Raw genomic sequence first — 56540 nt, 5'->3', positions numbered from 1 at the left:
GGATTACCGCCAGCAGCCCGCCTTTACCGAGATCCTCCACAGTGGCGGTACGCCAGGTCTTCGGCTGATCGCTCATGTCGGTCCACAACTGGGCAGAAACTGCTGCGGAAAGGTCGTTCACACCTTGGCTCAGCTGCTGAAACAGCTGCTGAGCCCGTCGGGCGGTCGCGCTGGGGTCAAGCGTGGCCTTGTGGAGATGCCGGATCGGTGTGAGGTCGACGTTCTCCCCGAAGAGCTCGACGACAGGTAGCGCACGCGCTGTGCCCGGTACAGATTCGAACGCGGTGGGATTGTCGAGATAAGTCCGCCACAGGCTGAGAATCTCTGTGGTGAGCTCGGCCCAGCCGGTTTCCTCTCCCGACAGGTCAACCATCAGGATGGGCTCGCCCGTGGGGGCAGGACCTGGCTGGCGAAGCAGCCATAGGTGGAGACCTACATGCATGGGGACGGCAAGTCCCGGCGGTAGCGCGATGATCGCGCGGAGCGCGCCGGCCTTGAGCAGCTCGGCGCGGACCTTCCTACCCGGTGTACGGGCGGCGGTTGACGGCGGGAGAAGCATGACGACATGACCACCAGGGACGAGATGCGCCAGCGCGTGCTGAACCCAGGCCAGCTCGCTTTCTCCGCGCGGCGGCACACCGTATGTCCATCGGGGATCGTAGACCAGCTCGTCATGCCCCCAGTCGCGATCGCCGAAGGGCGGGTTGCACAGCACGGCATCAGCGCGAAGGTCAGCGAACGCGTCAGCGGCGAGGCTGTCTCCCGATACGATTTTGATCTCCTGCTCTAACTGGGAGATCTTCAACCGGACGGCACTGCGCAGGGCTTGGATGTCGAGACGGTCCTGACCCAGCAGATGTCGCGCCCCTCGACGACCGGCGGCTTCCAGCAAAGCACCGCCGCCGCAAGCCGGGTCGAAGACGACCTGGGGGTACTCGTCGCCGTCGCGCAGGAGGTCGGCCATGAGGTCGGCGAGCGGTTGCGGGGTGCTGTAGGCCCCGCCCGAATGGCTATCGGCCAGCTGCCGCTCGGCGAGGACGTCCATCACGGTACGGGCGCTTTCGTCCTTGACTCCCTTCAGGACGGTCCTCAGCAGTGCTGCATCAACAGGCTCAAAGGAGCTTGTTCGTGTGGGAGGTAGTTCCTTGGCTATGGCCTTCACTGCCTTGGTTGCCGAGGCAGCGAGAGCCTCATCCCCAAGTTTCATCAGCTCCGATGTGCTGCCTCGATCAGCCGCCAGCACAAAGGGCAACAAGCGAGCCGCAACCGAGGAATCGCCGCGCAGGCGAAGAAGCGTCCTCAGCTCCTCAACAGGATCGATCTTGGACTTTAGGTCTCGACGAGACAACCAATCACGGACCTCAGCCAAGTCGTAGAGCGGATTGGCGTCGGCTCCGGCGACCGGAGCCGGGAAGTCGGGATGCCGTCGCCGCCAGTTGCTGACCGTAGCGCGTGTGACACCCGCGAGCCGGGAGATCTCGGCTGCGGTCACGTGCATCGGAGCCTGTGACATGGCGCCTCCTCGTGATCTGAACGGCTAGTTCGAAGGTATCAAGGTAAAGCTCCCTCAAACAAGCAGGAACTTTTTGACACTGCTTTCAGTCATACTTGGCGTAAGCACTCCACCGAAGGCGGCCCGACCGTCTCGACTTCCCCGGAGGAACGCCATGTCGTCCACCACGCTCAACGCCACTGTCCACCGACTCACCGGCGTCACCCCCACCACGGAGGGCATGTTCGACGCCACTGCCTCTGGTCGACTCTCTGAGCCCGGAGTCACCGTCCATCCGTTCGAGATCAACGGCGCTCCGGCGCTCCTGTACTACCGCCAGCTCCCGCCTGCCCAACCGGGCTGGTGTTCGGGGCTGTCGCGGCTCACCGACGTTCCCCTCGACCTCCTCAGGCAGGACGCGGAAGCGGTGCTCGTCGTAGCAGTGGACGGCCACGTCTACGCGATCACCTTCGGCCAGGGTTACCTCTCGATCACCGGCTTGAAAGAGCGCGGGTTCGGCCTGCGCTGCGCGCTGCGTGTCGTCGACCCAGACCAGGTCCAGGACGTCGTCCGCCGCACCATTGGCGGCTTGTCCCGGCAGGACTCCACGCTGGCACCGAGCGGAATTCCCATCGGCGTCGTCGGTGTGCGCGGCTACACCGAACTGGTGAAGAAGCTCGGCGGTCTGATCAAGGCCGCTGACCTGGGCCTCAGCCACCGGGAGACCGTTTCCATCGAAGGCCGAGACGGGCTTCGGCTGCCCATCCCGCTGGAGCCGGCGAAGTTCCTGGCCCTGCTGCGACGGCTTAACGAGGTCCGCAATCGGCCGGTGCGGCCTCAGTTCGAGTCGCTTGAAGCCATCCAACCGGTGGGCGACGAGACGCTGCTCCAGCAGCTCGACGCGATGCTGGACGAAGGACTACGAGGAACCGGCGACGTCCGTGTGCAGATCGTCATCCCGGCGGATCTCAGCGAGCGCCGCCATGAATGCCGCTCCTACCTGATCAGGGTCGGTAGTGCCCCGATCGTCCGGGACGAACCCGACCTCGAAGACCTGCGCTGGCGGTGCAAGGTGCAGCATCGTCGCACCCCCGTTGCCGCTCTTCGGGAGGGCCGCATCGATATGTGCGCCGATGGCGAGGGAAAGCAGTCGATCGGTTACGCCTCTGCGATCCGCTGGGTCGAGGCCGCCGTATCGGTCGGGGCTCGTATCTACCAGTTGAGCGACGGCGAGTGGTACGAATGCGGCGCGGTGTACATCGACGAGATCAAGCGCCGGATGCGCGAGCTTGTCGTGGAGCAGCCGGAGCTTGCCATGCTCCCGTGGCGTCCGGGCGAGAGCGAGAAGGACTACAACGAGCGGATGCAGCACCGCTTCGGGCCGGCCACATACGTCTGCCTTGACCGGAAGCTCTTCCGGACGCTGCAGCACCGAAGGGGCAACGGCCTGGAGGCCTGTGACGGCGTGACCAACCGGCACACGCTCGTGCACGTCAAGATGGCCGAAAGCTCCGAGCCGTTGAGCCACCAGTTCAACCAGGCACTGATCTCCACCCAGGCCCTGTACGAGGAGCCCATGGCACGGGCAAAGTTCAGCGCCAAGGTCGCTCAGGTGAGCGGCGGCCGACTCACGGTACCGGAGGACTTCAGACCCAAGAAGGTCATGCTGGCGATCCTCCTCAAGGGCAAGGACCTAACCCCGGATTCGCTCTACCCCTTCGCGCAGGTGGCGCTCGTGAACCTCGCGGACACGCTCATGCGACAGTACGGCGTCACCGTGGAGGTCGTCGGCATCCCGATCGAAGCCGTCTCAGGAGAGGAAGCCGCATAAAGGCGGCCCTCCGCAAGGATTCAGCGCTCGGCAAACCGGTCGAGTCACGACACGATTGCTTCAGCAGGACAACAACGCGCGAACCAACACGGCGCTCCGACTCGAAACCCTGGCCAGGGTGTCCGTCAGATTGTCGGTCCCATCCGCCATGATGTCGTCGGGCCGTTGGTGACTAAATCGATCTCGGAAGCACCCACATCTTGCGACTCATCAAGCAGACACCACTACATGTTGTGGTGTCTCTGGATCCATTCGAGAAGATGTGCTGTACTGGGATCGTCCGAAATAGATCAGGCCCCTGCGGGGGCCATGACCGAAGAGGTCAGCCGCCCCGGCAGTGGGCCCTGAATGCGTTGGTCGCGCCTTCGGACCATACCCCGGATCCAAGTACATCCCAAGGCGGATCCGTGCCGACATGGCTGACCTCGGAAACGAGGAACATGTCAGGAAGGGCCAACTCCCGCGACGTGGTGCGTCGCGCAGACGGCACCTGGGGTGTCACCAAGCCGGGCGCAAGTCGTGCCAGCGCCGTGGCGCCCACCCAAGCTCAGGCCATCGATCGTGCGTCACACATCCTGGCGAATGACGGCGGCGGCGAGTTGCGGGTCCACGCCACCAATGGGCAGGTGCGCGACCAGCGGACCATCGCCCCTGGGAACGACCCCTACCCGCCGAAGGGCTGAGCTGAAGATCGGGTGAGTTCAGGGGAACCATTTTCCCCTTTCCCCTGAACTCACCTTGGGCCTGTCTCCGGTTCTGCCCGCCGAGGCGTACGGCACCCGTGGGCGGCCCGGCCTGTCCCGGGGGATGCTGGCGCTGATCACCGTGCTGCAGAAGGTGGAGAACCTGACCGACCGGGCTGCGGCCGACCGCGCCAAGTTCGGGATGGACTGGAAGTACGCTCTGCCGCTGGAAGCGGACGATCCCGGGTTCGATCACACCGTGCTGAGCGAGTTCCGTGCTCGGGTCGCCGCGCATGGCCTGGAGGAAAAGCGCTGGATTTGCTGCTGGCCGCGCTGGCCGGGAAAGGGCTGATCAAAGCCGGAGACCGGCAGCGGACCGACTCAACGCACGTGATCGCCGCAGTTCGTGATCTGAACCGGCTGGAGCTGGCCCGCGAGTGCGTGCGTGCGGCGCTGGAGGCCTTGTCGGCGGCGGCGCCGGGCTGGGTGGAGCAGGTCTTGGACGTGCCTGGCTGGGCCGATCGGTATCGGGCCCGGGTGGATTCCTGGCGGTTGCCCTCGTCACACGCCAAGCGCGATGAGCTCGCTGGCGCGTACGGATACGCGCTCATCAGCGCCGTGTATGCACCGTTTTCCCCGGTCTGGGCTGCGCCAGTTGCCGGCGGTACAGGCGCTGCGGGTGATGCTGATCCACAACTATGTGCGTGTCACCGACGGTAAGGGACGGGAGGTGATTAAGCGGCGGGAATCCCTGGAGGCCGGTGGTGAGGGGATCCCACCGGGCAGAGTGCGGCTGACCTCGCCGTATGACACAGATGCCCGGTGGGCGGCCAAGGGCGATGACCTGGTCTGGAACGGATACAAACTTCATGTCAGCGAGAGCTGCGACAACACCGCCGAGACGAGCACCACATCAGCAGCGGTGGCCGGTGCCGAGCCGATGCCGCCGAATCTGATCACCAACGTGACCACGACGGACGCCACCGTGCCCGACGGCAAGGCCACCGAGAAGATCCACCAGGCCCTGGCCCGGCGCGGGCTGATACCCGGCGAGCACTACCTCGATTCCGGCTATCCCTCGGCCGAACTCCTGGTCGGAGCCCGGGAGAAGTACGGCATCGCGCTGATCACCCCGATGCTGCTGGATCACTCCCGCCAGAGCAAGGCGCAGGCGGACTATGACTGGACCGCGACACAGAAGGCATCGGCAACGATTCGCTCGTGATACCCGTGCACGCCGGCTGTCCAGGCTCCGCAGTCCGGGCAGGCGACCGATCCCTCCGGGGTTCGCGCTCGTACCCGGATGTGTTCGCCCTTGGCCGCTACGTCTTCCACAACCAGCGGCGATAACCCCGAGAACACCGTATGGACTAGTAGCTGACTGACACCGATCACAACTCAGCGTGACGGTATGACACCATCCGTAACCGCCGAATTTGAGACAGAGCCGAAGACCGTACAGACCCTATAAGCAACGATCGGGCGATGGATTGCCAAACTGACCAACAAAGTCTCGGCATCCCCGGAATTTCTACGCCCTCGGAATCGGGCGGGGGCATGTCACCACTCCCGTTCTTTTGGGATTGGTCGCCCTGCTCACCGTCGTGGTTTCTATGCCTCGGAATCGGGCGGGGTTCTGTCACGCACAGGAATAATGAGCTGACCCATTTGATGGGCAGTTTCTATGCCCTCGGAATCGGGCGGGGGTCTGTCACGGCTCGGATGATGCAGGGGTGGTGACCTGGGCTTTTGAAGGTCAATGCGCGGACCTGGACCGTGTGATCCTCTGCGTGACCCCTGGCAGAGCGCTTTCGGAGATCTAAGGACTGTGAGCTGGGAGCAACTCAGGCAGGAGAGCACGCTCCACGATCCTGTCGATCAGGCGCGGCACACCGAGCGTCCTCGCCCCCCTCCTGGCTTGGCGATCTCGATCCTCACGACGGGACTCGGTTCGAACGTCCCCGCAGCGAGTCCTCGGCAAGGCCGCTGATCCTTCTGGCAGCTGCCGCCTCGAACCTTTCGACCTCTGCCCCGGCCTCCCCATCGGCAAGAGCCGACTCCCGCACCTCATGCCACGCGTTCAGGAGATTCTGCTCGGTGAACGCCCTGGCGGTCAGCTCACCCATCCCAGCTCCCCGGGAACGTCACCGTCGTCGCGCCGAAGCCGTACGTGGTGCGGGCCCCCGTTCCGCAGTAGGACGCGAAACGCACGAGCCTGCTGAAGGTCTCCTTGACCTCGTCCGACAACACACGGAGCCGGGCCGTCCCCACGAAACCCGACACTTCGTGGCCGTGCCCACCGTCACGCATGACCGTCCGCAAATCGAACGAGTGCAACTCGGTCGCCTGGTGAGTGGCCCTCCACAGCTCCTCATCGATCCAGTACGGCGAGCCCGGGGGCAGGGCCTCATTCCAGCGCCGCCGATACCCCCCAAGGATGAGCCGCGGATCCGGAGCGACGCTCCGCCGCCCGTTCGCGGCAAAGAACACCGGCGACAGGAACGTCAAGACCGCCTCACCCACCGTCGGCCCTTCAGCCAGCGAGTCAAACGACTCCTCATGGCATTCGAACCCGACCACAGAGCACGTGCGTGCCCCCAAACGGACCGTCGACAACCCCTCAGGATCGAACGGAAGCGCGCTGTCACGCAGCCAATTGCAGCGAAGTATCAGCATCTCATCTCGGCCCATCGAGTCCCGCCTCAACGGCCAAACAGCAAAAGGCTTCACCTGAGACGAATGATCAGCGTTTCTTTCAAAGAGGCTACACGCGAGGCCGTGCAATTTACGAGCATCCATTATTCCAGCCCCTCGACATTTTAAACGGAGCACGAACGCCATCATTGATGATTCCATCCTCCTCATTTTATATCTAGACTGGATCCTGCACATAGACCGAAAAGTCCCGAAAGCTCTAATGTTTGCGACCTTCTACGAAGCCATCTGAGGCCCCCACGGTTTCTATACCCCTCGGAATCGGGCGGGGGGTATACGACTTATCTCTACCTTGCAGCGTGCGGTGTCGTCTTGTCGTTTCTATGTCCTCGGGATCGGGCGGGGGTTTGCGACCTGCGGCCTCCATCGCAAGAGATGTATCCCAACCGGCCGGTTTCTATGCCCTCGGGATCGGGCGGGGGTTTGCGACGGCAGCCGATTTCTAGGCGCTATTACCTACTGCTTTATAGATCATCGCGCGGACCGAGACACCGTGGTGATCGGAAAAGGTGGTGGATGGAGCCCTTGCGTTGGGCATGGTCTTCGAGCTGCGGCTATACGATGCGCCATCCGAGATCCTTTGGCGGTTGACCGGGGATTCCTGTACAGGGGTCGTTGCATGTGGTTCACGGGGTCGCGAGGGACTCGTTGGGCTTTGCTGCGGCGGTGGTGAACCAGGCGTCAAGTTCGGCTCTGACGACGTCCCCGTTTGGTTTTGTCACGGGAGCAGGTTCGCGGTCAGCGCCCCTACGTCCCATCTTGACCTGAAGACTCATGTCTTCCGGAAGCCATTCGTTGTAGAAGGCGAGAGAACGTAGCAGCCAGCCGCTTCGGCCGTTGGTCACCCGGAGCCAGAGGGGGGAGGCGCGGCGTGCTGGGGATCCGTCCGTGGTGATGGGTTCTACGGTGACCGATTCGCGGAAACCGTGGACGGTGTAGACGACAGGCAGGCCGAGTGCGCCGGCGTTGAAGGCTCCCGTCGGAGCGGCTTGTTTCGCATATGGTCTGGCCACCTCTCGGTATCCGGCCGTGTTCGGAAGCTTGCCGTTGTGACGAGGCTCCCCTGGGTGGCGGAAGGTTCTGAGCTTCTTCCCGAGGGCGGTGAGGGCGTTCGTATCCTGTCCGCTGATGCCCATCGGATGTGCCTCGACGCGATACCAGCCCTCGGCGAAGCACGGGTAACGCGGCTGACCGGTGAAAGTTCCCTGGCGAATTCTCAGCTCCGCCAGCGCACCGGCGACACAGGTCAGCACCTGCGGAAGGTCGTCGTGGCTGTCGCGGATCAACCATGCCCTCTCGAAGGTGGCCTTCTCCAGCTTGAGTCCGGCCTCCCGATTGAACGCCAGAGTTCCGAATCCGCGCCGGGCGCGGGCGCCTATGCCGCCGAAGGTGCGCAGCGCCCACAGCGCGCTCAGGAAAAGGTCCGCATGCAAGGCGGAACCATCGTTCCTGACCTCGAGCGACAGCCCGCATGGGGGAAGTTGGCGAGGCTTGGGTTCGTTCCGGGCGGTCAGGCCCGGCCCCATCAGATAGGCGAGATCACCATTGGCTTCCGGTGCGCCGACGGTGATGCGGTTCCCGCGCAGCAGGATCCGGGACGGATTCGATGAACCAGACGAACCATCGGAGGCTGCTCCGAACAGTTCGGCCTCGGCACGCAGAAGTTCGGTGATGTCGTCTCCGACGTAGGGGCCGGCGAGGGCGCGCAGCCAGTACGCGAGGGCACCGCGCAAGCTGGGGATCGGGAACATCATCTGCCCCGATCGCATGTCGATCCGGGGGTAACGGCCCAGGAAGGCTCTGGTCACTGTGGACAACGGCAAGGGGTGCCAGGTCATCAAACGGCCTTTCGCCAGGAGACATGGGCAAGGGGCGCGGTGATGGGCTGGTCGTCCCAGAGGATCTGCAGGAAGACGCCTGAGACGAAGCTCCATGCCGTGGCGATCAGCACCATCACCCATGGATCCAGAGGGTCGAGCATGGGGGCACACCTTTCGGGGGTCCACCAGCAGGCGATGCTCACGGTCGTGTTGTTCGCCCCTTCGGCGTGCTCGTTGAAGGCCGGCACCACGAACCGGAGCCCGATGATGCTCACCAGCGCGGCGTGACAGACGCCGAAGACGCCGACCACACCGACCCGGCGAGCGAGTGCCCATCGTCGTACGTGGGGTGCGGCGGATCGCCCGGGTGCTGGGCCGATGTGGTTGCCGGCCTCGATCAGGAGGTATCCGAAGCCGATCGCTAGGAGGACGGCTGCCGTGGTGCGGGCTGTCCCGTTGGAGGTTGTGGCCCACCAGTCGGGGTGGAGCGCGGACAGTCCGAGCAGGCCCACCGCGGAGCTGGCCGGCTGCCGAAGCAGCCAGATCGCGTTGAAGGACGGCTGGACCATCGCCGACCAGACCGCGATGAATCCGTACCCGAACAGTCCCAGGACGGCGGCGGCGGTGTATCCATCGGTCCAGATGCCGAAGACGGCTGTCAACACTGTCGCGGCGGCGGCAAGGAAGAACGCCAGCGCGCCGCACACGCCGAAGAGCAGGCACCGGCCATGCATCCGGTGCAGGACGCGCAGTGCGGCAAACCAGGCGAACCGTGGCAGGAGAATGCGAGTGACGACGTTCCCCACGATGCCGGTACGCGGGGGGTCATCATCGGAACGGCCTATGTTGAGTGAAGCCTGGCTGATCTCGACACTGGTGAGATCGGTGGCTTCGGTTTCGACGTTGATGTGGCGGGCGAGGCTGGGGTGTTCTTGGATGCTGTCCAGCACCGTCAGCCATTCCTCGCGAGTCTGCCGAGCTCGTTCGATGCGCGAATCGACCAGTGCCTTGCCCGCCAGGTCCTGGCGGAAAGGTGCCGAGAAGAGGAGCCATCGGGTCCGGACGAGGAAAGCCGCACCCAGCTTTGCGTCTCGCTCAACGAGGATGGGTACCTCGTTCTTGACCGCGAGCGCGTACCAGGCTTCGTAGATTTCGACGAACGTGCGCCAGCGGAAACGTTGAGGTTCGGCCTCGACCATGATCCGCCACCGTTCATCGCGGACGCGGAACGCGCGTGCAGCCTGACCGGGGTGATAGGCGAAGAGCTTCCATAGGGCGCCGCCTTTCTGTGTGGCGAGCACCTTCTGCCACGCTTCGATCCGTTGAGCGGACGAACCGGCCCGTAGGGCGTCGGTGAGATCGATGCCGTAGGCGAGCTCCGGTACGGGCTCATCATCAGGCCAGGTTTCTTTCGGCAAACGAATGAGGTCGGCGAGTTCAGTCATCGCCCACCATCGTTGCTGCCGGGCACTCCGTCCTGGCCGAGCACCGCCAGGTAGCCGCGCCCGAAGTCGTTGAGCCGCCAGCCGGAGCCCTCCTTCACCCAGGCGACGCCGGCATGAAAGGGGTCTGATCCCTTGCGTGGTTCAAGGCCATTCTTGACCCGCAGCAATTCGTCTCTCATGAGGTCGTGGAAGTCCTCGGCATAGCAGCGCAGGTTGATCCTGGTCGCGCCCGCGTCGTGGTCCTGGAACGTGTACCAGGCCGACGTGCGTTCCGGGGCCATGGAATACACGATCTCGGTCATGGCCAGGGTGTGCAGCAGCGTTATCTTGAACCCGCCGGTCAGGTGCACCTCCATGTCCTCGTTGAGCAGGTGCGCGGCTCGCAGGACATGCCCTATGGCCCCGACCGCCTGGTCGAGGTCGCCCGGGAGCCCCGGCAGGCGGGTGATGGTGACGGCACCGGGATGGATCATGCCTCTGAACGCGTTGGCCTCAAGGTCGGACGTGGGCGCGGAGACGTACCTGATCCGTTGGCCGTCGCCCGCCGCGATCATGTAGGCGACGCAGAACGCGGCCGAGATTCCCTCGCGGGTGTCGGAGGCGAGCAGGATGACCCGCCGGTCATGCCCCGTGAGCCTGCGGACTCCTCGCTGGCTCAGGGTGCTGGTCTCCGCGCAGATCTCCGCGGGCCATTCAGGAAGCTTCGCGTCCTTTGCGGCTGCGTCGCACATGGTGAGGGCCGAGGTGATGACGTCCGCGTCCGCGATGCGGTCTCGGTCGGTGCTCGTGAGCGGGGTGTCGGTGGCCCATCGGTCCAGCGCCTCGATGATCTTCCCGATTTTCGCGCCGACAGGCCGGGAGGGGCTGTTTCTCCTGTCCCAGGCTCCGAGCACGGAGATCCCGCAGGGCACGACATAGACGGTCATGGGGTTGCCGCCTTCAGGTAGCCGTAGCCGGACGCGGTCTTCGCGCCGACGCCCAGATCGCCGACCGCACCCTTCAGCAAGGCAGCCGCTTCGGACAGGTGCGGCTCGGGGCCGGCCAGGTAGGCGATGAAGCTTCCTCGCTCGACGGCGAGAAACGGGATGGGGATGGGGTTGATGTGCTCCCCGGGAGCGACGGCGGGCCCGTTCTCGGGGGTGTTACTGCGGTAGCCCTGCGTATGCGGGGTGAGGACGTGTGCGACCACTTCCACCCCGGCCGGTCCCGGGAGTGCGTCGAAGAACGTCACCTGGCCAGGGACGACCTCGTCGGACTCCGGTTCGGAGCCGAAGATCTTCGTCATGGGCTCTCCCCGCCTGCGCGCGTACTCCCGGGTGACGCCTTTGAGTGAGCTGCCGGGCAGGATGGGCCAGCCGTAGGTGCCGTCCAGCTCGATCCCCACGTCACGGATTCCGCCGGCACCGGTACCGGTCACCACAGCGCCCGGCACGCTCAGTTCGATCGCTGTGAACTCGCCCCGCGTGGCGAGGGCTACGGCGTCGGCGCGTCGAGCGGCGACGGCGGCGACGAGCTTGGATCCCTTGGCGCCCGCTTCTTTTCCCTGACCGAGGTTGACCGCGACGGCCACCTCGTGCAGCGGCGCATCGGCCAGTTCGAGCCGATCGCCGGTGTCGATGACCGCCGTGCGGTGCAGGAGCAGCCGTCCGTTCGTCGATTGGAAGCGGTCTGGGTGCGGATCGGCGGAAAAGACGTCACTCAGCGGTCCATAAAAGTTATGCATCCGCCCGCTCCGCTTCAGACGTGCTCTTCTGCTCCCGTTCCAGCGCTTCTGACAGGCGGCTCAGCCAGACGGCGAAATGTTCCAGCCGCACCGACAGCAGGCCGGCGCTCGCGGGGTGTTCTTGAAGGTGCAGGGTGAGCTTGTCGAGAAAACTCAGGTCGAGGGAAGGACGCCCGTCCTCCTCCCAGCCGAGAACGGCGCTGATCTGGGCGCGCACTTCCACGCCCACGATGCCGTACGCCTTCTCCAGCGCCTTCTTCTTGCCCTGTTTGGCCGTGTAGTAGGCGAGTGAAGGCAGCACTCCGCTCGTGCGCAACATGGCGGGCAGGCTCGCCAGCCGGGTCAGCACCTGGGGCGAGACGCTGCCCCCCAGGTCTTTCCTGACCCGGTTCAACGCCCGCATCGCGTCGGCGGCCAGATCGTGGTCAGATCGCCGGAGCGACATCGTTCCTCCACAGACGGCACCACATGAGCCCTTTGCCGATGCTCTCGTCGCCGCCGACCCGCAGCACCTTCCCGTCCAGCAGCTTGGCGAGCACGTCCAGATGGTCGCGACTGCCTTCGACCAGCGCCGCCAGCAGGCTCTCACCCGGTAGGTACTCGCTGTAGAAGGGTCCGCTGTTCACGGTCTTCGTCGGCTGTTCGGCCGCGCCGTTCAGCTGGATCCTGGCCACCACGGGCGCGCATTCGCGGCTGACTCCGGCGAGCAGTTCGTCACCACCGTTGATCATGTCCCTGGCGAACTTCTCCCGGAAGTACTTCTGATCGGGCAGCGCGTGTTCGGCGACCTGCTCGGCCCACGCCCTGAGCTCCTCACTGCGCTGGGTGCCGACGACGTATGGGCCGACCACCAGGTCGGCTGCTCGCTCGCGGGTGACCAGGCAGCTCGCATCAGACGCCTTCGGGGGGTCGGGCAGCGACAACCCCGCCAGTCCTATCTTGCGGCCGAGCCGGGCCTGCGCCAGAGGGGACGTCACCCAGGTGAACGTGCCCTCCGTCGTCGGAGCGGGGAAGGCGACCAGTTGCGCCTCGTGCACCCGTACGGCGCCCGGGCTGGTCTCCCCACCGGACGTCGGCGGATCGGAGCCGAACATCTCGATCCGCGCAGGCTCACCGCGGAAGTGTTCACGCAGCGCGCCCTTGAGGCTCTCTCCCTTGATGATGGGCAGCCCCGTGGCCACCTCCCGTTGGATGGGCAGGCCGATCACGCCCGATCCCGTGTCGGCTCCCGCGTGCACCGGCGTCTCCGCGTACAGGAACAGCATCGCCCTCACGATGACCACCGCCCGGCGAACGCGAACCCGAATCCAGCCGTTCTCAACCAGTCCTCCGCCTGTTCCAATGGCCTGTCGTAGAGCTGCTCGGCCGCCTGGCGCGCGGCGTCCTCATCAGCGAATTCGAGGTAGTACACCGTGCCGGCCGGGACCGCCCACATCAGCAGCCCGCCCTGCACCTTCCCGGCCGAGGCCGTCACCGTGGTGACCACCTGCGGCGGGCCGACCGCCGCCGTCACCAGCTCGGCCCCCGGCAGCACCGGCTTCCAGTCCCCGCCGGGGAACACCGCCGGGGTGGCCAGATACAGCAGCATTCGCCCCTTGGGGAACGTGTCCGCTGATTTGGGCATGAGCACCTGCTTCGGTTCGTGGACCTGGGCCCGGCGTCCCCGCCCGCCGAAGTTGACCATGTCGGCGAGGCTCCGGTCTCGCGGTCCGCCGATGCAGCGTGCGGCCAGCCCGTGCCCGCCGGCCAGGCGCAGATGCTCGGCGGCGTACAACATTCCCTCGGCGGCCAGCCGCTCAGGTGTGCGGGCCAGACCGACCCGGCGCTCCACCTTCCAGGGCACATACGGGTCGCCTTCCGCCCAGAAGACGCTCGGCTCCCCGTCCACCTCGCCGTCGCGCAGGTAGGACGTCAGCGCCTCGCTGTCCCACCAGCCCTGCCCGGGCTCGCAATCCTCCTCATCGGACAGCAGCGCACCGACCTGACCACTCAGATCAGTGCACGCGCCCTGGACCGGATCGGGGTCTGGTTCCAGGCGCCGGAGCCGGTTCCTGACCGTCACCACGTCCAGCGGGAGCGGCCAGTGCGTCTCCCAGCGGCCCTCCCCGGCCGGGGACACCACGAACGGGCCCTGCACCCGCTCCGGCAGCACGCTTCCCCGCGCGGCCCGATCACGTCCAGCGCCGGGACGAGCCCCGTAAGCCGCGCCGACCGCCCCCGCGATGGTCGACGGGCTGGGCAGGACGGCCCGCGCCTGGGAGTTCGCACCCGCGTCGAAGGCGCGGCCGTCGCGGATGATGATGGTGTCCAGTGGCTCGACCACCATCCAGCGCTCGCCGCTCACCGGTTGCTCCCCCGCAGGAACTGCGCCACCAGCAGTGCGTCGACCGGGACCTTGACACGGTCCCCTCGCCGCGCGCAGAGGGCGTACAGCGCCGTGCCCGCCTGCTCCGGCATGCCATGCCGTACGGCACGGCGCCGCAGCTCGCGCTCCAGCCAGTCAGGGGTCAGCGTGCCGAGCTCGGCGGCGTCCCGCTCCACGCCCATCGCCAGCTGAGGCGACAGCGTCCCTTCGCCGCCCATCGCCTTGATCAAAGCGTCCAGCCGCGCCGCCGCCAAGTCGTCCTTCAGCCGCCACGGCGACACCCACCGCACCCGCTCGCCGTGACGATGCTGAACCGCCACCGCCAGCCCCGGACGGGCGCGGCTCTTGGCCTCCTCCAGCAACTGCTGGGCCGCCGTCACCGCCGACTGCAACGGAGAGGACGCGTGGAAGAACACCAACGCCGTACTCACGGTCGGCTGCGCCCCGGCCACCACACCCGCCAGCGCGGCCTCGAACGCCTCCGCCGAACGCTGAGCCGCCCGCAGCGCGGTCGCCATGGGCAGCAGAGCGAGCAGATCGTCACCGCCGGCGTAGACGACACTGCCGAGGCGATCCTCGATCGCCTGCCGCTGCCCCTTGCCCGCCTCGCCCAGCGCCGCCGACACCTTCTGGTGCCACTCGCGGAAAGAACCGATCGCGCGGTCGCGGTCGCCGAGTGTCTTGCCCATCTCGTCGGCGTCCTGGGCCAGGACAGCGAGATATGGGCTGAGCCGTGCGATGCCCTTTTCCTCGGCCCGCCTTCTCAGCGTTTTCGCGGTATCCCTGACGACCTCGCACGTCTCGTCGTCGGGGCGCGTGGCCAGGTCGTACTCGCGGCGCAGCACATCGGGGTGCCAGGTTTCGGGAGTGCACCAAGCGCCCTCTACCTGCCGCAGCCATTCGGTGTCGCTCTTGCCGGCGATCCGCGCGAAACCCGGCAGCCCCTTGTCTTCGCCGCCGGCCTGGCGCAGCTCGTCATCCAGAAGCTCCAGTGCGGCGAGAGCAGCGGAACACTCGGGGTCGCGCTCCGCCAGCTCGATCAGCCCCGCCCGGTATGGCGCCGACGCGATCGACCAGGTGGACGGGAATTTTCTCCGTCCACCGCTGAAGCGTTTGACCAAGCCGATGTCCGAGAGGAACTCCCCCGGCTTCGCATGCCCGCCGGCCTGGTCGGGATCGGCCGGCCACCGTCCGCTGAGCGAGCACACCCGCTTCTGAGACACCGGCGCGAAGGCGAAGTTCCTGATGCGCTTGCGCCGCCTCAGCAGGTCCTGCGCGCAGCGCCACTGCGCCTCGTACCCGTCCGGCATCGGCGGCGCCACCACCCACTGAACGTCGGGAAACCCGGCGACCGGCTTGGCGTTGGCATCAGCCAGCAGACGCTCCCACCGCGCATGCGCCTCGGCCGCCATCTTGCGTGCGAGCTCCGCCCCCGTACCAGCAGCCGCCAGGACGACCACCCGGTTCGGGATTCCCACTCCGCTGTCTGAAGCCGACGGCATCACCACTTCGCCTCCGGCGTGCGCCACGTCGGCCATCGTCCCCGCCAACGTCGACATGATCCCGCTGGAGGCGAACAAGTCAGCAGTTCGCCGGGACTCGGCCACGAAGCGCTGGACTCCCGGAATCGTGACCATCACCATGTCCTGTCCACCCTCGCCGGTGCGCGCCAAGGCACACCTCCCCACAAGAAAGTTAGATTGACAAAACTGGACAAATATCCCTAAGAGCCACAGAAGCGGATTTTTGCCTACTCGACATGCGCCATCATGGGCAATCGAGATGGCGAGATGCCGCAATCGAGTGAAGACCATTAACTCCATGAACTACCGTCAGCGCAAGCGGAATGACGACATCCACCGGCTCTCCACCACGCATACGGCGATACAGCAGCCCGTAAGAGGAATAAGTGAAAGACCGTTCTAACCACACGACATCCGCAAGCGTCTCGCGACGCGAAAGACTACGCGAACAGCTCATACGGGACGCCAAAGCAGTGGCTCGCGAGCACATCGCCGCGCAGGGGGTCGACGGTCTCACCCTCGCAGGTGTCGCGCGCCGCCTCGGCGTCAGCCCCCCAGCGCTGTACCGCTACTTCGACGGCAGACAGGGACTGATCCGCGCCGTCTACGACGACCTCACCGCCGACCTGGTCAACACGATCGAACTGGCCGTGCAACGCCAGGATCCCGACGACGTCGCCGCACAAATCCACGCGGCCACCCGGGCCGTGCTGACCTGGACCCTAGACAACGCCGCGGGCTTCAGTCTGCTCATGGGCGCCCACTACCCCGCCATAGCCGAAGCCGAGGATGGCATCCCCAGGGTGATCTCGGAGTCCCTCGGCGATCTGTTCGGCGAGTTCTTCGTCCACTTCGCCCGCAGCGGCCAGCTCAACTACCCCGAAGACGACGAGATCCCTCCGGCTCTCATCCCCCAACTGAAGATCTATCGGGAGTCGGTCAAACCTGGAGTGCCACTCGGAGTCGCCTACATGATGATCTACTGCTGGCGGCAGATCTACGGCATTCTCTGCATGGCCACCCACAAGCATCTCTCCTTCGCCTTCGACGACCCGCAGCCCCTCTACGAGACCATGATCGTCGACCTTCTCTCCCACCTCGGCGTCAAACCAAGCGCCAACCTGCGATGAAAGCCGACGAGGTCATCAAAATCTCGTTCACCCGCCGCAGTTCGGAGTTCTCTCGGCGCTGCAGCTTCCACTCGACCGACTCACCGTTGGTACGGCCAGGCCGGCCACCCGCATCGGACTTGGCCCGGCAGACTCACGTGCGCACCGTCTCGGCGCACGCCGCCGGCCGTTACCCCGGCCAGGCCGAACCTCTGGGCAAGGCGTTGGCGGCGGCCAGGGGGCTGGATGACACGGAGGTCGCCGCCATGCTGCTGCGGCCGTTCGCGCTGGAGCGGCTGGCCCCTCCTCATGGTCCGGCATTCGCGGCCCTCGCGGCGCACTACGGCGGCACCTGGACGGACGGTTTGCTCCGCCACTGGACAGAGGGCTGGCGGCCCGGCTCCTACGGCCTCGCCCAAGCACCGTCGGAGTGGTTCGAAGATCTCCCACGCCTGTGTGCCGCGCTCTCGACGGAGGGGAACGCGTCGACCGCAGCCGCCCGCCGCATCGTCGAACTGTCATGGACGATGTTCGCGGGCCAGGTCGCTCCGGCACTCGACGGGCCGCTCACCTCCCGGCGGGAAGCATGGCTGACCGCCTTGGGGGCGCCGTGCTCTGGGATCATCGCGGCCGCGGCCGGGCTGGGATCGACGGGTGTTCTGGAGAATGCCCGCAAGCTCGCGCGAACGGCCGGTGATAGGGCGCACGCCCTGGCGATGGCGACGCTGCGTGCCGCCCGGGACGCGCCGAGCGGGCTTTGACGAGCTGGCCCTCTACTGTGCCGATCGGATCCGCGCATTACTGGCGCAGCCACAACGCGCGCCGGGCGACTGGTCGATCGGGCTGCCTGCCGGATGCGCGTGCGAGCTTTGCGAGACGCTCGGCTCGTTCCTCCGAGCCCCTGAGCGACGCGCTCTCGACTGGCCGCTCGCGAAGGACATGCCCAGGCACATCCACGCCAGGATCGATGAGGCCGAGCCTGTCCATCACGAGACCAGGCGGCAGGGCCGCCCGTACACCCTGGTACTGACCAAGACAGAAGCCCTCCCTGTTCGAACGTGAGCGTCTCGCCCGCGAGCGCCACCGAGCAGATCTGGCCTGGCTCATCGATGAGTGGAAGGTCCCCGCCTGATCCGTCACGGACATGGTCGGGCAACGTGAATGTGGTGTACGGGGATGTGGATGGCGGCAGGCCATGTGCGACCGGTGGTGCTCGCCCCTCGGGCACACACCGCTCGCACATGTGGGGGTTCCGGTTCAATCCGGGCCTCGGCCTGATCGACGCGCTCACCGCCGCAGAGGTGAAGACCTTCGCCGACAAGGGCTATCAGGGCACGGGCGGCAGCATCCGCACCCCCTTCAAAGGTCATCGGCTGCGGCCGCCGCTGTCGCGCCACCAGCGCTCGGTCAACCGCGCCCACGCCCGCATCCGCGCCTGCGGAGAACGCGGGTCGCGCCGTTGGCTCAGCCGCCATCCGCGCGGCACAGGGTGTCAGTCCTGGGCGGAGAGGACGCGACGGGCGGCCGCGAGCTGCTGATCCTTGGCCGTTCGCAGCGCCTGGAACTCGGCGGCGTGCGCACGGACGGTACCGTCCTGGATGCGTTTCTCCACAGCGGACCAGACGGAGATGAGAGCCGTCTCCTCCTTGCACCGGACATCCACCTGTGCCGCGCGGATCTCTTCTCGGGTGGGGGCGCCGTCGCCCGTCCATCGCTCGTCGGCGACCGCGGCGAGCGGATCGGCGTAGTGCAGGCCGTGCTCCCGCATGCAGGCACTCCATGCCTGAAAGACCCGCTCGACCTCCGGGTCCTGCTGGGACCGCTCGAACGTCTCCGTGATGAGCCGGTTGAACAACGCCTCGTCGACCTGCGGCGTCCCGCGTTCGAGGTGATCGCGCGCCTCCCCCAGGCAACTGCCCGTCTTGCCGTACGCCGCCTCCCGCGCCGCCGTCGGCAGGCGTCGCGTGCGGGTCTCCCGCGCGGCGAAGCGCCGGGCCACGGAAGGGCGGTCCGGGGGGACGCGGAACCCGTAGAGGCCGGCGACCTCTGCCTCCACGACGCCGTAGCGGCGCCGGTTGGGCGGTTCGACGTCGTCGGCCACAGCCGGTGGCAGCACCTCCCACTCCATGCCCCGCCGCCGCATGCAGTCGCGGATCAGGAGGTCCTCGGCGGCCTCCAGGATCATGATGTCCGCCGGAGAGAAGTTGTACCTGTCGAAAGGCACGGAGAGCTCGCGCGCTTCCGCCCCCGGCATCGGCACCGGGGGCGCGGGTTCCGTTCCCTCCGCGGTGGCGCAGGCCGCCACCGCAGCCAGGAGGACCACCACCGAGCCCAGCAGCCGAACCGACACGCGAACTCCTCTGGTGGGTACTGGGGTGGACGCTGTGATCAGCCGGGCCTCATGGAGCTGGCCTTGTTGTCGAAGCCGTTGTTCGACAGGTCAGCGTCTTCCGACCAGCCTTTGGCCGTGTAGCCGTAGGAACCGGCGCAGTTGGAGGCGTTGTAGAACCGCACCCGGCTGGAGTTGTTCCTCATGGAGCTCACCCGGTCACTCAGCCTGCCCATGGTCTGACACTCCCTGCCGCTGATGGTGAAGACCCACTTGTCTCCCTTGAAGTTGTCGTGCTCGTACACGCAGAGGCTGTACTTGCACGCGTAGCGGTCGGCGTGCGCACTGGGGCTGATCCCCAGGACCCCGGTCAGGACCAGAGCTGCGACGCCGGCTGTGCGCATGATCTGCCGCTTCATAGAACCCCTTCATCTGAAGATCGAAATTAGGCGGGATCATAGCCACATGAGGTGACCGGTGCACCCGGAAGCCACATTTCGAGACAACCTAAAAGGCAGGCCAAACGACAACGCCGAAGCTCGCACCATGGTATAAATCGCCAGCTTGCTCGTCTCGTGCAGGGGATCACGGTTCCCCGGACCAGAAGGGAGCCGCAGTGATCGACGGCTCGCTCCTGTTCGGGTGGACAGCTCACCGATCCGCATCTCACTCCTCCTGTGCATCGGGTCACAGAACCCGAGGGCGGGCTCTTCTGCGTTGCGCCGGGCGGCTGGCCGATCGGGCCGCCTCACGGTTTCCGGTTGATCAGCAGGTCGATCCGGTTCGAGGTGCCGCCGGTCCCGGGCTCCTGGTCCTGCTCGCGGCTGAAGAGTCCGTCCAGCTCGTCACCGACCAGGACGGCCAGCATCTCGCCGCCGGACCAGGCGTAGCGCAGGATGTGCAGGTCGTCCTCGGCGTGGATGACGTGGAAGCCGGCGCTCTCCAGCTGCTCCTGGGGGGACTGCCGGCGCTGTGCGTACGTGATGGTGGGGCTCTCCGTCCGTTGCGCGCTCGCCCGTACGTCGCCCATGGGGATCAGGTACGACTCGTCGCTGTAGGAGTCGAAGGTGACCAGCAGGGCCGGACCGCCCTCGGCTCCGGGCTCCACGTCCAGCCTCACGATGCCACGGGCGAAAACCTTCAGCTCTCTCTTCAGATAGAGCACGGGATCGCCGTCACCGGACCGTCCGACCAGCTGCGACACGCCTCTCCAGTACGGACTGGCGCCGAGCCGGCCGCCGCCGGGCCGGTCAGGCCCGGAGGCCGTGGCCGAGCCGGGCAGGAGCCCTGAGATGCCCGCGTCGGTGGGCGCCGCCCACGGGAACATGACCGCGATGGCCTGCGGGTCCACGCGCCGCATGTACGTGTTGTCGCCGTAGAAGCCGTGCGCGGCGATCAGTTCGCCGGCCCGGCCGGGGAAGCGCAGCTCGGTGCCGTCGACGAGGTTCGTGACGAGGTAGTCGGGGCTGTAGTCCAGCAGGTCACCGTACGGGGATCGCGGGGGGAACAGCGGCATCTCCCGTCTGACCGCGTACCCCTGCCCGCCCATGGTGACGCGGTCGAAGCCCGGCAGCACGTCGTCCAGGTGCCTGATCAGGCGCAGCGGCAGCGCGTGCTGGGCGTGCGTCGCTCCCTGCGCCCGTACGAGGTGGTCGTCGTGCCGGAGCACTCCGGGGACGTCGCTCCGCCAGCCGTGCGTGACCTGGTAGGCGAACTGCCGCTCAAGGGTGCGGATGTCGTCGAGCCGGCCGGTCGGCGCGGCGTCCAGCGCGGCCTGGAGCACGTCCGGGACGGCGTGCACCACCAGGTCGCGGAGATGCGGCTCCGCCGGGTGGATCGTCCACTCCGCCAGGGCGTCGCCCAGCCGCACCCCGTCGGCGGAGCCGCCGATCAGGCGGGCGTCGCGGGCGGGAACCCGCTGGTACAGGGTCTCGGGCTGCCCGTCCACGGTGATCGCCAGAGTGGTGTCGGCGCCGGCTCTGATGCGCAGTCCCGCGCCGTCGTCGTGGACCTCCTGGAGGTCTTCCTGCCGGGCGGCGGCATCCGTGGTCCGCTGGTACAGCACGACGCGGGAGTCCGCTCCCTGGAGGAGTACGAACGGCCCGCCCTGCCAGAACGGGGTGGCTCCCAGTTGCCGGAAGCCCGGCAGGTGCGCGGGCGAGGCGGCCACCTGGCCGAGCGATTGCTCGATCCGCGCGGCCTCGTCGGCCACCACGGGACCGGACGCTCTCGGCGAGGCGGCAGGCAGGTCGAGGTAGACCGAGCCGACGCCCCGGCTGTTGGGGTTGTACAGGCGGCTCTCGGCCTCCTGGTCGGCCGGGACCCGGAGCTGGAAGGGGAGGCCGTTGACCTCCAGCTCAAGCCCGCCGTCGGCGTCCGCGTGGATCGTCGCCGCGTCCATCAGCCGCTGCTGCGACGGGGTGAGGGGGACGCCGGTGTACAGTCCGGTCAGTCGCCGGCCGTTCAGCACCGCGATGATCGTCGTGGTGCCGTGCGTGAGCCGCATGATTCGCAGCCGGCCCTCGTCGATCAGCGACTGGAAGCCGAGCGCGCGTAGATTCCGCTCGTTCGCGTTGACGAACCCTTTGGTGGGCAGGAGCATGTCCCACATCTTCGTCAGGCCGTGGTCTTCGAAGGACCACCCGGCCCGCGCGTTCCCGGTGCGGTACTCCACGGCGATCATGCCGCCGACCTGGATGCGGGAGATCTCGTCAGGGCTGCCGAGCCGGGCCCACAGGCTCCGCCCGCCGTCACCGAACTCGATCAGCACGTTGTCGCTCCCCACGAACCTGCCGCCCAGGAGGCGCGTCCCCGCGGGCAGGGCCGCGACCGGCGCGGGCAGGACGGGGAGCTCCGGCGCGCGGGTGCCGGGCGGCGTGGTCGCCGCGACGACGGCGACCACGCCGGAAGGGCGGTCCAGGTCCCTGTCGGCGTAGCTGACGAGCTGGTCCAGGTGGCCATCCGGCAGGCGCTCGTTCACATGCGTCAGCACGCGGATGATCTGTTCCGGGGAGAGGCGGGCCGGGGATCTCCTGCCTCCGTAGAGACCGTGCGAGGCGGCCGTCTCCGCGATCAGCGGGTGGAAGGTCAGCCGCTCCCCGGTCGTCACGTTGACCACCTCGATGAGGTCGTCCGGCGCGGCGGGACCGAGCGGGTTGCCGGCCGGGCCGGACCTGCGCAGCACGCGCGTGTCGTACGCGTGGCCGTCGATCCGGACGCGGGCCCGATCGACGTGGCGCAGGACGTGGGAGATGCGGCGCAGCGGCTGGGCCAGGTCGTGGTGGGTCCGCCCGGCTCCCAGCACCAGCGTGTTGTCCCTGACCAGCACGTCGCGCACGTCCTCTGCGCGGCCGAGCAGGCCGTGCTCGCGCAGGCGCTGCTCGACCTCGGTCCTCGGCGTGCCGTCGAAGAGATCGAGGTTCGCGATGACCGCGTTGTCGTTGACGCCGCCGCGGGCGAATCCGGTCGGCTCGTTGACGACCTCCGTCCGTCGCATCCCGGGCAGGTCCTGGGAGAGGTCCACGAGCAGGACCTCGGCGTCCACGACGGACGCGTCCTCCAGCACCGTGAACTCCATCCAGCCGTTGTTCACCCTGACGCCTCTGAGCCCCGTCGCCGGATGAGTGAGCGTGCCCAGGGCGGTGGCTCCGGTCAGCAGTCCCGCCAGTTGCTCGTCGCCCACCGGGACGTGCAGCCTGACGAGGCGTCCCTGGGAGAAGGAGGCGATGACGTCCGCGCTGGCGTGGCGGATGCTGCGCAGGCCCGGCTCCTCGTGCACCGTGACGTGGAAGCCCTCCGGTACGCCGACGATGCTGGGCGGCTGCCGCAGCCGGTCGGCCATCTCCGGAGTGAGTTCCGCCGGTGGGACGCCGCGCAACCGCGGGCCGCCGGTCTGCTCGACCCGGAACCACCCGTCGCCTTGGAGCACGTGCAGGACGCCGTCGAGGACGTGCACGCCGTGGATGCCGCGAAGGCGCAGCGGGCGGTAGAGCCGGAGCGTCCCCTCGTCCCGGTCCCTCGTCGCCACCCAGCCGTCGCCTTCCTTCCACGCCTCCTCGTTCATCTGCCAGGTTGCCGGCGGGGCGAAGGGGGTGAGTACGGGCCGGTCGCCGCCGGGCGGCTCATCCCGTGCCGTGTTTCGCGCCGCCGGCGCCGGCGCCGGACCGCTGCTTGGCGGGCGGGTGCCGGGGCCGTCGGACAGGATGATCCGCCGCTCCTCGGGGACGAACGTGACGTGGAGCCTGGTCCCCGGCTCGGCCAGCACCTGGCGGAGACCCGCCTGCCACGTGATCGGCCCGAGCTCGCGGGCGCCCGCCACGTCGAAGTCGAACCGGTAGCGCACCGTGCCATCGGGCACCCTCGTCGCGGGGTGCGCCGCCTGCGCGGTCACGAGCATGAAGGCGTCCAGCATGAAGTCCGGCACGGCGGTCCACGCGCTGAGCTCCTGCGGTGTCAGGTCCAGCCAGAACGAGACCGGATGGGCGAGGCGCGGGAGCAGCCGCCACGCGGCCCACATCTCCGCCACCGAGCCGTCGATCGAGCCCTGTCCGGAGGCCGGCGCCTGCCTGATCGCCGCGTTGACCTCCGTGTCGTGTCCGGCGGTGAAGGCACGCAGCGCGACAACGCCCTCGGGCCGGGTGGCGAAGCCGGGTGCGTACCGCCGGATCAGCTCCGGGTCCGCGGCCTGCAGGTCCCACAGGCCGCTCACGAGCCGGTCGAACTCGGTGACGGACAGCCACTCGCGCACGTCCTGCCGGGTCGTCGCGTCGATGCGCGCGTACCGCGTCTCTCCGCTCGCGGTGCGGGCCGCGGCGTGGTCCAGCAGGGCGCCGCTGAACAGGAGGTGATCCCCCGTGGACAGGGCCTGCGTGATCTCCGGGTTTCCGGAGTTCAGCGCCTCCAGCGCGCTCTCGTACACGCCGCGCCGGCCGCCGAGCCGGAACTCGGCCCGCCGCATGGCCGCCTGGCGGTCGCGGGCGCGGGCGTCGTACAGGGCCTCGATCTGGCCCAGTTGCCGGAGCCGCAGGTCCGGCAGGCCGGTCCAGCCCATCTCGGTGGCAACCCGCCGGCCCCTACGCAGCGCCGTGTCGCCCGGCTTCCACCCAGGCGGCGGTTCCGCCGTACGGGTCGCGGTGTCCGCCGTGGACGCGGCCCCGGGCAGGGCCTCCTCCACCAGCGTGGCGAGATCGTAGCCGGACAGGTACTGCCCGGGCGCTCGCGCCGCGAGTGCCTCCCCGATGCGCTCCGCCACGACCGCGAACCGGTCTCCCACGTGGCCGAGGGCGATGTGGGGCGAGTGGTCGGCCGCCGCGGCGAACAGCTGGGCCACCTTGACGACGGCGCGCGTGCTGTCCATGTCGCCGAACAGCTCTCCGGCGGCGCGCCGGAGCACGGCCACGCCCTGCTCGCCGGGGAAGCGGTGGCCGCCCGTGAAGCGGAACCATTCGACGAAGCGGGCCAGGCCGTCCACGTCCAGGACGGAGAGCCGGTCGCGGCCCATGGCCTGGGCGATCATGCGGAGGAAGGCGTGGGCGCGTGGCGGGGCGCCGTCCTGGTCGGTGACCAGCTCGACCAGCGCGCGGATCCTCCTGAGGTCGGCTCCTCTGAAGGGGAACTCGGGCGAGGTGCCGTACATGGCGGCGGCGGTGGAGAGCAGCGCGTCCGTGTAGGTGAGGTGGTGCCGGGTGAGGTCCCCGACCGTGACCTCGCGGTGCACGGCCGCCATGCGTTCGAGCCGCAGCACGTGGTCGAAGAACTCCCGGCCGTGGGCGGGGAAGGCCGCCAGGAGCTCGCGTACGTGCTCGGGCAGCCGGATCGTGTCCGGCGTGGGCATGGCCGGGCTCATGGTCTCGTACGGGACTGCGGGCTCGGCCGGGCCCCTGGCGACCGGCAGGCGGCGCGGCCGGGTCTCCGTCCGCGCGGAGGAGAGGTCGAAGGCACCGGGACGCATCGCGCCAGGGCGCCGCTGGACGGTGACCTCCATGGTCTCGGCCAGGGCCGACAGCGCCATGAGGTGACGGTGGCGGATCCCGGCCCTGGCGGGGAACGGGCTGCCGGACACGTCCGAGACGGAGTCCTCGGCCCACCAGAGCCGCTCCGAGCCCATGAAGCTGGGGTCACGCCGCACGAGGGTGCCGGCGAGCGTGCGCCGGTCCTGCTTGGCCGCCTCCATGTAGTCGTCGTCGAAGCCCAGGTGGTGGCCGAGCTCGTGGGCGGCGAGCGCGAGCCCCCAGCCGGCGTAGAGGTGCTCGGCGTTGGGGCGGGCGCCCGGGGTCCTGGGGTGGAAGGTGACCCTGGGCTCGTTCTCCTGGGCCGGCACGAACCGCAGCCTGACGTGCAGCTGGGAGCCGTCGCGGAGCCGGTGCTGGTGGTTGTAGTAGACGTCCACCGCGTCCAGCATGTTCGACTGCTCAAGGAGCAGCTCGGCCTCGCTCATGGCGGGGTCGGCCGCGTACCGGAGGATCAGGGTGAACTCCGTGACGGCGTGCGTCGTGCCGGCCTCGTCCACCACGCGCAGCGAGCGCACCTCCAGCCGGGACCTGCTCCGCTCCCACGGGTGCCGTTCCTCGACCTCCTCGCCCGCGTACTGGCGCAGTCGCGCCCACTGTGACGCTCTGACCGCCTGGCGTGGGTCCAGGGAGTAGGCGTTGCCGTCGCGCAGGACGGCCAGGGTGCGTTCGTCGTGCAGGGGCAGCAGGGGTGGGCGCGTGTCGGGGTTGAGGTCGGTGCTGCGCGGTTCCGGCGTCGGAGTGGCGGGTGCCGGCGTGGCCGGTGTGGGGGCCGGCGGTGGTGCTGCCAGGGTGCGGAGCCTGTCCAGGCGCTCGCGGCCGGCTCCCTCGGGGACGCCCTCGGTGAAGGTCGCGAGGACGGCGTCGAGTCTGGCCCGCAGCTCGGCTCTCGCCTCAGGGGTGCTCGCGGTCCGGTACTGGCGCGACAGCAGGCGGAAGACGTTCTGGCGGGCGTTGTGTGAGGTGTCGCGGCCGTCCGGGTGGCCGGTCAGCGCCGCCATCGTGGTGCGCGGGGCGGTCAGCTGCTGAAAAACGTCGGAGACGACGGCCAGGACCGTGGGAGCCACCTGGTCGGGCGCGATCCTGGCGGCGAGGCGTACCCGGTCGGGAGCCTGCGCGGTGCCCTCGCCCAGCCGTACGTGGCTCAGCGCTGTGCCGTCGACCGGCCCCACCTCGAAGGTGATGTGCCGGCCGCCGATGAGCAAGGTGGTGTCGTCCACCCAGCTCCACGTCATGGACCGGCTGCCGAGGTCGGCCGGCTCGACCTCGGCGTCGAAGGCGGCGCGGGCCTCGGCGACGGTGAGGTCGTCCAGCGCGGCCTGCCTGCCGTCGGCGACGAACCAGTCCCCGATCGGCCGGACCTCGATCCCCCGCTCAGGCCGTGGAGCCTGCCACCCGGCCGGATCCGGCCGGCCCGGGTCGTGGTGGAAGGCCACCGCGCCGTCCGGCAGCCCTGCGAAACCGGCGCGTCCCCGCGGGCCGCGCACGGGTGACCCGGTGAGCGGGTCGACCGGGCTCTCCGGTGCGTACGCGGTGGAGCCCGGGTCCGTGGTGTCGCGTGCCACGGGGGCGGCGGTCCGTGCGTTGGTCACGGCGCTCTCGACCAGCTTGGCCAGGTCGTAGCCCGACATCTTCGTGCCCGGCTCCCTGGCGGCGAGCGCCTCGCGGATGGCGTCCACCACGACGCCGAAGTGCTTGCCCACTTCGCCGTACGCCATGGACGGTGAGGACTCCGCCACGGACGCGAACAGCCGCGCGACTTCGACCACGGCCCTTGTGCCCTCGACGTCGCCGAACAGCTCACCGGCGGCGCGCGTCAGCGCCTTCACGCCGCGCTCGCCGGGGAAGCGCTGGCCGCCCGTGGCACGGAACCACTCGGCGAAGCGCGCCAGCCCTTCCACGTCACGGATGCGGAACCGGTCCATGCCCATCGCCTCCGCCAGCTGACGGACGAGGGTACGGGCGTCCGGCACCGCACCGTCCTGATCGGCGACCAGCTCCAGCAGAGCACGGAAGCGGGTGAGGTCGGGGCCGTCGAAGGCGTGGTCGGGCACCGAGCCGTACATGGCGACCGCCGTGGAGATCAGCGCGTCGGTGTAGGCGAGATGGTGCCGGGTGAGGTCCGCGACCGGGACGTCCCGGTGCAGGGCCGCCATGCGGTCGAGCCTGAGCGCGTGCTGGAAGAACTCGGGCCCGCTGACCGGGAACCTCTCCAGGAGGTCGCGTACGTGGTCGGGCAGCCGGGTGTTCTCCGCCGTGGGCACCGGCAGGCGCATCGTCTCGTACGGCACCTCCGGGCTCGCGGGACCGGTGACGACCGGCAGGTCGCGTGACACCGTCGTGGTCCGGTCGCTGAGCCGGCGGCTGTCGCGACGCCGGGGGACGGTGACCTCCTTGGTCTCCGCCAGGTCGGAGAGGATCTCCAGGTGACGCGGGCGCAGGCCGACCACCGCCGGGAACTCGCGTCCCTGATGGTCATGCACGACGCCCGCCGATGAGGCCCAGAAAGGCCGGTCGGAGCCCATGAGGGTGCGATCCAGATGGACGTAGGACGCGGTCAGCGTGCGCCGCCCGTACTCGGTCTCGTCCACGTAGTCGTCCGGGAAGCCCAGATGGTGGCCCAGCTCGTGGGCGTAGAAGGTGATGGCCTGGCCGACGGCGAAGTGGGCGTAGTCGGATCGTCGCCCGGTGTCGGGGGCCAGCAGGACGGCGGGCTCGTTCCCCTTGGCCTCCACGAACTCCACCCGCAGGTGCAGCTGGGAGCCGTCGCGGAGCCTGTGCTGGTGGTTGTAGTACAGATCGATGGAGTCGAGGAGGTCCGACTGCTCCTTCAGCAGTTCCTCCCTGCTCAGGTCGGGGGCTCTGAACCGGACCAGGAGGGTGAACTCGGTGATGGGGTGGGTCGTGCCCGCCTCGTCGGTCACGTCCATCAGGCGCACTTCGAGCATCGACAGCACTTGTTTGCGGTGCTCCCGCTCCTCGACCACCTCGCCGGGGAACCGGCGAAGGTCGGCCCACTGCGATGCCTTGAGCGCCTTCTTCGGGTCGATGGCGTACGCGTTGCCGTCGCGCAGCGCGGCCAGGGTCCGCTCGTCGTGCTGAGGGAGCAGCGGCGGCCGGGTGTCGGGGTCGAGGTCGGTGCTGCGGGGCCCGCCCTGCGCGGCCGCGGGCGGGCCGTCCGGATGGTGGCTCGCGGCCTGTGCGTGCCGGCCCGCGGCCGGGACGTCCTGCGGTGGGGGGTCGGCGTCGGCCTGCGCGGACGGGCCCTCGACGGTCACGGGGGGTGCGGCCTCGACGTCGGTTGTGGCTGCGGTACGGATGTCCGGCGCGGCATGGGTGTCCGGCGCGGCATGGGTGTCCGGCACGGCTTGGGTGTCCGGCGCGGCTTGGGCGTCCGGCGCGGCTTGGGCGTTCTGCTCGGCTCGTGCGTTCTGCTCGGCTCGGGCGGGTGCCGTGGGAGGGGTGACGGTTTTCGGCTCGACTGTGGCTTGGCTCTGCGCGGTCTGCGCCTGGTTCTGGGGTTGGGACGGTGTCTGGCCCTGCGTCGGGGTGCTCGGGTGCTGGGTATCGGCGTGCGTCGTCGGCGGGGTGGGCCGCTGCGAGCGGTCGCCGTTCAGCAGGCGCTGCAGGTCACCGGTGGTGGGCCGCTGCTGAAGGGTGCCTGTGACGTCGCGGGTGTTCTGCACCGAGAGGTCGGACGTGGCCCACTGGTGCGGGACGACCTGCGGCGGCGCTGTGACGGTCGGTTGGGGCCCGTCCGGCGACGGTCCTGTCCCGTGCGTGGCCGGGCCGTACCCGTCCGTGGTCGTCCCGGCCAGATGCGTCCCCATGCTGGCGGCGTAGTTCGACAGTGTCGTGGTCGGGCGGACGGCCGCACCCATGACGTGCACGTTGAACGGGCTGTAGGTGTTCGCCCGGAACCCGCCGGCAGCGGCGGCGCCCACCAGCGACTCCAAGGTGATCCGTCCGGGATCGCCGTACACCAGGACCCCGGCCCCGACCTGGCCCGCCACGGAGCCGGGCACGTTCGGCAGGGCAGTGGCCAGCACGGCCCTCGGATAGCGCTGGAACGCGGGCAGCACCCCGGTGCGGGCCCCCGCCGTCCGGTACAGCGTGCCGATGCCGGGCAGCCGGTCGATGTACCCGGCCATGTGGCGACCGAGCCAGACGCCGGCCGCGGTGCCGATGACGGTGCCGACGATGATGGCGTTGGTCAGCTGCCAGTCCCACTCGTCCCGCAGCCCCTCCTTGATCTGGTCACGCTGGGCCTTCAGGCTGGCCAGACCTTCCAGGAGCTCTTCTGGGACCTCCGTCGCGAACTCCCACGCGAGGAGGCGGCTGCCGGCGCCGGCCGCCAGCACGGTCCGGCCGGCGCCCGTGGCGGGTCCCGCGCGGCCGGCGACGAGCAGCAGCCGGCGCAGCAGCAGCTGGGCACGGACGCTGCCCAGCTGCGCGGACAGGCGTACGACCAGCGCCGCGAAGGGGCTGCTGACGGCCACGATGCCGAGCGCGGCCGCGGTGACCGACACCCAGAAGGCGATGTTGATCGACCGTTTGGTGAAGTCGGCCTCCAGCGCGAAGGAGGCGAAGTGCTCGGCCAGCTGCGCGGCCTGGTTCGCCTTGGCGACGACGCCGGTCCTGTCGTCGAACTGCCGCCGGATGACCGTGAACGCGGGCGGTTTGGCCGGGGAGGTGTATCCGGCGTCGATGGCGCCGACGGCGGTGCCTGTCTTGTCCACCGCGTCGCCCATGGTGGCCGCCAGGGAGTCGAACAGCTGGGCCGCCCGGCCCAGCTCCACCGTCCTGGTGTCGGCGGGCCACGGCTCGCCCGCCGTGAACAGCGGGATGAACGTGTAGTTGACCCAGTCGGGCAACGCCGACGTCTCCCACGCCGGGCGGACCTCGGTGGTGGGGACCCGCCGGAGCGGCGCGCCTCTGCCTGGGACGTAACTGGGGTTGACCGGTTTCGCTGTCGCCATCCGACGTCGTGCTCCGTCAGGCGGGGCCGAGCATGCGGGCCGTGCGCTGCGCCAGCGCCGCGTCGGTGCTCAGCGAGTTGCCGACGGCCTTGCGTAACTTGGCCGGCGTCCTGTTGATGTCCTGCACGAGCGCGCTGGTGTCGTAGAGCCACAGATCCAGGCCGCCGCTCGCCTCAAGGGCCCGGATGAACGCGGTGCCGGCCGCTCCCGTGCCCCAGATCTTGGCCGCCAGCAGCCCGCGCAGCTCCGTCTCGTCCGACTGGTAGGCGGTGTCCAGATCAGTCGCCATGAGCTCGAACTGGGAGATCCCGGTCGAGATCGGCTCGGTGATCTCGGTGCCCTCCTCGTTCCTCACCGCTGACCGTCCCCCTCGGCCATCTGGCCGGCCAGCTGCCGCATGAGGGCCTCGACGTCCCCTTCGACGTGCGCCCGCATCTGCTCGGCGGGCACGATCGAGGCGAAGATCTCCACCACCCTGTCCTGGGCCGCGAGCGTGGCCCGGTGGATGGTGTCCTTGATCGTGTCCGCGAGTCCGCGGGCGTCGGGGCGGCGGAACACGCGGGGGTCGAGGTCGAGGCTGATCAGCTCGCCGCGGGCGCCGACGGTGGCGGAGACGAGGCCGTCCGCCGACTTCTCCGTGACCTCGACGGCGCGGGCCTGCTCGTTCAGGGACAGCGCCTCGCTCTGCAACCGCATGAACCGGGCTTGGAGCTCGTCGGTGTAAGCCTGCAGCCCGCCCGCATCAACGTTCATCGACATATCCCCCAAAAGTGTCTGCCCGGTAACGTACCAATGGCAACACCCGTCACAACAGGACATCCACCGGCAGCTCCTGCACCTCCGCGACCTCGGCCCTGGGCACCCACAGCCTGTGGACACCGCGGTCGATCCGGTCGAGATCCAGCTGCCTCGCCACGGTGACCTGCGCGCCGACGTACTCGATGAGCACTTTGTCCCCCCGCTGCACGCACAACCGGAACGGCGCGTCCCGCCAGGTGCAGACGGTGACGACGTGGCGTACCCAGGCGCACTCCGCGGCGGGGACGGGCCTGACGTACAGGTCGTCCGCCAGCCGCTCGAACCCGGCGGCGGGCGAGGCGCGGCGCAGCCGGATCCACAGTCCGTCCTCCAGCAGCTGTGGTGCGGCGTCGTACACGGCTCCCCTCCAGGAGGCCCGATAGCTCATCCGGGCTCCTCCACCAGCCACTTCCCGCGATCGGCGTCGAACTGCGCGCGCAGCCGCTCCACGCCGCCGGCCCCCAGCTCCAGGATCTCCGCCCCGTACGGCAGCAGGATGCCGTCGATCTTGTACTCCCTGACGATCTCGTCCGCGCTGGGCGCGAGGCCCATCCCGACGAACGGCGGCTCCTCGACGACCCACCCGGCGACGGCCCGCATGCTCTGCTCGTCCGTCCCGCCGTAGGGAGTGCGGTAGAGGGACAGGCCGACGGCCGGCCAGCGCAGGATGTTCACGGTGCCGTCGCGGGTGAGCGCCTCGTCCCTGGCCAGGGCCTCCGCCAGGGCGGCCGGCCGCGTGAGGTGCGCCACGTCCGTCGCGAGGTGGCAGTAGCCGGACACCCGCGGCTCCCCCGTGCTCAGCAGCTCCAGGACGTCGAAAGGGCGCAGCAGCTTCTGCACGATCGGGACGTCCGCCTCCGGCACCGCTGCCACGACCTCCCGCAGCGTCGGCGCGGCGAGCCTGGCCACCGTCCCCGGCTCCAGGTAGAAGCAGACCGGCCGCCCCGGGTTGACCGCCAGCCCCCAGTGCGGGTTGGGCCAGCGGGCCGCCAGCTCCGGCAGGGTCACGACCCTGAAGTGCCGGGCCACCTCGCCCATCGACTCCGGCGAGGTGAACACGGCCAGCCACGTGCGCCCATCGGCCGTGAACGTGGGCCAGACCGCCGGCGTCTCACCCCGCGCCGCCTCGTCGCCGATCGGGAGGGCGAAGGCGGCGGCGCGCAGCAGCTCCGAGCAGGCGGACCAGTCGCCGCGGGCGTGCGCCCTGCCGAGCGCCTCCTCGAACGTGCTCGCGACCTGCATGGCGTCACCTTAATAGGTGTGCAGCTCACCGCAGGGCGTCCACCGGCTCCATCCTGGCGCCGCGCAGGGCCGGGTAGAGGCCGGCCAGCAGGCCCACCACCGCGCCGGCGACGGGCGCGGCGATGGCCAGGCGGACGTCCAGGAGCGGCGTCCACTGTCGGGCGGCCGCCACGGCGACCACGGTGACCACGCCGAGCGCGGCGCCGACCACGCCGCCGATCAGCCCGATCAGCGTCGACTCCAGGAGGAACTGCGCGGCGATGTGCCGGCGGGCGGCGCCGAGGGCGCGGCGCAGGCCGATCTCCGGCACCCGTTCCATGACGGTGACCAGGGTGACGTTCGCGATGCCGACGGCGCCCACGACCAGCGAGACCAGGCCGAGGATGAGGAAGAGCGCGTTCACGTCGTCCTGCGCCTGGTCGCGGGCCCTGGTGGGGCTGGGCGGCGCGACCACGTGCAGCATGTCCGCGTTGCCGGGGCTGAGCGCGGCGGGGGCCTGGCCGGCGATCAGCCCGGCGGCCCCCAAGGTGGTGTTGACCAGCACCCGGGTGACGTCGCGGAGGCCGAACTGCCGGCCCGCCGTGGGCGGGACGATCACCGCCGTGCTCAGGTTCCGCTCGCGGCGCAGGTCGCCCATGATGCCGATCACCGTGTACGCGTGCCTGCCGATGAAGATCGCCGGTGACCGGTCGAGCCGGGTGACGCCGAGCGCTCTGGCCGCCTGGTCGCCGATGACCGCCACCCGGTCGCCCCGCCGGACGTGTCCCGTGTCGTAGAAGCGGCCCTGCAGCATCCGGCCGCGCGCCGCCTCGGGCAGCCCGGTCGTCGCGGCCAGCACGGTCAAGGACTGCGTGGTGACCCTGGACGGGTCCACGATGTCGTTGGAGCGCACGGACAGGTTGGAGCCGTCGTCGCTCTCGGCCACCGCGGCGGCCGACTCGACGCCGCGCAGCCTGGTCAGCCGGTCGATCGCGGTCCACTCCACGAGCGGCTCGAACTCCTGCTCCGGCACCTCCACGGTGATGGCCGTGGCCACCAGCTCGTCGAAGCGGCCGACGATCTGGTTGCCCGCCGTCGCGGCCACGCCGAGCGTGACGACGAGCGTCGTGATGCCGAGCACGGTGCCGAGCGTGGTGAGTGCCGAGCGCACCGGCCTGGCGAGCATGCCGGCGACGGACTCGCCGATCAGGTCGCGTACGTGCATCACGCCTCCTCCGCCGGCACGCCGTCGGTGATGCGCACCCGCCGCCCGGCCCGCGCGCCGACCTCCTGCTCGTGCGTGATGACCACGATCGTCAGCCCCTGCCCGCGCAGCTCGTCGAACAGGCCGAGCACCGCCTCGGTGTTGCGGCTGTCGAGGTTGCCGGTGGGCTCGTCGCACAGCAGCAGGGACGGCTCGCCCATGAGGGCTCTGGCGATGGCCGCGCGCTGGCGTTCGCCGCCGGACAGCAGGCCGGGCGCGAAGTCGGCGCGGTGGGCGACGCCGACCCGCTCCAGGGCGGCCATCGCCCGCGCGCGCCGCTGCCTGATCGTGCCCGGCCGTCGGCGGTAGACCTCGGCAAGCATGACGTTCTCCACGACGCTGCGGTGGGACAGCAGGTGGAAGGCCTGGAAGACGAAGCCGATGCGGTCGGCGCGCAGCCGGGTCCTGGCGCCGTCGCGCAGGGTCGTGGTCTCGACGCCGTCCAGCCGGTAGCTGCCGGTGCTCGGCCGGTCGAGCAGGCCGAGCACGTTGAGCAGGGTCGACTTGCCAGAGCCTGACGGGCCCGTGATGGCCAGGTAGTCGCCCCTGCCGACCCGCAGCGTGACGCGGTCGAGTGCGCGGACCGGCGGCTGGGCGGGGAACTCCCTGCACACCTCCGTCAGCTCGATGACCGGCTCAGCCACCGCCGACCACCACCCGGTCGCCCTCCTTGAGCGCGCCGGTGACCTCGACGTTCCCGTCCGCGGTCAGGCCCGTGCGCACCTCGACGTCCTTGGTCTCGTCCGGCGCGTGCTCGACGCGTACGCGGGCCTTCCCGTCGGCCGAGGTGATCACCGCCGCCACGGGGACCACCAGCACCGGCTCCTCGGTCGCGCCCACGGTGACCCGCGCCGTGACCGCCGTGCCGGCCTTGAGCGCCTTGCTCGTGGCGGGCGTGAGCAGGATCGGTACGGCCCCTTCAGGCGGTTCCTCGGCGCCCGGCACCTTCGCCCGGTCGCCGGCCGCGGTGAGCGTGGCCCGATACGTCTTGCCCGTGCCGAGCTCGATGCTCGCCTCCATGCCGGCGCGCAGCAGCTCCGCCTCCGCCGCCTCCACGCTCGCGGTCACCATGAACGACGAGCTGGTGACGGTGGCGACCTCGTCCTCGACGCGCTGCCCCGCCTTCACCGACACCTTCTGCACCCGAGCGGGCAGCTTCGGCAGGAACACCACCTCGCCGGGCGGGACGGAAGTGCCGTACGTGCGGGCGTACTCGGCCAGCATCTCCTCGGCCGCCGCCACGTCCTTCCTGGCGCCCGCCACCTTGAGCCTGGTGGGTGACAACCTCCTCGCCTGCCGCAGCGCCTGCTGGGCCGTGACCAGGCTCTCCTTGGCGGTGCGTACGGCCTTGCGCAGCTCCTCCAGCCGTTTCTCCCGGGCCTGCCGCGCCTCCTCCATGGCCAGGCCGCGCGCCTCGTGGGCGGCGGCGAGGTCGGCCCTGGCGTTCTCGACCCGCATCCGCAACAGGCTCGTGTCGGCGGGCGGCTGACTCGCGGAGATGAAGGTGGGGGTGGGACTGAGGCTGGAGGTGGGGGTGGGCGTCGGCCGGGTCCTGGCCGCTTCCAGCTCCTGCTCGGCCGCCGCCAGCTTCTCCTCCGCCGCGCGTACGGCCGCGTCGGCCGCCGCCAGCTTCGCCTCGTCCTCGGGCGTCAGCCGCCGCTCCTCGGCCTGCCTCAGCGCCCGCTTGGCCGCCGTCATGTCCGCCTCGGCGTTGTCGAGCTTCACCTTCAGCGGCAGCACGTCGCGGCCCTGGTCGAGCGCCTGCTGCTCGGTCGCGAGGGTCTCCTGCGCCGTCTGTACGGCCTTGCGCAGCGTGTCGTACGCCTGCCGGTCGGCCAGCGACGGCTGCTGGGCCTCGTACCCCTTCTTCGTGTACATCCTGGTGACGGCGGCGATCGTGGCCTGGTCGAACACGCCCGTCAGCGGCCCGCCGAAACCCAGCCTGCGCAGCGCCCGCTGCAGCTGCCTGACGTCGGCGCCCTTGCTGCCCGGGGCGATCGTGCGGTGCATCGGCACGGAGCCGCGCAGCGCGAACACCGGGCGGCCGTTGACCTCCATCAGCACCGCGCCCTCCTTGATGCGGCCCTTGCGCGGCGCCCTGGTCGCCCTTTGCTGCTCCGCCGCGCCGCCGACCGCTCCGGCGAGGGTGATGGGCAGGGGCGAGCCGTACTCCAGGGTGCCGCTGGTCACGACGGTGCTGACAAGCTTGCGGCGCTCGACGGCGGCGGTGATGAGCGAGGGCCTGGGCGCGGCCCTGCGGGCCGCCTCGTCGGCGGGCGAGCGTAACCGGGTGCTCAGTGCCCAGCCCGCGGCGGCGATGACGACGACGCCGGCGATGATGCCGGCGATGAGTCTGCGTGGCGACTGCATGGCGGTTTCACATGCCGAACCGGTCGTTGACCTGCTTGTCGATCGCCGCCTGGCGCGGCAGGTAGACGGGGTAGAAGTCCCTGCCGCACTCCAGGTCGTCGAGCGCCGCCTTGATCTCCCTGTTCAGATAGGGGCGCGCCTCCTCGGGGGTGAGGGTGGGCGCGTAGATCATCGGCAGCTCGCCCTCCTTCGCCGGAGGCGCGACGTCGGGCACGTCGTCGCGCTGTGCCCGGCCCAGCCTGTCCTCCTGGGCACTGAACATCTCCTGGCCGCGCCTCGCCATGGCCAGCGGCGTGGTGTCGCTGATCGCGTTGCCCTTGCCCTTGAGGCAGGTGGCCATGGCGGCGGCGAGCTCGACCAGCTCGGGGTCGCTGTTGAGGTCGCTCTTGAGCGCGCGCTCGCGGACCTTGTTCTGCTCGGCGTAGTAGTCGGTGCCCGACTTCAGCTTCAGGCCGAGCACCTGGTTGGCCGCGGTGACCATGCAGGTGTCCAGCGCCTTCCTGTAGGCGCCCATCTGAGCCTTGGAGAGCGAGGACTGGATCTCCATGTTGGGATTGATCACAGGGTCGTCGGGTTTGACCGCTGGGTGCCCCAGCTCCTTGGGATAGACGTACAAGGCGAACACCCCGAACCCGTGCTTTGCGCGAAATTTCCGCATTGCTTGGTAGTCGCCGGCGGCGCGCTTGCGGCTCTCGTCCGTGTCCGGCACCGGGGGACGCCAGACGTACGGGACGTACTTGAAGCCCTGCTGCTTCATGCAGTCGGCCTTGGCCGCCTCGATCCGGTGCTTCTTGTCGCTCGTCGCGCTCGGCGACGGCGCGGCGGTCTCCGCGGCGCCCCCGCAGCCGCAGAGCACTGCCAGGGCGGCCAGCGGCACGATCATCCTGCCGATCCTCATCAGATCCCTCCTCCGCCGAACAGGTCGCCGACCTGGGCGCTGATCGCGCGCTTGCGCGGCAGGTACGCGGCGTAGAAGTCCTTGCCGCACTCCAGGTCGTCGAGCGAGGCCTTGATCTCCCTGCCGAGGTACTGCTTCGCGGTGGCCTGCGGCAGGCGCGGCTCGTAGTAGCGGCCCTCGGGCAGGTCGCGCTCGGGGATGTCGTCCTTCATGGCGAGCGCCCGCTTCTGGGCCTCGAACTCGCGGGCGCCGCGCCGGTCGAGGTCCACCGGCTTGAGCGAGTCGACCCGATAGCCCTTGCCCTTGAGACAGTCGCCCATGGCGGCGGCCAGCTCGACGAGCCTGGGCTCGCCGTTCAGCTCGCGCTCAAGGGTCTGGTCGATCAGCTTGTTGCGCTGCTCGGCCCGGTCGGCCTCCGAGGTGACGACCTTGCCGGTGACCTGCTTGATCGCCGCGTTTCCGCAGGACGTCAGCGCCTTGTCGTAGGCGGCGCGCTGGGCGTCGGACAGCTCGTTCTTGATCGTGTGGTTGGGGCTGTCGCTCTCGCTCCAGACCACCCGCTTGCCGCCAGGGTCGGCGAGGAGGTCGAAGACCCCGAAGCCATGCGAGGAACGCTCCCTCCGCATGGCCTCGTAGTCGCCCGAACTCGCCTTGTCGAACTCCTCCAAGACGTCCTGCTCGGGGACCCAGGCGACGTACTTGAAGCCCTGCTGCTTCATGCAGTCGGCGATGGCGGACTGGATGCGCTGGGCCTGCTGCTTCGACGCGTCGGCGCCGCCGGCTCCTGGCTCCGGGTCCGCCTCCGTCGCGGAGACGCACCCGGTGAGCATGGCGGCGCAGAGCGCGCCGGCGGCCACGCGGTGTCTGTACGGCATGGCGCCCGACCATACTCCGTTGAACGTAGCATGGTCAATCCAGGCAGTGCCGCCGCTGCCGCAGGGGCGCGCCGGCGGCCCAGAGCGCCAGCACGGCGAGCACGCCCCAGTAGGCCAGGTGCTGCCCGGTCAGCTGGGACGCGTGCACGGCCAGGTCACCCGAGGTCACCGCCAGATAGATGCCGGCGGCCAGCGCCCACCGGTGGTCGCGCGTCAGATATCCGGCCCAGGCCGCCAGCCCGAACGCCGCCGCCTCCACGGCCATCCTGCTGAGCGAGAGGGACAGCGGGCCCTCCTCCGCCATCCAGTGCGGCCCCGACCACGCCGCCGCCAGGGCCGCCGCGCACCACCACCACGACCGGGCGCGCAGCGGCCGCCCGCGCGCCGCCAGCACTCCCAGACCGGCCAGCGTGGCCGCGTATCCGCCCGCCACCACGTACGGGTCACTGTCGGAGAACAACGCGTGATCGCCGAGCGGCGACGGGTAGACGGGCAGCAGCGTGAGGTCGAAGATCTGCCGGCCGGCCGCGATCGCCACCGCCTTCATGCCGACGGCCAGCGTGAGCGGGATCGCCGCCCATACCCACCCGCGCAGAACGGCGAGCAGGGCGAGCGCCGACGCCGCCGTCCACAGGGGCAGCGTCCCCGCGTACGGCAGCAGCGCCGCCAGCTGCACCGCCGCCAGGGCCGTCACGCCGAGGTGCAGGCCGTCCTTCCAGGGACTGCCCGCCGCCAGGTGCACGACGCGGCTGCGCACGCCGCCCGCCAGCAGCCCCCACGCCTCCCTCGGCACGGGCACGGTCCTGCCGGGGTCGGCCGACTCCAGCAGGACGTCGAGCAACTCGTCACCGTGCGCCGCGCGGTAGGAGCGCGGATAGGCCCGCAGCAACGCGCGGTACCGGCGCTCCAGCGGGCCGCCCTGCGGGCTCTGCGGGCTCTGCGGGCTCTGCGGGCTCTGCGGGCTCTGCGGGCTCTGCGGGCTCTGCGGGCTCTGCGGGCTCTGCGGGCTCTGCGGCGACTGTGGGGACTGCGGGACGACCGTCATGTGCTGGAGGGCCGCAGCACCAGCGCGGCGGCCTCGTGCATCCGCCTCGCCTCCGCCTCCACGAGCGCCTGGCCCTCGTCGGTGATCCGGAAGTAGCGGCGGTTGCGGCCGTTGACCGTCTCCTCGCGGTCGACGGTGATCACGCCGCGCTCGTTGAGCCGCTCCAGGATGCCGTAGAGGGTGCCGACCGACGGCTGCACCCTGCCCGCGGACAGTTCCTTGATCGACTTGCTGATCGCGTGTCCGTGCAGCGGACCCGCACGCAGGGCGGTGAGCACGAAGTACATCGGCTCGCTGACTTCAGATGTTCCCCTCGGCATGGGGCGACATTATTCCGTTGAACGAAGTGTATGCAACGCTCAGTGGATCCAGCCGGCCTCGGTGGCGATGCGGATGGCGTCCACGCGGTTGCGGGCGTTGAGCTTGGTGACGATCTTGGTCAGGTGGTTGCGCACCGTGCCCACCGACAGGTGCAGCGTGGCCGCGATCTCCTCGGCCTCCGCCCCCTTGGACGCCAGGTGCAGGACCTCGATCTCGCGCCCTGACAGCGGGTTCTCGCCGATGTCCCAGGCGGACAGGGCGAGCTGGGGGTCGACGATGCGGCGGCCCGCCGCGACGCCGCGGACGGCGGCGGCGAGCTGGTCGGCGGGCGCGTCCTTGAGCAGGAAGCCGGACACCGACACCGCGAGTGCCCGCCTGAGCGTGCCGGGACGGCCCATGCCGGTGAGGATCAGCGTGCGGCAGGACGGCAGCTTCTCGTGCAGGATCTGCGCGGCGGTCAGGCCGTCCATGCGCGGCATGTCGATGTCGATGACGGCCACGTCGGGCTTCGTCTTGAGCGCCATGGGAACGACCATGTCACCGCACTCGACCTCGGCCACCACGGAGATGTCGGGTTCCAGCGTGAGCAGGGCGGCCAGCGCTCCCCGCACCATGTGCACGTCTTCGGCGATCAGGACCTTCAGCTCCAGCATTCCGCCCCCTGCACGTCGCCCTAAGCAACGTATACGCCACAGCGGCAGGCGCAAACGCGCCGCCGTCACAAAAGAGCGGTCACCTTGAACCACCCGTCCTCGACGCGTGCCTCCAGCCGACCGCCGACGCCGTCCAGGCGCCGCTCCAAATCGCCCAGACCATGCTGATTGTGGACCGTACGAGGGCCGGAAGGAAGGTCCACCCCGTCGTTGGCGATGGTCAGCCGGCCGTCCGCGCCCTCGATGACGCACCGGCGGGCGGTGCTGTGGCGCAGGATGTTGGTGACCGCCTCGCGCAGCATGGTCGCGAGCACCGTGTCGGTCCTGTCGTCCAGGGCTCCGAGCCGGAGATCGGCCCTGACCTCGATCCCGGCCGCCGTGAGTATCGCCTGTGCGGAGTCGGCCTCGCCGGTGAAGGAGATGTTGCGGTAGTCGCTGGCCACATGGCGTACGTCGGCCAGCATGCGCCTGAGCGAGTCAAGGATCCGCTCCAGCTCCGTGTGCGCCCGGGAGGGGGACGTGCTGATCAGGCGGCACGCCAGCACGCCTTTGAGCGCCACCTGCGACAGGCCGTCCACCAGCACCTCGTTCAGCTCGCGTGCCATGCGCAGCCGTTCCCGCTCGACGGCGGCGTCCGCCAGCTCGCCGCGCGCGGCGTGCGTCTCGGCCACCATGATCAGCAGCCAGCTCACGGCGTACACGACGAGGCCGGTGAGCAGCGTCGAGATGGTGAGCCAGGCGACCATGCTGACGCTCGTCCCGGCCAGCACCGCCAGCGTCAGCACCGCGCCGCCCAGGGCGGCGTACAGGATCCAGCGGGCCCTGCCGGACACCACGAGCAGCACGCCCGCCGCCACGAACCCGCCCATGCCGCCCCACGGGACGTGCAGCCAGGCCAGCGGCAGGAAGGCGGCGACGGCCTCCACCACCAGCGCGGCCCAGCGCGCCCGGGGCGTGCGCAGCATGCCGAAGGTGAGCGGCACCTGCATCGCCAGCATGACCGCCAGGCAGACCGCGGCGCCCAGCACGTCCACCGTGCCCGAGTACGTCCAGACGATGTTGAGCAGGATGGCGAGCGCGTAACCGGCCAGCACCACGGCGACGATGCAGGCGGCCGTCCTCGGGCCCCACCGGTCCGCGACTCCGGCCCCCTGCCTCCAGCCGCCGCGCGGCGAGGCGTCCTGCGGATGGCGGTCGGGCGGGGCGGACTGGTGGCGCAGCGGGGCCTCGGCCGTCAGGTGGAACCAGTGGCCCTCTCCCCTGGCCGTCAGCCGGCCGCCGATCTCCGACAGGCGGGCGGTCAGGTTGCCCAGGCCGTCGCCGCGGTCGGTGAGGTCCGCGTGGACCGCGTCCACGCCGTCGTTGGCCACGTGGAGCCTGACCGTGCCGTTCTCGACGGCCAGCTCGATGTCGCAGTGCTGCGCCTTGCTGTGCCGCAGCACGTTGGTGATGCCCTCGCGCAGCACGATCGCCATCACCTCGTCGAGGCGGCCGGTGAGCGTGATGTCGGGGATGCGGATGCCGGCCTCGATCTGGGCGGCGGACAGGGTGGCGGCGGCGTCGGTCTTCTCCCTGGCCAGCGACATCTTGCCGTAGCCGCCGGTCACGGACTGGGCGCCGACCGTGGCCTGGCGTACGACGTCGAGGGCGTGCCGCATCTCCTCGAGTGCGCGGGCGCGGGCGGCGGGCAGCAGCCGGTACGCCAGCTCGTACCGGAGGGTGATCGCGGACAGGTCGTGCCCCACGAGGTCGTGCAGGTCGCGGGCGACCCGCAGGCGTTCCTGCACGACGGCCATGCGGACGAGGTCGGTACGGGAGTCGTGCAGCTCGGCGGCGATCGTCGACAGGGAGCCGACGGCGTACAGCATGAGGCCGGTCAGCAGCGTGAGGTGCACGGCGTAGACCAGGTTGAGCGGCTCCCACGGCTGGCCCTGCAGCAGCGCCGCGACCAGCACCGCGGCGCCCACGACGGGATAGAGCACCCACCGCACGCCGCTCTTGATCACCACCAGCGTCGAGCCGGCGAGGAAGCCGGCGGCGGCGCCGAACTGCGGCCCCACCCAGGCGGCGGGCGCGAACGTGGCGACGGCCTGCAGCCCGAGCGTGAGGAAACGGACCCGGGCCGGCCAGCCGAGCGCGCCCTGGCTGTAGTGCGCGAGCTGCAGGGACACGACGACGGCGAGACAGCCGAGAAAGGCGAGCAGGCCCGCGCCGCGCAGGCCGCCCGCCACCACGGCGATCACCGAGTTGGTGGCATAGCCGACGGCGACGGCGGCGGTGACGGCCCACGCCACCCGCCGCGTTCGCGGCTCCAAGGGCCTGAGCCGCATGCCCTCATGACCCAGTAAGTGCGGGCCCATCCCCTTGCCCCCTTAGCGGCTCGGCTGCCTTCCTCTCAGCGCGCGGACAGCGGAACGCACGTTGATAGGAAAATCGGAACAGCCCCCGTCGGGCGAAGAGGCGCCGGCATGAAAGGCTTTGGCACTCCGGAAAACAGGAACCCCATCGTGAGCAGCGCGCCGTTCGTCATGATCGGGTGCCACGTCCGATCCTCACCTCGCCCGTGAACGGATGTGAAAACATCTTGCCACACGGACCGATCGGACTTCATGGGCGCTGCATGCGCGCAGGTGACACATCAGGGGCGGGTGATCAGGCGGTCTCTCCGGCCGGGGTCAGCCGGTGCGCCAGGTCGGGCCAGTGGGCGTCGTTCACCGGCTGCCAGCCGCTCGCGGGCTCGCGCGGCGGCTTCCTGCCGATCACGAGGGCGCCCACGCTCGACTCGACGCGCCAGTCGGCGTCGAGGGCGTCGGCCCACAGCTCGACGTCCACACTCTCCAGCGGGTACGCGCCCAGCCCGAGCCCGGCGGCCACCAGGCACAGCGTCTGGGTGAGCATGCCGACATTCTTCAGCATCATGGCGTAGCTGAGCCCGTTGTACTTCCACGACAGCCGGCGGAAACGCGCGGTGATGATGACGAGGACGGGCGGCGGATGATCCATCTCGGCGGCCAGCCGCGCGTTCTCCAGCGCCGCGCCGACGTCGGCCGGCTCGCCCGGCAGCCTGCGCAGCCCGTGATCGAGCGGGTCGTAGTGGTAGACGCCCCGCGGCATGTCGCCGCAGTCGCCCGCGACGACGTACAGCTCCAGCTCATAGAGCGAGCCGACGCTCGGATAAGGGCGATCGCTGGTCTCCTCCGGCGAGCCGGGCGGGCCGCTCACCGAGCGCACCCTGGCCGTGCGGTAGAGCAGCTCGCCGAGCTCCCGCGCGGTGAGCGGCCCAGGGGCGGGGGGCGCGCCGTTCGCCGCCTCCACGGCCGCGCCGAGCGGCGGATCGGCCGCGACCAGGCGCTCCCACGTGGGCCGGTACAGCGTGACGAGGCCGCTGTCGTGGCGGTCGGCGACCACGGGCTCGACGCCGCGCCGGTCCCCCACCGGATGCGTCGCCCCGAAGTCCGCGTCGTGCCTGCCCAGCGTGGAACGGCTGTGGAAGAGCAGGTTGACCGGCGACCACGCGACCAGCACGTCGTCGGTGTCCTCGGCGAACTCCGCCGGGCGGAACGGCTCGACGCGCTCCGCCCGCACGACCATCCCCGTCGCCACCAGGTGGGCGACGAGGGTGGCGAAGTACGGCGGAGCGTCGCCGATCGCGTCCAGTCTGGTGGGCCGCCTGAGGTGGCCGACCAGGCCCATGGCCTCGGGGGTGTGCAGGACCACCCGGTGCAGCGCCAGGGGCGATTCGAGCCGGTAGTCCATGCCGTCGGAGCTGATGATCGCGAACCTGGACAGCCGGACGGGGACGTCGCCCGGCACCGGCGGCACTCTCAGACGCGAGCGCGGCGTGAGCGGGACCAGCGATACCAGCGGCTGCTCCTGGTCCGCGCCCAGGGAGCGCACGACCAGGGGTTCGAGGCGCTCCAGGAGACGGTGGAGGGTGGCCAGGTCCGCCGCTTCGCTGATGACGTTGTCGAGGCGGATCGGCCCCAGGGCCATCCGCTGGAGCGCCTCGGCCACCGTCCGCCCCGGATGCGGCACCTCGATGTCGTCCCAGCGGCTGTGCAGCACCATTGTTCCTGCGCGGGAGTCGGCTTCGAGGTAGACGTCCTCGCGAAAGGACCATAACGCGCGCAGTTCGCGTCTCCTGTGGCCGAATCCGGCAGCCATGATCGGTCACTCCTGCGGCTAGAGGAACAGCGGGATGGGATTGAGGTCGTGGTAGGCGGTGGCGCGGCGCAGCCGGCCCAGCCGGACGGGGACGTCGTACAGCCGGCCTGGGGCGAAACGGGCCCAGAAGTGCCGCAGGCCGGGCACGGTCACCTTGACGACCGGCATGCCGATGTCGGGCCTGGTCTGGTCCAGCACGAGGACGTCCAGGCCGTGCCGCTCGGCGATGGCGTGCATGGCGGCGACGTCGGTCTCCAGGCCGCCGTGCCCGGCGTCGCCGTAGTCGGCGAGGCGTCGTGGCGCCTGTCCGGGGTCGGGCAGCAGGTACGGCTGGTTCGCCGTGGTGGCCTCGCGCCACCACGTCACGAGGTGCGTGTCGGCCAGCGCGTACCCGGTGCCGTCCGGCCTGGCGTCGGCCACCGCGCAGAGCATCTGCCCGAGCTCCGTGAGCGCCCTGCGTACGGCGATGCGCACGTCGAAGTGGGCGCCGAAGCCGAGCATGATGTCCTGGGCCGGCTTGTCGGTGCGGCGCGAGATCGCCGCCACGACGGGCACGCCGAGGTCGGAGGTGAGGTCGAGCAGCCACAGGGCCCGGCCGATGCCCGCGTGGCCGTCGAAGACGCCGGAGATGAACGGATCGTCGAAGGACGCCTGGTCGATCACCGGCTGCCGGGTCATGTTGTACCACCACAGCGCCACCGCGTCGCGTTCCACCAGTTCGAGGAAGCCTTGGACGGTCGCGTCGGCGAGGCTCGCGCCCGCGGCGTTGCCGTTGGAGGTGGCCCTGAGCGAGGGCTCGCCGGCGCCGCCGGTGAAGTAGAGCAGGTCGGTGGGCAGCAGCCGCTCGGCCCCCGTCGTCAGCGAGCGCACGGGGGTCCAGTCGATGACCGCCCGGTCGTCGAAGGGCTCGGGGACCTGCTGGAAGGGCGTGGCGCCGGCGTTCCAGCGGGCCCGCTCGGCGTATTGGCGCTCGTGGAACAGCTGGCAGCTGTCCGGGTGGACGGCGTCCGCGCGCAGGTCGTGGTAGCTGCCGCGGACGACCTGCTCGTCGCCGAGCCTGGTGCCGCAGTAGCGCTCCACGGCCTCGGCGAGCGCGCTGACCCGCGCCTCCAGGTCGGTGCAACCCTTGCCGCCGCTCCACTGCCGCACCCCGCCCGCCTCGTCGTCGAGCGCGAGGTTCCTGCCCGACAAATAGCAGTGGACGAAGCCGGGGCTGCGCGGGTCGGGCCTGATGGGGTCGGTGATGCCGGTCACCGGGTCGGCGAGGTGGCGGTAGCGCTCCCACACGTCCTCGAGCGGCATCGCGCGGTGGCTGTTGCCCGGCCTGCTGCCCGCCGACGCCACCGAGGCGGGGACCACGCGCACGCGGTTCGCGGCGGGGTCCCCGCACGCGGCGCACTGCGGACGCCGCGTGACCGGGTGGCAGGACAGCGCCAGATTCACCGTGTCCAGCGTCCACACCTGCTCGCGCAGCCCGCTCGCCGCACCGGCCAGCCATTTCGTCAGCTCAAGGACCGCCAGGTGCAGGCCGGCGGCGCGGGTCGGCGCCAGCGACGCCTCGGGCGGCTCCGGCGTGCCGGGCCGGCGGCGGCGCAGCCGCGCGGCCAGGCACTCCCAGCACGGGCCCGTCCCCGGCTCGAAGGCGGGGCCCACCCACACGTCGGGCCCGCAGACGCTGGCCAGCAGCCAGGGCGTCCCGTCGGACAGCCGCCGCTCGTTGATCTCCGCCAATCGCGGGTCGAGGTAGTCGGCGCAGAGCACGAACAGGGCGTCGGCGCGGGATTCGTCCTGCGTGACGGTCAGCCCGGCGGCCCGGCAGGCGTCGGCCGCGGGCTGCGCGCCCGCGAGCGCGACGACCGCGACCGACGTGGGATCGGCGCCGGCGTCCGGCCGGTCGACGCCGGCGAGGTCCCAGTAGGCGTCGGCGGCGGTTCGCGACGTCGTCTGAAAGCCGACGAGGTTCGCCCGCGCCAGGCGGCCCAGCATGTGGCCGACCCTGTCCTCGGACGCGAACGGCGCCATCGCGCGGCGGATCTCGGACTCGGTACGGGTGCCGTCGAGGAGCGGCGCCAGCCGGTGGACGAGGGCGCCCTGCAGGGTGGTCGTGCCCCGCGCCGAGGTCACCCGGATCGCACCGCCCGGAGCCTGCTCCACCCTGAGGTGGCGCTTGAAACCGAGGAACAGCCGGTCTGCCTGGGCCGCCATGGCCGCCTCACGCGGCGCAGTACGTGGGGAAGGCCGGACGCGTCTGCTCGGCCGGGTCCTCGATGACGAGGTCGGCCGCCCACGCCGCGGGAAGGTCCGCGTCCGTCATGGTCCATGCGGTGATCGTGGTGGAGCGCTCGCGCTTGGCCTGGGCGTCGGGGCGCGAGAGTACCGATGCGGTCATGACCCCTCCTCGGGAACCGGAAAAGCAACTGGACAGCCAGATCGTGTGCCGATTCGGCGGAGATTTCTAGTTATCTCGTCATTCGCCGACCGTGAATTATTCACACCGCACGCGTGATCCATTCCGTCGATCCCGAGCCGCCGCGACTTTATTCTGGGCGGGAAATGACCGGAAATGGAAGGGATTGCGATGTTCACCGTCCATCGGCGCAGGCCGCGCGCCTGCCGGACCGGTGGGCCGGACGCTGCGGGAACACAGATCAGTACGAAACGAGGAAGACCATGACGCAAACTCTGGATCCCACCCATCGAGTGGTCGGAAGTTACCGCGAGTACGCCGTGATGTTCACCGACCAGCAGCAGACCATGGTTGAGGACTTCGGCATGGACAGGGAAGCGGCCGAGTGCGCGCACCGCGAGATGGAGGCCATGGGCACGGCCAACGCCGAGGTGGTCGCCCGCGACATCACCGTCGCCTACGGCCCTTGGGAGCCGGTGGCCGGCGAGACCTCGAACGGGAACGCAGCGTGATGGACGCCATGCGCCGCGACGAGACCCCCGCGATGCCGGGCCGCCGGCCACCGGCCGCCCCGAGCCGGCTCGGCCTGCCGAACACCGTGCTCACCAAGCGGGTCGGGCTGGTGCTGCCCCAGGCGATGCCGTTCACCTCGTGGGAGCGGCTGGGCAAGCAGATCGCCCTCATCACCGACTCGTCGACGTGGTGGCTCGGTGACTGGCTCAACTACGGCGAGAAGACCTTCCCCGACCGGTATCAGCGGGCCATCGCCGGCACGTCCCTCAACTACCAGACGCTGCGCAACTACGCCTGGGTCGCGCGGCGCTTCCCGATGCACCGCCGCCGCGACAGGGTCAGCTTCCAGCACCACGCGGAGCTGGCCTCGCTGCCGCCCGACGAGCAGGACGAGTGGCTCGACCGGGTGGAGCAGCACCGATGGTCGCGCAACCAGCTCCGCCAGCAGCTGCGCAACCGGTGCGTCGGCGCCCGCGAGCGGCCGCAGGAGACGCCGGTGACGCTGCGCATCGACCACTCCAGGGAGGAGCGCTGGCTGCAGGCGGCCGGGGAGACCAGGCGCAGCCTGCACGAGTGGATGACCATGGTCCTGGACCAGGTGGCCGATCTGCTGCTGCTGCCCGAGCGGCGTACGCGGAACCTCGCCCTTCCCGTCGGCGACGAGACGATCGTGCTGACGCCCGCCCTGCCGGGCACCGTCAAGGTCCCCGAGCCGGGCGAGGCGCTCGTGGTGTCGGGAGGCGAACGTTCCCTGGCATGACCATCGGCCCCGCCGCTCCCGGCGGGGCCTTCCTTCTGTGCCCCGAACACAGGACAGCGCCCGGCGGTCGCCGGGCGCTGTCGTGGTCGTCAGGTCAGGACGCGAGCCGGATCGGCAGGCTGCGCAGGCCCCAGGTGAAGTTGGAGGCGTTGTAGCGGGGCTCGCCGGTCAGCTCCATCGTCCGCACCTGGCCGATCAGCTCCTCGAAGAAGACCTTCAGCTCCAGGCGGGCCAGCCGGGCGCCCAGGCACAGGTGCCGGCCGGCGCCGAACGTGATGTGCCGGTTGGGCGAGCGGTCGACCCGGAACCGATCGGCGTGCTCGAAGACCGATTCGTCCCGGTTGGCGGAGACGTTCCAGAGCGTCACCCGGTCGCCGACCGCGATGCGCACGTTGCCGATCTTGGTGGGCCGTACGGCGGTGCGCATCGCGTGCACGCCTGGCACCGTCCAGCGCAGCACCTCCTCCACGGCGGCGGGCACGCCGGAGGCCCCCGCGGAACGCAGCAGCTCCCACTGGTCGGGCCGCTCGATCAGGGCGAGCACGCCGCCGGCGGCCGAGTACCGGGTGGTCTCGTTCGCTCCGGCCAGCACGCCGTTGCAGTTGAAGATGATCTCCTCGTCGGTGAGCGGCCGCTCCTCGCCCTCGCCGACCAGCCTGCGCTCGGCGGCGATGCGGCTGACGAAGTCGTCGCCAGGGTTCCGCCGCCGCTCGGCGAGCAGCTCGGTGAAGAAGAGGAAGATCTCGCTGTGGGCACCCGCGCGGGCCGCCTCGTCGTCCCCTTCGAACGCCTCCGTGGTGATCGAGCCGACCCACTCCCACTCGCTGCTCGGGATCCCCATCAGCGCGCACACCACGTTGTTGGGGATCTGCTTGGCCACCTCCAGGAACTCGACCTCGCCCTGGGCGACCGCGTCCCGTACGACGGCGCGCACGACCCGTTCGACCAGCGCCTGCAGCCGCGGCACCTCGGCGTGGCCGAACTCCTTGGCCAGCACGCTCTTGAGCTGGGTGTGGTCGGGCGGATCTGAGACGATCAGCATGCGCTGGGCGACGGCCGACACCGCGCCGGGGTCGCTGTCCAGGCGCATCCCGTAACGCGAGCTGAAGGACTTCTGGTCGGTGTAGACCCCCACGATGTCGTGGTAGCGGGTCACCGCCCAGAACCCGGGGCCGTCGTCCTCCTCGTGCCAGTGCACCGGGTCGTGCTGCCGCAGCCAGGCCAGCACCGACCAGAACCCGCCCCTGCTGAACAGCTCGGGGTCTTTGAGATTCACCTGCATGGTCAGCTCCAGTACGCCCCGAGCGCGGCGACCACGTCGTCCGCCCGCTCCAGGCAGAAGTAGTGTCCGCCGGGGAACGTCCGCCGGCGGAACCCGCCTCCCGCATAGGCCCGCCAGCCGTCGAGGTGGCCGGGCGTGACCGTCTCGTCGTCCTGGCCGCCCCACGCCTCCAGCGTGGCCGGGACGGCCACCGCGTGATGGGTGTAGGTGAGCGACAGCCGCGCGTCCTGCCGCAGCACGTCGAGCATCAGCTCGCGGCTGTCCTCGTCCAGGTCGTCCTCGTCCAGGGCCCGTACGTCGAGCAGCTTCGTCAGCTCCGCGTCGTCGTCCGCCAGGCCCCGGCCGGCGCCCACCCACATGTGGGGCGGGCGGCAGCCGGCGACGATCAGCGCGCGAGGGCGCCTGCCGTACTCGTCGGCGAGCCTGCGGACGATCTCGTAGCCCAGCAGGCCACCGAAGCTCTGGCCGAAGACGATCAGCGGGTCGTCCGGCTTGAGCAGCGCGGTCAGCTCGCCGAGCACGCCGGTGACCACCTCGTCCACGCTGCTCGCCGGCGGCTCGGCCCAGCGGGTCTCCCTGCCGGGCAGCTGGACTCCGATCACGGAGACCTCGGGCCCCGCCATGGCCTGCCATGGACGGTACTGCCCGCAGCCGGCCCCGGCGGGCGCCAGGCACAGCAGCGTCGCCGGCGGCCCCGCGTGGAACGGCAGCAGCCAGGGCCCGCTCACGACACCTCCTCTGCGACGACCCAGCCCAGCCGGTCCAGCTCGGCGGCGAGGCCCGCCACCGTGGGGTTGCCCAGCAGCTGCCCGACCGTGAGCCGGACGCCCGTCGCCCTGCGCAGCGCCGCCACGGCCCGCGCCGCGAGCAGGGAGTGGCCGCCCAGCTCGAAGAAGTCGGCGTCCACGTCGTGCACCGGCTGCGGCAGCAGGCCGTTCCACACCTCGCAGACCACGCGTTCGGCGGGCGTGCCCGGCCGCCGCCCACCGGTCGCGGTGGCGGCCGTCATCCTGGCGAGCGCGGCGCGGTCCACTTTGCCCGTGGGCGTGGTGGGCAGCGCGGGGACCGCCGTCACCTGGGACGGGACCACGGCCGGCGGCAGGCGGTCGGCGCAGGCCGTACGGACCGCCTCCAGGCGCTCGCCGGAGTCCACGACCACGGCGAGCCCGAGCGCGCCCAGGCCGGCCAGCAGGTAGGCGGCGGCGCCGCGGACGCCGTCGATCTCCACGGCGACGCGTTCCACCTCCGAGAGCTCCACCCGGAAGCCGCGGATCTTCACCTGCTCGTCGCAGCGGCCGCGGTACTCCAGCAGGCCGTCGGGGCGGCACAGCGCGAGGTCGCCGGTGCGGTACAGCCGGCCGCCGTCGCCGGCGAACGGGTCGGGGACGAACCGCTCGGCGGTCAGCCTGGGCCGTCGCCGGTAGCCGGCCGCCACGGCGGGACCGCCGATGAACAGCTCCCCCTGGGTGCCAGGGGGGAGGGGCCGCAGCTCGTCGTCCAGGATGTGGACGGTGTAGCCGGGGAGCGGCCGGCCGATCGTCGTCACGTCGTCGCCTCTGGCCGTGTCGGCGCAGGTGGCCGCGATGGTCGCCTCCGTGGGCCCGTACACGTTGAGCATCCTGCCGGTGAAGCGGGCCGCCAGCGCGGCGGGCAGCGGCTCGCCGGCCGCCACCAGCACCTCGGCCCCCGCGACCTCCTCCTCGCAGGCCAGCAGCAGCGACGGCGTCATGCACACCACATTCGGCGCCGCCGCCGCCACGCTCTCGGCCAGGTCGGTGTCGATGATCGTCATGCCCTGGCCGTACCTGAGGTACAGCAGCGCGCACCACAGCCAGCCGTCGAAGGACGGGGACACCGCGTTCACGCCCGTGCCGCCCGTGGGCAGGCCGAGCCCGCCCAGCGCGGCGACGAACGCCCCGAGCCCCCGGTAGGACACCTCGACGCCTTTCGGCCAGCCGGTCGTGCCCGAGGTGTAGATGACGTACGCGACGCCGGAGGGGTGCGGGTCGGCCCGGCGCGGCGCCGGATCGTCCCCGTCCAGCGCGGCGGCGGGCAGCACCCGGCACCGCTGCGGCACGGCTCCCGCGGGCACGCGGTCACCGACGATCAGGTGGGTGTCGGAGTCGCGCAGCACGAAGCTGAGCCGGTCGGCGGGGTGCCGCTCGTCCAGCGGCACGGCCGTCGCGCCCGTCCACCACACGGCGAGCAGCGCGGGGAGCGACAGATGGCTGCGGCCGAGGCAGAGCCCCACCTGGGTGCCGGGGCCCGCGCCCTGCGCGGCCAGCGTGCCCGCGATGGCCCGCGTGCGCTCGCCGAGCTGCGTGAACGTGAGCGCCCCGTCGGGTGCGCTCACCGCGGTCTCGGACGGGCGGGTGGCCGCCCATCGGTCGAGGGCGGCGAAGATCTCGGTTACGCCGTTGTTCGTCGTCATGCGCTCATGTCCTTCATCTCCGCCGGGCCGGCCAGCGATGACGCGCGCCACGCCGAGTACGACCGCATGCCGTACAGCAGCGGGATCCCCGGCTGCTCGGCCACCCGCAGCAGCCGCCCGAACAGCACTTCGTGGTCGCCGTCGCGGATCGCCCTGCTCACCCGGCACTCGGCCATCGCCAGCGTGTCGTCCACCAGCCACGGCAGCCCGTACTGCGACCTGATCCAGCGCACGCGGGAGAACCGGTCGGGCACCGGCCCTGAGAACAGCTCCGCCGTGGCGCGGGCCCCCGCGTCCAGCAGGTTCACCGCGAAGGCGCCGCGCTCATGGACGGCACGCAGCGTGGCGCTGCCGATCCGCAGGCACACCAGGATCGTCGGCGGCGACAGGGTGACGCTGGTCATCGACGAGCACGTCATGCCGTGGGGGCGGCCGACGGTGTCGACCGCCGTCACCACGGCGACCCCGGTGGGGAAGCGGCTCATCAGCGCCCGATGGTCGCCGGCCGACGCGACGGGCCCGTCGAGGACAGGGAGCTCCTTGGCGCCCATCAGCTGTCCCCGTGCAGCTGCCGCAGGTACTCGTAGTTGCTGGGCAGCGAGGAGACGAGGTCCGCCTGGCGGTGCTTGACGTCGGCGAAGAGCCGCTCGGCCGCCTCGATGGCCTCCGGCTTGTACGTGAGCGACGGCAGCGGCTTGTCCGGCCGCAGCCCCATGCCGGAGAAGATGCAGTAGTAGCTGCCGTTGGTCCAGAAGTTGCGGAACTCGGCCTCGAAGTTGCCGTAGTAGCCGCGCTCGTCGGTGATCGGCAGGTTGATCGGCAGGCCCGCCTTGAACATCGCGATCTTCTGCTTGATTCCCTCGGCCAGCTCCAGCTCCTTGTTCGCCCGCCAGAACGGCGTGTCCGTGCGCGGCGAGAGGGAGAAGTGGGCCTGGATGAAGTCCCTGGTGTCGTCGAACATCTCCTCGATCTCGCGGTTGAAGCCGTCGATCAGCACCGGGTCGAAGGTGCGGTCGGGGAAGTGCTTGGCCAGCTGGTAGATGGCCGCGTAGATGAAGTAGATGCCGGTGGACTCCAGGGGCTCGAGGAAGCACGACGCCAGCCCGATGCTCACGCAGTTGCGCACCCAGGCGCGCCGGTTGCGGCCCACGCGGAAGCGGATCTGGTTGAGCGGGGCGGTCTCGGGGTCGAGGCCCCAGAGCCGGCAGAGCTCCTCGGTGGCCTGGTCCTGGGTGGCGAACTGGCTGGAGTAGACGTAGCCGGTGCCGAAGCGGCCGAGCATCGGGATCCGCCAGGTCCAGCCCGACGACATCGCGATGGCGGAGGTGTAGGGCTCGACGCCGTTCGCGGCGTCGTCGTGCGGGACGGCCGTGGCCACCGCGCTGTCGCAGAGCAGGTGGTCGTTCATGTCGATGAACGGCTCCTCCATCGCCTGGTTGATGAGCAGGCCGCGGAAGCCGGAGCAGTCGATGAACAGGTCGCCCTCAAGGAGGCGTCCGCCGGCGGTGCGCAGGGCGGTGATGAAGCCGCGCTCGTCGCGCAGGACCTCGGTCATCTGGTCCTCGACGTGCTCGACGCCCTGCTTGTCCACCGCGAACTTCCGCAGGAAGCCCGCGACCTTCGCGGCGTCGAAGTGCCAGGCGTAGTAGGTGGCGGGGGTGCCGTCGAGATGGCGCGGCGCCCGGTTGGCGTCCATGATCGCGGTCTCTTTGAAGCACGCGTAGTCGAAGGGCTCGTCGGTCTCGCCCTTCAGCAGTTTGGCCGCCCAGTAGTGCGACAACGGGATCTGGTCGGCGGACGGGAGCAGGCCGAAGGGGTGGAAGAACTGGTCGGTACGCCCGCCGAGCGGCTGCGGCGTCGGCGAGCTCTCCCCCGGCGTGCGCCAGTTGATGAACTTCACCGCCACCTTGAAGCTGGCGTTGCACTCGCGCATCCACTCGTCTTCAGGGATCCCCAGGTAGTTGAAGAAGGCCCGTTGGAGGTTGGGCACCGTGGCCTCGCCCACGCCGATGCGGGGGATCGCCGGCGCCTCCAGCACGGTGATCTTCACCGTCCGCTGCAGGGCCTTGCCCAGGTAGGACGCGGTCATCCAGCCTGCCGTACCGCCGCCGAGAATGACGATGTTGCGCACGCGGTTGTCGTGGGACATGTTGGTGACTCCTTCTGTCTCGAACTATGCGTGTGCGCGCAGCCGGGGCCCGACGGGCGCCGCCACGTCCACCGGGAGCTGCAGCGACTTGGTCTCGCAGAACTCCTCAAGCCCTTCCACGCCGCATTCGCGGCCGATGCCCGACTGCTTGACCCCGCCGAAGGGCGCCAGGATGTTGAACGGCCCGCCGTTGATGTCCACCTGGCCGACCCGCATCCGCGTGGCGACGTGCCGCGCCCTGCCGATGTCGGCCGACCAGACGGCTCCGTGCAGGCCGTACGGGGTGTTGTTGGCGATCTCGATCGCCTCGTCCTCGTCCCGGTAGGGCATGATCGACAGCACCGGGCCGAAGATCTCCTCCTTGGCGATGGTCATGGTCTCCCGCACCTCGGAGAACACGGTCGGACGCACGTAGTAGCCGCGCTCGCGTCCCTCCGGCGCCTCCTCGCCCCCGGCGAGCAACGTGGCGCCCTCCGCCACGCCGGTGGCGATGTAGCCACGGACGCGCTCGCGCGCCTGGTCGCTGATGAGCGGCCCTAGGTCGGTGTCCGGGTCGCGGGGGTCGCCGACCCGGTAGCGGCCGGCCAGTCCGGCGGCCAGTTCCGCCGCCTCGTCGTGCCGGTCGGCGGGCACCAGCAGCCTGCTCCACTGCAGGCACGCCTGCCCGGTGTTGAAGCACATCTGGTCCACCGTGGCGGCCACCCCGAGCCGCAGGTCGGCGTCGTCCAGCAGGATGCCGGCGTTCTTGCCGCCCAGCTCCAGGTGGACGCGCTTGACCCTCCTGGCCGCCATCGAGGCGACCTGGCGGCCGGCGCGCACGGAGCCGGTCAGGGAGACCATGTCCACGTCGGGGCTGCGGACGAGGTCGGCGCCCGCGCCCTCGCCCGTGCCCACCACCACGTTGAAGACGCCGGGCGGCAGGCCGCACTCCGCGGTGATCTCGGCCAGCAGGTAGGCGTTGAGCGGGGTCAGCTCGCTGGGCTTGTGCACGACCGCGCAGCCGGCCAGCAGCGCCGGGACCACCTTCTGCAGGGTGAGCAGCAGCGGGACGTTCCATGGCGTGATGGCCGCGACCACCCCTGCGGGCTCGCGCAGCACGAGCGAATTGCCCGCCCGCCGCTCGAAGGCGAACCCGGTCGCCAGCTCCGCGAACGACTCCGTCATGGCGACGGCCAGGCCGACCTGCGCCTGCCGCGCCACCGTCACGGGCGCGCCGACCTCGGAGACGATGACCTCGGCCAGCTCGCCGGCCCGCTCGGAGAGCCTGCGGGCGAGCCGTTCGACGAACGCGATCCGGTCCTTGACCGGGGTCGCCGCCCATCGGGGCTGAGCCGCCCGCGCCGCCTCGGCGGCCCTGCGCGCGTCGTCCAGCGTCCCGGCGGGAACGACCGCAAGCAGGCTCTCGTCGCTGGGGTCGAGCACGTCGATGCCGTCCACGGCGTCGGACGGCCGCCAGTCGCCGTCGATCCACTGTGCGGTGAAGACCTGCGCGGAGCGCCCCATGGCTACCGCTCCCTGCGTACGGGGAACTCGGCCAGGCCACGGAACTGCGGGGTGTCCGCCTTCCACCGGTGCGGCCTGCCGGGCACGAACGACAGGTCGGGCACGCACTGGGTCAGCACCTTGAACGCCGCGCCCGTGACGACCTGCGCCAGGCCGGCGCCGAGGCAGCGGTGGATGCCGACCCCGAACCCGACGTGGCCGGAGTCGTGGCGGCGCACGTCGATCGAGTCGGGGTTGGGCCACCGCTCGGGGTCGCGGTTGGCTGCGCCGCGGACCAGGTAGACCAGCTCGCCGGCCGCGATCGGCTGCCCGGCCACCTCGATGTCGCGGGTCACGAGGCGGTGCGTGAGCTGCACGGATGCGTCGTAGCGCAGCAGCTCCTCCACCGCTGAGGGGATCAGCTCCGTGTCCTCGCGCAGCAGGTTCCACTGGTCGCGCTGGGTCAGCAGGCCGAGGACCCCGTTGCCGATGAGGTCCATCGTGGTGCCGAAGGAGGCCAGCGGCAGCAGCAGCAGGTGCGCGAACATCTCCTGCTCGCTGAGCCGCAGCCCTTCGTCCTTGCCCCGCTCGGCCATCGCGATCACCCGGGTGACCAGGTCGTCCTTGGGGCGGCTGCGCCGGTCGCCGATGAGCTCGGCCAGGTACGGCGTCATCTCGCTGAACGCCTCGGCGGTCGCGCTGCCGGACGGCGCCACCTGGGTGGGGTCGGCGCCGAGGAAGACGCGCTGCATGTGCCGGATCTCGTACCACCAGTCGGTCAGGCGGACGCCCTCACCGGCGGGCAGGCCGTACATGGTCGCCAGCACCCGTCCGGGTAGCTGGTAGGAGAAGTCCTTGACCAGGTCGAACTCGCCCTTCTCCGCGGCCCGGTCGATGACGCCCGTGGCGATCTCCTCGATCGCGGGGCGCAGCGCGCGGATGTCCCGCCCGCGGAACTCGCGGTTCATCAGCTTGCGGATGCGGGTGTGGTCGGGCGGGTCGCGGAACAGCATCCACTCCGGCGCGAGGTCCATGAACCTCTTCATCTCGTCGGACGAGCCGGGACCGACCTTGTTGGACACCATCGCGCCGAGACGGTGCGAGGAGTACGTCTCGGGGTCGAGGTGGGCGGCGTACACGTCGCTGTGCCGGGTGATCACCCACCCGTTCAGCCGGTCGTCCCAATGGACGGGCTCCTCCTCCCTGAGCCTGGCGTACGCGGGATAGGGGTCGTTCAGGAATTCCTTCCCGAACATGTCAACCCGCACCTTCTGGGATCTAATGTCGGCGCCGACCGTCATCAGGGATCACTTCCTTTTGAGCATGCCAATAGCGCGAATAAACAGCGGGGGGCATGGAGATTAGGCGCGAATCCTGCGCTCACTTTCGACTAAGGTCGGCCGCTTTCCGACATTTGTCAAGCCGCCGACAAGGCACGCACGATGGTGACGTCCCGAACGAAAGGAGATTGCCGGTGAAGACAGAGAACGCTGTCATCGCCGAGGGGACCGGGAGGCGACCGCATGGATTCAGGGCGACGGTTTCCTCCGTCATCGGTTTCGCCCTTGACCTGTACGACCTTTATGTGATCGTATTCGTCGCGCCCGCCATCGCGGCGGTGTTCTTCCCCCTCGAGAACTCCGCGTTGGCGCTGGCCGGCAGCTATGTCGCGCTGGCCGCGACGCTGATCATGCGGCCCATCGGCGCGGCGCTGATGGGCGTCATCGGCGACCGGCACGGCCGCAAGCGGGCCATGGTCGTGGCGCTGCTCGGCGTGGGCGCGGTGACCGCCGCCATGGGCCTGCTGCCCGGCGCCCAGGCCATCGGTCTCGCCGCTCCCCTGCTGCTGCTGCTCCTGCGCCTGGCCCAGGGCCTGTTCGTCGGC

General features: G+C 70.2%; 46 protein-coding genes and 3 pseudogenes (2 of these 49 running past the window's edge). 10 read left to right on the top strand and 39 right to left on the bottom strand.

The window, feature by feature from the left end; all coding sequences use genetic code 11:
• Positions 1-1513, bottom strand: partial view of an N-6 DNA methylase gene (locus tag AB0K12_RS15355; RefSeq protein WP_364560481.1) — the 5' portion only. Its footprint begins 416 nt before the window's first position; 1513 of the gene's 1929 nt are visible here — the first part of the coding sequence; it begins with the start codon at positions 1511-1513; its stop codon lies beyond the left edge, outside the window.
• A gap of 154 nt (positions 1514-1667) precedes the next feature.
• Here AB0K12_RS15355 and AB0K12_RS15350 point away from each other — a divergent pair, with 154 nt between their 5' ends.
• The 4 genes from AB0K12_RS15350 to AB0K12_RS15335 all read left to right on the top strand — a co-directional run bounded on the left by AB0K12_RS15350 (position 1668) and on the right by AB0K12_RS15335 (position 5231).
• Positions 1668-3323, top strand: coding sequence for a DUF6119 family protein (locus AB0K12_RS15350; protein ID WP_364560478.1), 1656 nt, complete (start codon positions 1668-1670; stop codon positions 3321-3323).
• 440 nt (positions 3324-3763) lie between these two features.
• Positions 3764-4006 (top strand): DUF2188 domain-containing protein, encoded by a 243-nt coding sequence (locus AB0K12_RS15345; RefSeq protein ID WP_364560475.1) that lies wholly within the window; start codon positions 3764-3766, stop codon positions 4004-4006.
• Between the two features lie 55 nt (positions 4007-4061).
• Complete coding sequence (locus tag AB0K12_RS15340) at positions 4062-4358, top strand: transposase (protein ID WP_364560472.1); 297 nt, start codon at positions 4062-4064, stop codon at positions 4356-4358.
• 270 nt (positions 4359-4628) lie between these two features.
• Positions 4629-5231: a hypothetical protein gene (locus AB0K12_RS15335; protein ID WP_364560469.1), complete on the top strand. Its 603-nt coding sequence runs from the start codon at positions 4629-4631 to the stop codon at positions 5229-5231.
• Here AB0K12_RS15335 and AB0K12_RS15330 read toward each other — a convergent pair.
• The 11 genes and pseudogenes from AB0K12_RS15330 to cas10 form a co-directional block, all read right to left on the bottom strand.
• Positions 5210-5368: pseudogene (locus AB0K12_RS15330) on the bottom strand (ISL3 family transposase); the annotation flags it as partial. The gene AB0K12_RS15335 and the pseudogene AB0K12_RS15330 sit on opposite strands and share 22 nt — an antisense overlap.
• 572 nt (positions 5369-5940) lie before the next feature.
• Entirely contained in the window at positions 5941-6132 is a 192-nt protein-coding gene (locus AB0K12_RS15325; protein WP_364560466.1) for a hypothetical protein, read from the bottom strand.
• Positions 6125-6862: a CRISPR system precrRNA processing endoribonuclease RAMP protein Cas6 gene (gene cas6, locus AB0K12_RS15320; protein WP_364560463.1), complete on the bottom strand. Its 738-nt coding sequence runs from the start codon at positions 6860-6862 to the stop codon at positions 6125-6127. Before cas6 ends, AB0K12_RS15325 begins: the two co-directional genes overlap by 8 nt.
• Positions 6863-7347: 485 nt before the next feature.
• Positions 7348-8559 carry an RAMP superfamily CRISPR-associated protein gene (locus AB0K12_RS15315; RefSeq protein WP_364560460.1) on the bottom strand — a complete coding sequence of 404 codons (1212 nt, stop codon included), beginning with the start codon at positions 8557-8559 and terminating at the stop codon, positions 7348-7350.
• Entirely contained in the window at positions 8559-9986 is a 1428-nt protein-coding gene (locus AB0K12_RS15310) for a hypothetical protein (protein ID WP_364560457.1), read from the bottom strand. The genes AB0K12_RS15315 and AB0K12_RS15310 overlap by 1 nt, the downstream gene beginning before the upstream one ends.
• The gene (locus tag AB0K12_RS15305) at positions 9983-10912 is read right to left on the bottom strand and encodes a hypothetical protein (RefSeq protein ID WP_364560455.1); all 930 of its coding nucleotides are present in this window, start codon (positions 10910-10912) and stop codon (positions 9983-9985) included. The genes AB0K12_RS15310 and AB0K12_RS15305 overlap by 4 nt, the downstream gene beginning before the upstream one ends.
• Positions 10909-11709, bottom strand: a complete 801-nt coding sequence (gene cmr6, locus AB0K12_RS15300; protein WP_364560452.1) for a type III-B CRISPR module RAMP protein Cmr6 — start codon at positions 11707-11709, stop codon at positions 10909-10911. The genes AB0K12_RS15305 and cmr6 overlap by 4 nt, the downstream gene beginning before the upstream one ends.
• The gene (locus tag AB0K12_RS15295; protein ID WP_364560450.1) at positions 11702-12154 is read right to left on the bottom strand and encodes a type III-B CRISPR module-associated protein Cmr5; all 453 of its coding nucleotides are present in this window, start codon (positions 12152-12154) and stop codon (positions 11702-11704) included. The genes cmr6 and AB0K12_RS15295 overlap by 8 nt, the downstream gene beginning before the upstream one ends.
• Complete coding sequence (gene cmr4, locus AB0K12_RS15290; protein WP_364561418.1) at positions 12135-12974, bottom strand: type III-B CRISPR module RAMP protein Cmr4; 840 nt, start codon at positions 12972-12974, stop codon at positions 12135-12137. The genes AB0K12_RS15295 and cmr4 overlap by 20 nt, the downstream gene beginning before the upstream one ends.
• Before the next feature lie 5 nt (positions 12975-12979).
• Positions 12980-14053: a type III-B CRISPR module-associated Cmr3 family protein gene (locus AB0K12_RS15285; protein ID WP_364560446.1), complete on the bottom strand. Its 1074-nt coding sequence runs from the start codon at positions 14051-14053 to the stop codon at positions 12980-12982.
• Complete coding sequence (gene cas10, locus AB0K12_RS15280; RefSeq protein WP_364560443.1) at positions 14050-15717, bottom strand: type III-B CRISPR-associated protein Cas10/Cmr2; 1668 nt, start codon at positions 15715-15717, stop codon at positions 14050-14052. The genes AB0K12_RS15285 and cas10 overlap by 4 nt, the downstream gene beginning before the upstream one ends.
• Positions 15718-16070: 353 nt before the next feature.
• Here cas10 and AB0K12_RS15275 point away from each other — a divergent pair, with 353 nt between their 5' ends.
• Positions 16071-16727, top strand: coding sequence for a TetR/AcrR family transcriptional regulator (locus tag AB0K12_RS15275; RefSeq protein ID WP_364560440.1), 657 nt, complete (start codon positions 16071-16073; stop codon positions 16725-16727).
• Here AB0K12_RS15275 and AB0K12_RS15270 read toward each other — a convergent pair.
• Positions 16723-16884, bottom strand: a pseudogene (locus tag AB0K12_RS15270) (IS3 family transposase); the annotation flags it as partial. The gene AB0K12_RS15275 and the pseudogene AB0K12_RS15270 overlap by 5 nt on opposite strands.
• Here AB0K12_RS15270 and AB0K12_RS15265 point away from each other — a divergent pair.
• On the top strand, positions 16865-17467 hold the full coding sequence (locus AB0K12_RS15265; protein ID WP_364560438.1) for a hypothetical protein: 603 nt from the start codon (positions 16865-16867) through the stop codon (positions 17465-17467). The pseudogene AB0K12_RS15270 and the gene AB0K12_RS15265 sit on opposite strands and share 20 nt — an antisense overlap.
• A 510-nt stretch (positions 17468-17977) precedes the next feature.
• Positions 17978-18154 (top strand): annotated as a pseudogene (locus AB0K12_RS15260) (IS5/IS1182 family transposase); the annotation flags it as partial.
• Positions 18155-18198: 44 nt separating this feature from the next.
• Here AB0K12_RS15260 and AB0K12_RS15255 read toward each other — a convergent pair.
• The 19 genes from AB0K12_RS15255 to AB0K12_RS15165 form a co-directional block, all read right to left on the bottom strand.
• Positions 18199-19056 (bottom strand): hypothetical protein, encoded by an 858-nt coding sequence (locus tag AB0K12_RS15255; RefSeq protein WP_364560435.1) that lies wholly within the window; start codon positions 19054-19056, stop codon positions 18199-18201.
• Positions 19057-19094: 38 nt separating this feature from the next.
• Positions 19095-19454 (bottom strand): peptidase inhibitor family I36 protein, encoded by a 360-nt coding sequence (locus AB0K12_RS15250; protein WP_364560432.1) that lies wholly within the window; start codon positions 19452-19454, stop codon positions 19095-19097.
• Between the two features lie 329 nt (positions 19455-19783).
• Positions 19784-30022 (bottom strand): hypothetical protein, encoded by a 10239-nt coding sequence (locus AB0K12_RS15245; RefSeq protein ID WP_364560429.1) that lies wholly within the window; start codon positions 30020-30022, stop codon positions 19784-19786.
• Between the two features lie 16 nt (positions 30023-30038).
• A complete protein-coding gene (locus AB0K12_RS15240; RefSeq protein WP_364560426.1) occupies positions 30039-30377 on the bottom strand; it encodes a hypothetical protein in 339 nt (112 codons plus the stop codon).
• Entirely contained in the window at positions 30374-30775 is a 402-nt protein-coding gene (locus AB0K12_RS15235) for a YbaB/EbfC family nucleoid-associated protein (RefSeq protein WP_364560423.1), read from the bottom strand. Before AB0K12_RS15235 ends, AB0K12_RS15240 begins: the two co-directional genes overlap by 4 nt.
• 52 nt (positions 30776-30827) lie before the next feature.
• Positions 30828-31208, bottom strand: coding sequence for a hypothetical protein (locus tag AB0K12_RS15230; protein WP_364560420.1), 381 nt, complete (start codon positions 31206-31208; stop codon positions 30828-30830).
• Positions 31205-32062, bottom strand: coding sequence for an SseB family protein (locus AB0K12_RS15225; RefSeq protein ID WP_364560417.1), 858 nt, complete (start codon positions 32060-32062; stop codon positions 31205-31207). The genes AB0K12_RS15230 and AB0K12_RS15225 overlap by 4 nt, the downstream gene beginning before the upstream one ends.
• Before the next feature lie 25 nt (positions 32063-32087).
• The gene (locus tag AB0K12_RS15220) at positions 32088-33266 is read right to left on the bottom strand and encodes an ABC transporter permease (RefSeq protein WP_364560414.1); all 1179 of its coding nucleotides are present in this window, start codon (positions 33264-33266) and stop codon (positions 32088-32090) included.
• The gene (locus AB0K12_RS15215) at positions 33266-33949 is read right to left on the bottom strand and encodes an ABC transporter ATP-binding protein (protein WP_364560411.1); all 684 of its coding nucleotides are present in this window, start codon (positions 33947-33949) and stop codon (positions 33266-33268) included. Before AB0K12_RS15215 ends, AB0K12_RS15220 begins: the two co-directional genes overlap by 1 nt.
• Entirely contained in the window at positions 33942-35675 is a 1734-nt protein-coding gene (locus tag AB0K12_RS15210) for a peptidoglycan-binding protein (protein ID WP_364560408.1), read from the bottom strand. The genes AB0K12_RS15215 and AB0K12_RS15210 overlap by 8 nt, the downstream gene beginning before the upstream one ends.
• Positions 35676-35682: 7 nt before the next feature.
• Entirely contained in the window at positions 35683-36573 is an 891-nt protein-coding gene (locus tag AB0K12_RS15205; RefSeq protein WP_364560405.1) for a hypothetical protein, read from the bottom strand.
• Positions 36573-37448 (bottom strand): hypothetical protein, encoded by an 876-nt coding sequence (locus tag AB0K12_RS15200; protein WP_364560404.1) that lies wholly within the window; start codon positions 37446-37448, stop codon positions 36573-36575. The genes AB0K12_RS15205 and AB0K12_RS15200 overlap by 1 nt, the downstream gene beginning before the upstream one ends.
• A 34-nt stretch (positions 37449-37482) precedes the next feature.
• Complete coding sequence (locus AB0K12_RS15195) at positions 37483-38493, bottom strand: hypothetical protein (protein WP_364560403.1); 1011 nt, start codon at positions 38491-38493, stop codon at positions 37483-37485.
• Complete coding sequence (locus AB0K12_RS15190) at positions 38490-38813, bottom strand: PadR family transcriptional regulator (RefSeq protein WP_364560402.1); 324 nt, start codon at positions 38811-38813, stop codon at positions 38490-38492. Before AB0K12_RS15190 ends, AB0K12_RS15195 begins: the two co-directional genes overlap by 4 nt.
• 39 nt (positions 38814-38852) lie before the next feature.
• A complete protein-coding gene (locus AB0K12_RS15185; RefSeq protein ID WP_364560400.1) occupies positions 38853-39467 on the bottom strand; it encodes a response regulator transcription factor in 615 nt (204 codons plus the stop codon).
• Between the two features lie 65 nt (positions 39468-39532).
• Positions 39533-41827, bottom strand: coding sequence for a histidine kinase (locus tag AB0K12_RS15180; protein WP_364560397.1), 2295 nt, complete (start codon positions 41825-41827; stop codon positions 39533-39535).
• A 292-nt stretch (positions 41828-42119) separates the two neighbouring features.
• On the bottom strand, positions 42120-43631 hold the full coding sequence (locus AB0K12_RS15175; protein ID WP_364560395.1) for a SagB family peptide dehydrogenase: 1512 nt from the start codon (positions 43629-43631) through the stop codon (positions 42120-42122).
• Positions 43632-43649: 18 nt separating this feature from the next.
• Complete coding sequence (locus tag AB0K12_RS15170) at positions 43650-45836, bottom strand: TOMM precursor leader peptide-binding protein (protein WP_364560393.1); 2187 nt, start codon at positions 45834-45836, stop codon at positions 43650-43652.
• A 7-nt stretch (positions 45837-45843) separates the two neighbouring features.
• Positions 45844-46020 carry a hypothetical protein gene (locus tag AB0K12_RS15165; RefSeq protein ID WP_364560391.1) on the bottom strand — a complete coding sequence of 59 codons (177 nt, stop codon included), beginning with the start codon at positions 46018-46020 and terminating at the stop codon, positions 45844-45846.
• A gap of 281 nt (positions 46021-46301) precedes the next feature.
• Here AB0K12_RS15165 and AB0K12_RS15160 point away from each other — a divergent pair, with 281 nt between their 5' ends.
• On the top strand, positions 46302-46550 hold the full coding sequence (locus AB0K12_RS15160) for a hypothetical protein (protein ID WP_345392607.1): 249 nt from the start codon (positions 46302-46304) through the stop codon (positions 46548-46550).
• Positions 46550-47311: an LmbU family transcriptional regulator gene (locus tag AB0K12_RS15155; RefSeq protein ID WP_364561415.1), complete on the top strand. Its 762-nt coding sequence runs from the start codon at positions 46550-46552 to the stop codon at positions 47309-47311. Before AB0K12_RS15160 ends, AB0K12_RS15155 begins: the two co-directional genes overlap by 1 nt.
• A gap of 94 nt (positions 47312-47405) precedes the next feature.
• On the opposite strand, the gene AB0K12_RS15150 is transcribed toward AB0K12_RS15155, so the two are convergent.
• The 7 genes from AB0K12_RS15150 to AB0K12_RS15120 are packed head-to-tail and all read right to left on the bottom strand — an operon-like array spanning position 47406 to position 55911.
• A complete protein-coding gene (locus AB0K12_RS15150; RefSeq protein WP_364560389.1) occupies positions 47406-48593 on the bottom strand; it encodes a cytochrome P450 in 1188 nt (395 codons plus the stop codon).
• 2 nt (positions 48594-48595) lie between these two features.
• The gene (locus AB0K12_RS15145; RefSeq protein WP_364560387.1) at positions 48596-49321 is read right to left on the bottom strand and encodes an alpha/beta fold hydrolase; all 726 of its coding nucleotides are present in this window, start codon (positions 49319-49321) and stop codon (positions 48596-48598) included.
• Complete coding sequence (locus tag AB0K12_RS15140; protein ID WP_364560384.1) at positions 49318-51024, bottom strand: non-ribosomal peptide synthetase; 1707 nt, start codon at positions 51022-51024, stop codon at positions 49318-49320. The genes AB0K12_RS15145 and AB0K12_RS15140 overlap by 4 nt, the downstream gene beginning before the upstream one ends.
• Complete coding sequence (locus AB0K12_RS15135) at positions 51021-51575, bottom strand: flavin reductase family protein (RefSeq protein ID WP_364560382.1); 555 nt, start codon at positions 51573-51575, stop codon at positions 51021-51023. The genes AB0K12_RS15140 and AB0K12_RS15135 overlap by 4 nt, the downstream gene beginning before the upstream one ends.
• Positions 51575-53173: a tryptophan halogenase family protein gene (locus AB0K12_RS15130; RefSeq protein WP_364560379.1), complete on the bottom strand. Its 1599-nt coding sequence runs from the start codon at positions 53171-53173 to the stop codon at positions 51575-51577. The genes AB0K12_RS15135 and AB0K12_RS15130 overlap by 1 nt, the downstream gene beginning before the upstream one ends.
• A 24-nt stretch (positions 53174-53197) precedes the next feature.
• The gene (locus AB0K12_RS15125) at positions 53198-54676 is read right to left on the bottom strand and encodes an aldehyde dehydrogenase family protein (RefSeq protein ID WP_364560376.1); all 1479 of its coding nucleotides are present in this window, start codon (positions 54674-54676) and stop codon (positions 53198-53200) included.
• Between the two features lie 2 nt (positions 54677-54678).
• Positions 54679-55911, bottom strand: coding sequence for a cytochrome P450 (locus AB0K12_RS15120; RefSeq protein WP_364560373.1), 1233 nt, complete (start codon positions 55909-55911; stop codon positions 54679-54681).
• 98 nt (positions 55912-56009) lie between these two features.
• On the opposite strand from AB0K12_RS15120, the gene AB0K12_RS15115 reads away from it, so the two are divergent.
• Positions 56010-56540 carry the 5' end (the start) of an MFS transporter gene (locus AB0K12_RS15115; protein WP_364560370.1) on the top strand. The gene runs 894 nt beyond the window's last position, so the window shows 531 of its 1425 coding nt (coding positions 1-531); the start codon lies at positions 56010-56012; the stop codon falls past the right edge of the window.

The sequence above is a fragment of the Nonomuraea sp. NPDC049419 genome (genome assembly GCF_040676995.1).
GTDB lineage: Bacteria > Actinomycetota > Actinomycetes > Streptosporangiales > Streptosporangiaceae > Nonomuraea > Nonomuraea salmonea.
Note: the sequence above shows the minus strand (reverse complement) of the source record. Positions and strands in the feature narration are given on the sequence as shown.

What these genes read in the sequence shown, in the direction of transcription:
- AB0K12_RS15350 (WP_364560478.1), top strand. Translation starts at nt 1,668, where the DNA reads ATGTCGTCCACCACGCTCAACGCCACTGTCCACCGACTCACCGGCGTC.
- AB0K12_RS15345 (WP_364560475.1), top strand. Translation starts at nt 3,764, where the DNA reads ATGTCAGGAAGGGCCAACTCCCGCGACGTGGTGCGTCGCGCAGACGGC.
- AB0K12_RS15335 (WP_364560469.1), top strand. Translation starts at nt 4,629, where the DNA reads ATGCACCGTTTTCCCCGGTCTGGGCTGCGCCAGTTGCCGGCGGTACAG.
- AB0K12_RS15325 (WP_364560466.1), bottom strand. Translation starts at nt 6,132, where the DNA reads ATGGGTGAGCTGACCGCCAGGGCGTTCACCGAGCAGAATCTCCTGAAC.
- cas6 (WP_364560463.1), bottom strand. Translation starts at nt 6,862, where the DNA reads ATGGAATCATCAATGATGGCGTTCGTGCTCCGTTTAAAATGTCGAGGG.
- AB0K12_RS15315 (WP_364560460.1), bottom strand. Translation starts at nt 8,559, where the DNA reads ATGACCTGGCACCCCTTGCCGTTGTCCACAGTGACCAGAGCCTTCCTG.
- AB0K12_RS15310 (WP_364560457.1), bottom strand. Translation starts at nt 9,986, where the DNA reads ATGACTGAACTCGCCGACCTCATTCGTTTGCCGAAAGAAACCTGGCCT.
- AB0K12_RS15305 (WP_364560455.1), bottom strand. Translation starts at nt 10,912, where the DNA reads ATGACCGTCTATGTCGTGCCCTGCGGGATCTCCGTGCTCGGAGCCTGG.
- cmr6 (WP_364560452.1), bottom strand. Translation starts at nt 11,709, where the DNA reads ATGCATAACTTTTATGGACCGCTGAGTGACGTCTTTTCCGCCGATCCG.
- AB0K12_RS15295 (WP_364560450.1), bottom strand. Translation starts at nt 12,154, where the DNA reads ATGTCGCTCCGGCGATCTGACCACGATCTGGCCGCCGACGCGATGCGG.
- cmr4 (WP_364561418.1), bottom strand. Translation starts at nt 12,974, where the DNA reads ATGCTGTTCCTGTACGCGGAGACGCCGGTGCACGCGGGAGCCGACACG.
- cas10 (WP_364560443.1), bottom strand. Translation starts at nt 15,717, where the DNA reads ATGGTGATGGTCACGATTCCGGGAGTCCAGCGCTTCGTGGCCGAGTCC.
- AB0K12_RS15250 (WP_364560432.1), bottom strand. Translation starts at nt 19,454, where the DNA reads ATGAAGCGGCAGATCATGCGCACAGCCGGCGTCGCAGCTCTGGTCCTG.
- AB0K12_RS15245 (WP_364560429.1), bottom strand. Translation starts at nt 30,022, where the DNA reads ATGGCGACAGCGAAACCGGTCAACCCCAGTTACGTCCCAGGCAGAGGC.
- AB0K12_RS15235 (WP_364560423.1), bottom strand. Translation starts at nt 30,775, where the DNA reads ATGAACGTTGATGCGGGCGGGCTGCAGGCTTACACCGACGAGCTCCAA.
- AB0K12_RS15230 (WP_364560420.1), bottom strand. Translation starts at nt 31,208, where the DNA reads ATGAGCTATCGGGCCTCCTGGAGGGGAGCCGTGTACGACGCCGCACCA.
- AB0K12_RS15225 (WP_364560417.1), bottom strand. Translation starts at nt 32,062, where the DNA reads ATGCAGGTCGCGAGCACGTTCGAGGAGGCGCTCGGCAGGGCGCACGCC.
- AB0K12_RS15220 (WP_364560414.1), bottom strand. Translation starts at nt 33,266, where the DNA reads ATGCACGTACGCGACCTGATCGGCGAGTCCGTCGCCGGCATGCTCGCC.
- AB0K12_RS15210 (WP_364560408.1), bottom strand. Translation starts at nt 35,675, where the DNA reads ATGCAGTCGCCACGCAGACTCATCGCCGGCATCATCGCCGGCGTCGTC.
- AB0K12_RS15205 (WP_364560405.1), bottom strand. Translation starts at nt 36,573, where the DNA reads ATGAGGATCGGCAGGATGATCGTGCCGCTGGCCGCCCTGGCAGTGCTC.
- AB0K12_RS15200 (WP_364560404.1), bottom strand. Translation starts at nt 37,448, where the DNA reads ATGCCGTACAGACACCGCGTGGCCGCCGGCGCGCTCTGCGCCGCCATG.
- AB0K12_RS15195 (WP_364560403.1), bottom strand. Translation starts at nt 38,493, where the DNA reads ATGACGGTCGTCCCGCAGTCCCCACAGTCGCCGCAGAGCCCGCAGAGC.
- AB0K12_RS15190 (WP_364560402.1), bottom strand. Translation starts at nt 38,813, where the DNA reads ATGCCGAGGGGAACATCTGAAGTCAGCGAGCCGATGTACTTCGTGCTC.
- AB0K12_RS15185 (WP_364560400.1), bottom strand. Translation starts at nt 39,467, where the DNA reads ATGCTGGAGCTGAAGGTCCTGATCGCCGAAGACGTGCACATGGTGCGG.
- AB0K12_RS15180 (WP_364560397.1), bottom strand. Translation starts at nt 41,827, where the DNA reads ATGGGCCCGCACTTACTGGGTCATGAGGGCATGCGGCTCAGGCCCTTG.
- AB0K12_RS15175 (WP_364560395.1), bottom strand. Translation starts at nt 43,631, where the DNA reads ATGGCTGCCGGATTCGGCCACAGGAGACGCGAACTGCGCGCGTTATGG.
- AB0K12_RS15170 (WP_364560393.1), bottom strand. Translation starts at nt 45,836, where the DNA reads ATGGCGGCCCAGGCAGACCGGCTGTTCCTCGGTTTCAAGCGCCACCTC.
- AB0K12_RS15165 (WP_364560391.1), bottom strand. Translation starts at nt 46,020, where the DNA reads ATGACCGCATCGGTACTCTCGCGCCCCGACGCCCAGGCCAAGCGCGAG.
- AB0K12_RS15160 (WP_345392607.1), top strand. Translation starts at nt 46,302, where the DNA reads ATGACGCAAACTCTGGATCCCACCCATCGAGTGGTCGGAAGTTACCGC.
- AB0K12_RS15155 (WP_364561415.1), top strand. Translation starts at nt 46,550, where the DNA reads ATGGACGCCATGCGCCGCGACGAGACCCCCGCGATGCCGGGCCGCCGG.
- AB0K12_RS15150 (WP_364560389.1), bottom strand. Translation starts at nt 48,593, where the DNA reads ATGCAGGTGAATCTCAAAGACCCCGAGCTGTTCAGCAGGGGCGGGTTC.
- AB0K12_RS15140 (WP_364560384.1), bottom strand. Translation starts at nt 51,024, where the DNA reads ATGACGACGAACAACGGCGTAACCGAGATCTTCGCCGCCCTCGACCGA.
- AB0K12_RS15135 (WP_364560382.1), bottom strand. Translation starts at nt 51,575, where the DNA reads ATGGGCGCCAAGGAGCTCCCTGTCCTCGACGGGCCCGTCGCGTCGGCC.
- AB0K12_RS15130 (WP_364560379.1), bottom strand. Translation starts at nt 53,173, where the DNA reads ATGTCCCACGACAACCGCGTGCGCAACATCGTCATTCTCGGCGGCGGT.
- AB0K12_RS15125 (WP_364560376.1), bottom strand. Translation starts at nt 54,676, where the DNA reads ATGGGGCGCTCCGCGCAGGTCTTCACCGCACAGTGGATCGACGGCGAC.
- AB0K12_RS15120 (WP_364560373.1), bottom strand. Translation starts at nt 55,911, where the DNA reads ATGTTCGGGAAGGAATTCCTGAACGACCCCTATCCCGCGTACGCCAGG.